This is a genomic window from Sporosarcina sp. (assembly GCF_029257255.1).
Lineage (GTDB): Bacteria > Bacillota > Bacilli > Bacillales_A > Planococcaceae > Sporosarcina.
The window spans coordinates 1-52939 of the sequence record NZ_JARICI010000077.1; the positions used below are offsets into that span (position 1 = coordinate 1).

Consider the following 52939-nt stretch of genomic DNA (forward strand, 5'->3'; position numbering starts at 1 on the left):
CTGGCTAGTTGGACACCCCTATTATATACAGACTCAAAAAAGCGTCCGCTCCTTTTAATCAGGAACGAACGCTTTCTATTCTTATTCTAATAACCGAATCCAATACTCACATACTACGCGTTTAGACTGACAGCATTCATACTTTCAAGAAGTGCTTTTGCATCTTGATTTAAGTAAGTAAGGGAATCCTTCTTGCTGATAAGTGCAGCTTGATCTTTGACGATTAGCTTAAACGCACGTACGTCAAAATTGGAAGCATAATGATTCATAGCATGTAATGTGTTAATTTCTTTTTGATTCAGCGTCTCCGCGCCTTTATCCGTCACAAACTGTAACAGCTCCTGTGCATTTCGATTGAGCCTGTGATGCGCACGCTGCAGTAATGTTTGATTTTGCTCCATATACTTTCTAGCTGAAATGAAATCCAATTCATCCACACATTGATTTATCGCTTTAAACAACTCTTGAGCATTCATATTTACCACTCCTTTTAACCCACTAAATACTATACCACAATAGGTTCTAAAGTTTCAACAAGTAATTCTATTGTTCTATATTCGGAAATGAAACAAAAGGTATATATGCTTACACGGAGGATAGAAATATAAAAGGCAAAGCATCAATTGATCGATGCTCTGCCACTTTTATTAACTATATATTACTCACTATCACCAACGTTGAACAGCTGGTTTTTTCAACGGATTCTTCTCCATCAAATACGAAATAAATGTCGCATCAGCCGCAAGTTTCGGATGTGAGAAATTCAGCAAAGCAGCCAGATTTTTTGCATCATCAAGTGCTCTGTGTGCCTGCTTCACTTCAATTCGATGCGCATTCAGCAACTGCTGGAGCTTGCCGTTTTCAAAACCATAGTCCTTCCACTTGATCTGTCTGACCGAACAATACCAATCCATATCCAATGTTTCAGGGAGCAACCGGCTAACAAATCCTCTGTCGAAGGTCGCATTATGCGCAACAATTCCGTCCGCCTGATCCAGAATCGAAATGATTCGATTCATATCGAGCGACCTCCCTCTTACCATCTGATCGTTAATTCCTGTTATTCTCGTAATCGTCGAAGGGATCGAATAAAATGGTTCTTGAAATTCACAATACTCGTCTGTCACGCGGACAATACGATTATTTTCCAATTCACCCAGCATGACCCCGAGTTCAATTACTTCGTTACCCTCCGCACTCATTCCCGTCGTTTCGACATCTATAAAAGCAATCTGTTTAGTCATAGGACAACTCCTTTGCATCCATTAGCTGCTGATAGTTTTCATTGGTTCTTACTCTAGCAACAAACTCTTACCTTCTATTATATCAGCGCACCCATGTTCTGTAATAGCATCTTGCTTTGATCAATTTGACAGGTTGCCAGATAAAAGTGACTGCTGTATACTAGCATTGCTAACATAATTGTCCGTACGGGTGCTTGAGTGAATCAGGCTGAGATAGCAGTTGGAACCGCTGCTGACCGTGAATCTGATCTGGGTAATGCCAGCGTAGAGAGCGTGTTCGATGGAATAATTGGGATAGAATTCCCTCCTCGGCTGTCTGCTCTTTCAGACGGCTTTTTGTTTAGGCAAAAATAAAAGGAGTGGAATCTATTGAAGAAATTAAAGTTTACAGATTTGCTGATCACGATCATGGTCGGCGTTGTCTTCGGCATCCTCATGAAATTCTGGGATGACCTATACACTGTAGTGAAACCCATCATGCCGGTCGCCCGCCAACTGATCTATGGCATGTGGTTTATGGTGGGTCCGTTCGCCTATTTGCTCATCCGTAAGCCTGGTACAGCACTGATTGCAAGTATTGCAGGTGCGAGTTTATCCGCGTTCGCAGGACACGGCATTGAAGTATTAATGTATGGGTTTGTGCAGGGGCTGGCAGCTGAATTAGTATTTGCGGCTGTTCGCTACAGAAAATTCTCCATGCTCATTGCCGGACTTGCAGGTGTCGCCTCCTGTGTTGCCAGCTTCACGCTTGATTTGGTTTATGGTTATGCAGCGCTTGAAACTTGGGCTCTCATAGTGAAATACGGACTGCGTGCGATCAGTGCATTCATTTTCACCGGCATATTTGCAGTACTGATTGTCCGTGCGCTTGAAAAAACAGGCGTGACGTCATTAATCCGTCCTGTCGATAAAAAAGAATACACGATGCTGGACCAGTAACATGCAGATGGTTCATTCGAAACAACATCCGGTCAGCGTCACCAATCTGCGTCTGAAGTTTCCCGGTGAAGATTCATTGGTCTTTAAAGATCTCTCGTTTTCCGTGCAGCAAGGCGAAAAAGTTCTGTTGCTCGGACCAAGTGGCTGTGGTAAATCGACACTGCTACAAGTGCTTAGCGGCATCATTCCAAACTCCATCGAACTGCCAATGAAAGCAGAGAAAATTGAGCTTCCTGCGTCCTGGGGCTTTGTCTTCCAGGATCCAGACACGCAATTCTGCATGACATATGCAGATGAGGAGCTTGCGTTTGTACTTGAGAATCTTCAAATACCACGGGATGAAATGACACCTTTAATTGAAGACGCCTTAGAACTCGTAGATTTACAACTAGAATCATCTCATTCGCCGATTAATGAAATGTCGCAGGGCATGAAACAGCGTCTGGCGCTGGCTTCTGTACTGCTGCTGGAGCCGGATGTCCTGTTTCTCGATGAACCGTCTGCCCTTCTGGACCCGGAAGGAACAGAGCAAATCTGGTCCTCTATCAAGCAGGCAACAGCAGATAAAACGGTCATCATTGTAGAACATAAAATTGATTTGATTGCAGACTGGGTGGATCGTGTTGTGCTGTTTAACGACAACGGAGTGATTATTGCGGAAGGTCCGCCTGCAACGGTTTTCGCGAATTATCAAGAAGAACTGAAACGCTACGGTATCTGGTATCCGGGCGTATGGGAGGAGTATTTGGCGTCAGATGCTTTTGGCTCGATGATGCATAATCGTAAGCCTGCTGGTTCTGACAATAAAATTCTTTTGGATGGTTTTACTGGTTTTCGTGGTAATACTCCGAAAATCTCTGCGGAACAAGCAGAAGTGAAAGCTGGCGACTGGATTACGATTGTTGGCGAAAACGGCACAGGCAAAAGCACTCTGCTACTGTCACTAATGCAATTACTGCGGACAGAAGGTCTTTATGAAATAAACAGCGTACCCGTTATTCAGAAAAAGAAGAAACGACAGTTGCCAAAAGGCCTGTCTCTTGTCTTCCAAAATCCCGAGCTACAATTTGTCACGAACTCAATTGCTGAGGAATTGACCGTTTCATTGCACGGTATACCAAAAGATCAGGCTGAAGTGTATGCGAAGGAACTGACGCACTTATTTACTCTACCGAATTCAACAGGACGCCACCCCTATCAGCTCTCTACAGGGCAAAAGCGCCGACTTAGTGTAGCCACAGCACTAACTCCAGAAACTGATATTGTGCTGCTGGATGAACCAACTTTTGGACAGGATGCCCGCAATACGTTCGCGATTCTTGAAAAACTTGAGCAACTGCGGACTAAGGGTGTGACTATTTTAATGGTGACGCATGATATGGAGATTGTGGAAAACTTCGCGACAGCGGTCTGGACCGTAGCGGACGGTAAAGTACATGTGGATTTTGCAGGAGGTGCTTTGAATGCTCGCATGGTTCACACCTGAACGCACAACCTGGCTGTTCAAAGTCAACCCGGCACTCAAATTCATTGTCTTCTTTGCACTATTACTAATTACGCTCTTTAATCAAAATTTTTCGTTCGCTGTCTGGCAGGCCGTTTTTTACGGAATATTATTTTATGTATTCAGCGGCTATTCAATGAAGAAGCTTGCGTTGTTGTCGATTCCGCTGTTGATTTCATTCCTGTCTTCCGCACTGACGCTTACCCTGTTTGGTAAAGGGGATACAGTGCTGTGGCAGTGGTATTTGATCAAGATTTCTGAAGAGAGCATTCAGCATGGTCTGCTGCTCGGCAGTAAGTCTCTTTCATTCGGCTTTGTCGGCTTCACATTCCTGCTGACAATCCAGCCTGTCCTGTTTTTCTATGCCATGATGCAGCAATTCAGACTGCCGTCAAAATACGCATACAGTTTCATCGCTTCTTTCCGTTTGATCCCTGCCGTAACCGAAGAACTACAGATTCGCAGAAATGCGTTGAAAGTGCGTAATATCCGCTTCGCTAGAGGAATCAAGGGTGTTTACGAACGGTTACAAATGTACACCGTTCCCCTATTCGCCCAAAGTATCAGGCGCGCGCAGCGCATTGCGGTTGCGATGGAAGCAAAACAATATCAGATGGGCGCAGCGAGGACGTATTATTATACGACGCATTACAGTCGGATGGATGTGGTGTTTATTGCGGTCATGGTTAGTGGGTTGGGTTCAGTTGTGATGCTGGCACTTTTCTGATAACTAAATTAAATATTCCTGAAGACGCCGGCTATGGTAAAAACAGAGCCGGCGTTTTTTCTAATTAGTTGGATCTTTTTTATGAATCACTATTCATTTTATGGTATCCTTATTGAAAGCCAGCAGAAAGAGTGGGTGCAAATGTTTCTAAAGAAGAATGTGGAGCACGGAGAAGTACAGGGTGTTCGTTTTATCAATGGTTTGGTTTCTTTTAAAGGTGTGCATCTCAATGTTTTTTGCTTTGAAACAGACGGTGTGTTAATCGATACAGGCGCACAGTCATTGCTGAATCAATTTAAGCCTTTTTTCGCAGAAGCTAATATCGATCAAGTCGTCATTACTCACTCCCATGAAGATCATACAGGCGGAGCCAGCTATCTGCAAAAGGAATACGGTCTGCCTGTGTTAATGAATGAAATGTCCGTTCAAGAATGCGCTAAAAATGCTACTCATCCTTTTTATCGAAAGCTATTCTGGGGCCCACGGAAGTCACTGACTGCACAGCCGATCGGTGAAAAGTTTTCGTCTAGAAACGCTGACTGGAAGGTCATTGCGACACCGGGTCATGCAGAAGATCATTTGGCGTTTTTAAATGAAGGTACCGGCCAGCTCTTTTCGGGTGATCTGTTTGTAAATCCCAGGACTAAGCTTGTATTACGCAATGAAAACATTCCAACTATAATTCGTTCTATCGAAACAGTACTCTCTCACGATTTTGATGAGATGTTCTGTTGCCACGCAGGTTATGTCAAAGACGGACGTAAAGCAATGGAAATGAAACTTGATTATCTGACAGGTCTTCGTGAAAAGACACTGACTCTTCATGAGGAAGGTCGCGATGAAAAAGAAATTCAAACACAGCTGTTCCCCAAAAAGTACCCCATTAGCTATCTTTCATTTGGCGAATGGGATTCTATCCATATGATCCGTTCGATTTTGGCTGAAGAAACACATTAAAGTCTAATAGGTATTTATAATGAAAAGCTCTTGATCCATCACAGTTCAAGAGCTTTTACCCTTCGTTAAGATAAGATCACACAGACTCTTCTCCTCTTTCAGTTGGTGCGCTCTTTTTAACTAATACAAATAGCAACATCACAACCACTGAAACAAGCAGCGCCCCAGCCAGCAAGCTGTATTGGAAACGAATCGATTCGTAGCCGGCTGCTTTTCCAATGGAATCAAGTACAACCGGTGATAAGAACTGACCGATATAAATCATGCTGGATACAATAGAAATGACACGGTCGCTGAGCCGTGGATCCATATTGCCGAGCACTTTCACATTAATTAACGGGAAGATAATCCCCTGACCAAATCCAACCACGCATACACTCATTAGAATAACGGGAATGGAATGCGTTACCGTAAGAACACCAAATGCAATCCCCATAGCAAGTATCGCCGCCATCATCAAATACTTTTTGAAAAACACTTGCAGACGTAGCAGAAGCATACTTGTAATCATCCCGCCAATTGTTGTAAATGACATAACGATCCCAGCTGTCTGAGAACTCCCTAACTCACTCTGTTCCAAGTACAATGCCATATTTGTAGCGATAGCATAATAAGCAATCATAACACCGCATGCCGCAAGTGCCATTCCATATACGGAGAGGGGCATTTTTGCTTTCTCTTCCCCTTCCCGCGTCTTCAACGGTTCATTTTTCGGAAGATACAAGAGCACTAATACGAAAATCACCAACCCCAGCCAATACACATTAAACGGCACTCTCCAGTTAAATGCCGCCAAATAACCCGCCAAAAGCATCGTGATGATTCCGCCTAAATTACTGAAGGCTGTATTATAACCCATCATTTTCGTCCGTTCTTTTCCATGGAAATGATCACTGATCAGCGTAAAGGAAAGCGGCATAACCAGCCCCACCCCTGCACCCAATACTAAACGGAACGCCAGCAATACTTCAATGGTATTCGCAAACTGCGCTCCCACCCCACCGACAATGTAGATGCCAAGCCCAAGCAAAACAATAGAACGCTTAGATATTTTCTTCGTTAATGAACTCGAGATAAACGAAAAAGGAATAATCATTAATGATGGCACAGTCAAAACTAGCTTAATTAACAGAGGATCTGCATCGGGAAAATGGGCTGCAATTAATCCAAGTGCCGGCGAAATAGCCGCCCCTGCCATAACAGTCGCCATTGCGATCGAAATAATAGTCGGTTTTAACATACGATTCAATTCATCAGACCTCCAATTCAAATTAGTTAGCACGCTAATTAAATCGCACTTTGAATGAAAAGTCAACATGTCTTTAATTTTTTTGTACTTTAGCATTCATTCATTTATTGATACAATTAGCACACCAATAGTGTATGGAGGAATTCCAATGATCGAAAGCGAAATTCGTCTCTTATTGCAAACAATCGCGATTCAGACGCGTAAAAACTACGCACAGCAACTTCGCCAGCTGGATCTGCATATCGGCCAGGAACTTGCCCTATTTCATTTGTGGGAACAAGAAGGTCTAACACAGTCTCAATTGCGAAATAAAATGGGCTCGGAAGCATCAACAGTCAGCAATATGCTGCGAAAACTAGAACAGGATGGAATTGTCTATCGTACAAATGAAGGGCCTGACCATCGCATTTCAAATGTTTATTTGACGGAAAAAGGAAAGCAATTGAAAGTACCTATCACAAAGATTTGGGAAGAGCATGAGAAGCAGATGTTGCAAGGGATTTCGAACGAAGAATTGGGTACATTGCGTAATGTTTTGTATCAGATGAAAGAGAATTTGACTGGCGAATAATATTTTTCACACTGCAAAAGGAGCTTCTCTGAAAAAAATCAGAAATGCTCCCTTTCTACATTACACATTAATTTCCCAAGAAACCTTTTACCAAATGACCAATCCTGCTGTAAAAGAATATTTTCCCTATAGTTATGACAGCAAAAATGATAAGAACTGAAATTACATACGTTTTCGTTTTCCACTCCACCGCATTCCCTCCCGCTCACTATAACGCTTTTTCTGTCACTCAGAGAAGTCTAAATTTGCAGGTTGTACGGGCAGATGTTCCTTTGAAAGCATATTGGTAACCGGCACATTGAGATCTACTTCTTCAAAACGGAATCCGTCCATCCACACTCTTCCTTCGCCTATCAGCAGTACACCGAAATGAATCGATTCACTCTCAGGCGGCACATCCAAAACGATTGCATACTGGTTCCATTGTGTTGTTCCTGTAATCGAACGTCGATCCATATTATCGAACTGAACAGGATCACCAAATGCATTATCAATCCGCAGCCACGCTCCGCACTTAGAAACCTTTTCCGACTTTATATAACAAGACAGCCGAATTCGTTTCCCGTTGTACTGCGTTGATTGAAACTCCTGCATCAGCGTAGCAAACTGCTGTTCATTGCTTTCTCCCGTGGAATATAAGACAGCCGACTGCGTTCCTGAATGGAAAACCTGTTCATCCAACTTGGCTTCATACAAATCTGCATTTGTCCCACTCAGCAGCCAGCCCTTGATATCTTTATGTTCCATACCATTCATCTCCCTCTCTACTCTCATTGTTTTCATCATCCTGCGATACTGTCCCGGTGGAAAAGCGTATATTTCCTTGAACGCTCTGGAAAAAGCTTCTTGCGAATTAAACCCGAGCGCAAAAGCAATCGTGATAATCGTTTCATTAGAATCAATCAAAAGGTTCGCTGCAACAGCCAATCTCCTATTTCTGATATATTCTCCTATCGTTTTTCCAGTTTCCTTTTTAAAAACACGCAGTAAATGATATTTGGAGTAACCTGTTAATTCCTGAAAGTGTTCTAATTCTAAATCACCTAGCAGATGCTGCTCGGTATAGGAAATTACAGATTGAGTGACTTCACTATATTCCATCTTTACCACCTCAATTTCATCATACCTGACTTTCCCATTTCACATTTGATGTAAATTGCTAAATTCTTCTCAAGTGTACCTTGTGATAAGAAAGGGTTTAAGCCTTATGTAAATGAAATAAAAGACACCTCCATTGCTATTCTCTTTTATCGAGCATGTACATTTGTAACTTAAATGTTTTATAGTCTGTTTTCCAAATCATGTTCACCATATTCATGCACCCGATATCTACTGACCAAATCAACTAAAAAAGCGCATCTCAGTTTTACCAAGTTGCGCTTTTCGCTGTCCATTTTACATATCTATTCAATATCCGATCTACTAATCTTCCATACGCTTCACCAAACATATTCAGATGTACAAGCAAATAATACAGCTGATAGATAGGTTCTCTTTCTTCATACGTGTCGGAAAGCGGTATAATATCTGTATAAGCGTTATAAAAACGTTCTGAAAACCCGCCAAAAAGATTCGTATAGGCAATTTCAAATTCATGATCACCATATAGAATGGATGGATCAATCAAGACTGGCGCGCCTTTCTTTCCGGCTATCCAATTACCTCTCCATAAATCACCATGAAGCAGGCTAATTTCAGGTTTTGCAGGAACCCAACGATCTAAATTAGCGAGCAACTCCACTAATTTCTGCTCTCTTTTTCCTTGAATCAGCTTGCGTTGGCGTCCAATTCTCAGCTGACCTGCAAGGCGGACATCTCGATAATACTCCAGCCAGCTGTCAGTCCGACGGTTATCATGTTCCAGCTGACCAATGAAACCATCTCCTTCCAGACCATATTTTGTACCTGTCGTCAGATGCATACAAGCTACCTGTTCTCCTAACTGCTGCTCCGTATGTGATCGTTTATCTTCTTCAATCCATTCGAGCCACAGCATCGGCACCTCGTTTGCAGTTACAATTCCATGCACCTGTGGAACATCCACTGTATCAGACAACCTGATTTTCTCCAGCCCTTGTCTTTCAAATTCAAAAAATGCTTCCGGCATATTGCGGTTCAGTTTCACAAAATATTCTTGTTCCTCTGTACGTATATAATATGCTTCATTAATATCTCCACCAGACACAGCTGCGTATGATCTAATAGATTCGCTGACTCCCAGATGCTTTAGACCATTTTTCAATACTTCATTCATCGAGACTCTCTCCTGACCTACTATTAATAAAGACTCTATAACACAGAAACTTATAGACAAAACAGTATTCATTTAGTTATCTACCCTAAAAGGACAGGAGTAATCATTTCTTCAAATAAACTAAAAAAGTGTCCGTCCAAATGAAGAACTGAAAGATTGTCCTGACTGCACAATTCTCTGTACCTTCTTTAAACGCATCGATTCATATTTCTTTAATGCTTTCACTGCGGATTTTCCTAGTAACCCTTTTGCAGCACACTTACCTAAGGCTGCTGCATCTTGCAATGAGGCATTAAAGCCGCTGGCAGTAATACGAGCGGGAACGTGAGAAAGGCTGTGCAGTAAGTCATAACATGACTTACTGCACAGCCTTTTCTATACTCTTTTATTTCACAACTGTTACTGAACAGTTCACATTTTTAATCACTTTTTGACTGACGCTGCCAAGCACCAACTTTTGAAGTGCATTCAATCCCCGGCTGCTCAGCACGAGATGATCAATTTCATTGGCATTTACGTGCTTGATGATCCGTTGCTCAGGATTTCCCAGCAGTAAGGTGATTTCAGCTTCCCGTCCCTCATTCTTCACTAATTCCATCACTGGATGTATTTGTTTCTTCTGATATAAAGAAAGACTGTTCGGACTTTGTTTCAAAAGCCGTTCGTCTTCTACCTTGTTAAAGTCTGTGACATAAATAATCTCAAGATGCGCTTTAGGAAAATGTTCAACCAGCATCAGCGCATACTCTGTTGCGCGCAATGACTGTTCTGAGCCGTCTACTGCTACAGCAATCTTCATCTAATAACCTCCTGGCATAACTGATATTCCACCGGAAAATGTGATTTCATAATTCATATACCCGCTACCCATAAATTCAGTCTTAGAAAATACGCACACAACCTTATATCTTTATTGATTTGCCAGAATATCATATTCATTGTACATCTGTAAAGTCCTACGCCAAAACTTTTCCGCTCATAATAGTAAAACGCCAGCCCTGTAAAAGAGCTGACGCTGAGTTCTATTGTATACGCCATTATTTCAGTGCGTTATGTGTTATTTCTTCTTTTTCATCGGGATGTGAACATGCCGATCTTCCGCCACTTCAATCGCTCTTGAGTAGCCTGCATCAGCATGACGAATGACACCCATACCTGGATCTGAAACGAGTACGCGTTTAATCTTTTCAGCTGCCTCATCTGTTCCGTCCGCTACCAGCACCTGCCCCGCGTGAATGGAGTAGCCCATTCCAACACCGCCGCCGTGGTGCAGACTTACCCAGCTCGCTCCGCCACTTGTGTTCACAAGTGCGTTTAAAATTGGCCAGTCTGCTACTGCGTCACTGCCGTCCTTCATAGATTCAGTTTCACGGTTTGGTGATGCCACTGATCCGCTGTCCAAGTGATCACGGCCGAATACGATCGGCGCGCTGATTTCTCCGCTAGCCACCATTTCATTCACTTTAAGAGCGAACTTATGACGCTCGCCGTATCCAAGCCAGCAGATACGTGCCGGCAGACCCTGCCATGCAACCATTTCCTGAGCCATGTCGATCCAGTTTGTCAGCACTTCGTTATCGCTGAACATTTCTTTCGCCAGCTTATCTGTCTTATAGATATCTTCCGGATCTCCTGACAAAGCAACCCAGCGGAAAGGTCCGTTACCTTCACAGAATAGCGGGCGCAAGTAAGCCGGGACGAATCCTGGGAAATCAAACGCGTTTTCTACGCCCTGTTCTTTTGCATAATGGCGGATGTTATTTCCGTAATCAAACGTTTCTGCTCCGGCTTTTTGAAGAGCAAGCATCGCTTCCACATGCTTTGCCATCGTCTCAAGGGACAATTTCTCATACTGATCCGGATTTTCTTTGCGAAGCTTCAATGCTTCTTCATACGACATACCGTTCGGCACATAGCCGTTTCTTGGGTCATGTGCGCTTGTCTGGTCCGTTACAATATCCGGAACAATTCCACGGTCTGCAATCTCTTGATATACATCTGCACAGTTTCCGACAAGACCGATGGATCCCGGCTCACCTTTATCTGTCAGTTCTTTCACTTTCGCCAACGCCTCATCTAAGTCCTCATAGATAAAGTCACAGTAACGTTCTTTAATTTTACGCTCAATACGTTTTTTATCAACTTCAACGACCAGAATAACTGCTTTCGCCATCTTTCCTGCCAATGGCTGCGCGCCGCTCATTCCGCCCATACCGCCTGTCAGAATGAACTTCCCAGTCAGATCCGGGCTGCCGAATACTTTCTTTCCTGCTTCTACAAAGCTCAGGTATGTCCCTTGAAGAATCCCCTGCGCTCCGATATAGATCCAACTTCCCGCTGTCATCTGACCGTACATCATGAGTCCTTCTTGATCTAGCTTATTGAAGTTTTCCCAGTTTGCATACGCCGGAACTAAGTTAGAGTTGGCAATCAGCACGCGCGGTGAATTTTCATATGTGCGGAACTTCCCTACTGGTTTACCTGATTGGATCAGCAACGTCTCGTCATTTTCTAATTCTTTCAGCTCTTCAATGATCGCATGATAGCTTTCCCAGTTACGCGCAGCTTTTCCGATTCCGCCGTATACAACGAGCTCGTCCGGATTTTCTGCTACTTCAGGGTCCAAGTTATTCATAATCATCCGCATAGCCGCTTCCTGCGTCCAGCCTTTACAAGTCAATTCAGTTCCGCGCGGTGCACGGATATTCTTTAACGGTGTATTATTCAAATCAAACCACTCCTTTTTATTTAACTACGTAGCTTGAGATAACCATTTTTTGAACTTGAGAAGTTCCTTCAAAGATTTCCAGGATACGCTGATCACGGTACAATCTTTCTACTTTGTATTCTTTCATATAACCATAGCCGCCGTGAATTTGCACTGCTTTGTTGACTACACGGTTTGAAGCTTCTGAAGTGATCAATTTTGCGATGGAAGCTTCTTTCGATAGACGGTAACCTTTTTTATCTTTCAGGCTTGCAGCGTAGTATGTGTACAGACGGCTGACCGCCACATCTGATTCCATTTCTGCCATCATCCATTGCAATCCCTGGTAGTTAGAGATTGATTTTCCGAATGCTTCACGCTCTTTCGCATAGTTGACCGTTTCGTCAAGTGCCGCCTGTGACACTCCAACTGCCATTGCTGCAATACCGATACGTCCGCGGTCCACAACTGTCATGGCAATTTTGAAGCCGTCTCCTTCTTCACCAACCAAGTTTTCTTTCGGGACTCTGACGTTTTCGAAGATTACTTCATCCGTCTTCGCACCGCGGATTCCCATTTTATCATCGCCTGCGCCGAATGAAAGACCCGGTGTGCCTTTTTCTACGATAAACGCACTGATGCCTTTTGTTCCTTTAGAGATATCAGTTTTTGCATAGACAACCAGCGTATCAGCATATGCACCGTTCGTAATGAAAATTTTAGAACCATTGATAACGTACTCATCGCCGTCAAGTTTTGCGTTCGTCTTCATGGATCCAACGTCTGTTCCGCCGACCGGTTCTGTCAGACAAAATGCGAATAATTTTTCACCTTGGCAGCCAGGAACTAAGTATTTTTCTCTTTGCTCTTTATTGGAAGCAAGATATAGACCGTCAATTCCTAAGTAGTGTGCAGTCAGAATTGAACCTGTTGCCGCACAGCCATATGTGATTTCTTCTACAGCGATCGCTTCAGCAATTGCATCTGCGCCTACTCCGCCGTCCTCTTCAGGATAGGCAATACCGAGTAATCCAAGTTCAGCCATTTTCGGAATGTGCTCTTCAGGGAAACGGTTTTCGCGGTCAATTTCTTCTGCTTTTGGCGCGATTACTTCTTTCGTAAAGTTTCTTACCATGTCACGTATGCTTTGTTGCTCATCTGTTAAGTCGAAATTCATTGTTCTTCACTCACTTTTCGTTAGATTTTTTTTAATCATTTCGTTGTGTTCACCTAAAGCCGGGCTTGGTGATTTTATTTGCACAGGTGTCGCCGACAGTTTTACCGGATTCCCTGGAATTCTTGTTTTCCCTGCTACAGGATGCTCGACATCCAGCAACATTTCGCGTTCTTTAATATGGTCAGACTCACTGATCTCCGCGATATTTAAAATTGTGGAACAAGGGACTCCTGCTTCACTGATCATATCCACCGCTTCATCAGCTGTGTAACCCGACAGCCATTCCTCAAGGATTACTTTAAGCTCTGCTTCATTCTGACCACGCAGTATGTCAGTTTTAAAACGCGCATCTTCCACTAACTCTTCTTTGCCCATTACACCACATAGCTTGACGAATAAAGGTTCATTAGCCGTCGCAATAACGATGCTGCCTTCTTTCGTTTCAAATACATCAAACGGTGCACTAATCGGGTGGCGACTTCCGATTCGCTCAGGTATCACACCTTCAGATGTATAACGCATAACGTTATGCTCGAGTAGCGAGAAAATCGTGTCGACCATCGCAACGTCAATCGCCTGGCCAATTCCTGTACGCTCGCGGTGGAATAATGCCACCATGACACCGTATGCCGCGTAAAGTGCTGCACTCATGTCACCCAGGGATGCTCCTGAACGGGTCGGTGGATTATCAGGATGACCTGTAATGCTCGCAATTCCGCCCATCGCCTGCGCGACAAGATCGTATGCTGGACGTTTTTTCAGTGGTCCATATTGTCCGAATCCTGAAATAGAGCAGTAGATCAAGCCTTCATTTACTTCTTTCAGCGCCTCGTAACCTAATCCAAGACTTTCCATGACGCCGGGACGGAAGTTTTCCACGATGACGTCCGCATCTTTAATGAGTTCCATTAAGCTTTCCCGATCGTCCGGATCTTTCAAGTTCATTTCGATACTTTTTTTACCACGGTTTAAAAACATGAAGTAACCGCTTTCTCCATTCTGGAACGGACCGAAGTGACGTGTATCATCACCTAGTTCCGGACGTTCAATCTTTATGACTTCAGCTCCCATATCGGCGAGCATCATCGTACAATAAGGACCTGCCAGAACTCTAGAAAAGTCCAATACCTTTATGCCTTCTAATGGTTGATTCATGATAATTCGACCTCATTTCTAGCGCGGAATAAAAGCGCTTTCATTTCCTTATTTCTACTTTATCAAAAGGTGGATTATTTCACAGTAGAAAAATATACGATAAAGTACACTTATCTACTGTTGTTTTGTATACTTTTTCACCGGTTATTTTCCCACCTAAAAAGAGTTATGCAATAAGTCTCATTTTGAGGACTTTTTGCATAACTCTTCTTTTATTCAGTATTTGGTGGATAGCACACTGTTCCGGTAGGCTGTCGGTGTCATGTCCACATGATTTTTAAATACCCTGCTAAAATACTGCGAGGAACTGTAACCGACAGATTCAGCGATTTCATAAATCGTCATATTTAAATCTTCCAATAGAAGCTTAGCTTTTTTCATTCGCCGCTCTGTCAGATAGTAGCTGAATGAACTGCCTGTCGTCTGTTTGAAAATGGCACTGACATAGTTCGGGCTCAGCTCCACTTGCGCCGCGACTGTTTCAAGTCCAATCTCTTCGTGGTAGTGATCTTCAATAAATTGCAGGATTCCCTTTACTGACTTCAGGGATTGTTCATTATGTCCTTCGTTGACCTGCTCGCTGTATTCTGTAATGATTGTTTTCACGCATGCATCAATCTCGGCAAGCGTTTCTAATTCATGTAACTCTTTGGCATGCTTAATTTGCAGGGGCATCATATTTTTCGGACTGGCTCCGTTTTGAATAGCTGATTTTGATAGCGAAAACAATAGATCTAGCACTTGCAGACGGAATTCCTCCGGTTTGATATGGACATGAGACGCAATCGAGCAATAGACCTCTTCCCATTGCTGACGAACCCCATCCAAATCGCCCAATGAAAACTTCTCCGTTATCGATTGGATCTGCATTTTGTAGTCATAGTACTCCGCTGTCTCAAAATAATCCAAGTCTTCTATATGAATAATCGAATTCTCTGTGGAAAACAACCGGTATGCTTGTGCTTGCTTGCTTTCTTGATAGGAAAGATGTAAATTACGGGCGTCTTCAAAGTAATTGCCTATGCCAATCGTGACAGTATAGTCCGTTCTTCGATTAATTTCCGCACGAATTTTTTCTGCATACTCAATCGACAGTGCTTTGTATTTCGCTTCATCCACTTGAACAGGAAGCGCAAGCAAAATTGCATATTTCTCTTCCGTCACAAGTACTTTTAATGATTCATAGTGTAAGTGCGTTTCGCGGATTGCCTGGAGCACTTCTGCTCTCAGCGCATTCTTCCACAGCTCGCCTTTATTTTCCACCAGCCACGAAAAGTGATCGATACTCAAAAGAAGAACGGTATTTGGAATGAGTGACAGCTCCGCCAGTTTACTGCGCTCCCAAATTTCTTTCGCATTTTTACTGTTGCCGTACAGTAAATCGTACGCAAGACATTCTCGTATAGACCGTAGCATGTAGGCTGAATCTCTTTGCTTTTGTCTCCGCTCTCTCTTCAGATCAGCCTCCGCTTTTATCAGTACAGGCAGCAATCGTTCGGGAACATCAGCAGTCTCTACTGCTTCCAGACAGTCGTAAGCACCGGCTTTCATCAATTGCTTCATTTCATCAAATGAAAATGATTCCTTCAGAAAGATGACCTTAGATTCTATAGCTTCCTGCAACATACGGAAATGGGTCCCCCCATACTCTGATTCTTCATCCAATGAAATATCTGCAATCAGTAAATCCACTGCACGAATCATTTCGGTGTCTTTCAGGCTGGGGATCCATTCAACCTGAAATCTCTCTTGTGCTGATAAATTCTGAAATAAATCTTCATGCTGATAGATCCCTATAATGCTCATCGTACAATCACCCCTTCTTCGCCTTAATAATATCTAGTGCAATTTGTGCTTCTTCATAGCCTGCATCTGCATGACGGATAATACTCATACCGGGGTCCACAACCAAGACTTTCTTCAAACGTTCTGACGCCTCTTCACTGCCGTCCGCTATCACCGTCATTCCCGAATGAACAGAATTACCGATTCCCACTCCACCGCCATTCTGAATACTGACCATTGAAGCTCCTGCACTGGCATTTAACATGGCGTTCAAAATGGGCCAGTCTGCTACCGTATCACTGCCGTCCTTCATATTTTCTGTCTCTCGGAAGGGTGCCGCCATTGTGCTGCCTTCGGAATGATCTCGCGTAATCGCAACGGGGGCAGACAATTCACCTGAGCGTACCATTTCATTAATGATGACCCCCACTCGTTCCCGTTCTTCATAATCAAGCCAGCATGTACGAGCAGGCAAACCGTAGAAGTAAATTTTTTCCTGTACATACTGAATCCAGCGCGATACCCGGTGATCATGCGCAAATTCTTCCAAGATCATGTCATCAATTTTATAAATATCATTCGGATCGCCTGACAGCGCAATCCAACGGCACGGACCTCGCCCCTCACAGTAATGAGAGCGTAAATATTCTGAAGCAAAGCCAGGCAATTCAAAAGCTCGTTCATACCCCGCTTCGTACGCTTGTTTCCGCAAATTATTTCCATATTCAAACGCGATTGCGCCGCGTTCTTTAAACGTCACCATTGCTCGAACGTGAGGAATCAGTGAATCCTTCACCAACTTCAAATAGTGACCCAGATTTTTTTTACGTAGCGCTTTCGCCTGCTCCATATCCAGACCGCTCGGAATATACCCCATCTGCAGATCATGCACTGAAGTTTGATCGGTGACAATATCCGGAATGAAATCAAGTTTAAGTGCTTCGCGATAGCGGTCCGCTACATTACCTGTCAGCGCGATTGCTAATGGCTTCTTCGCTTTTGCAGCCTGCCGTGCCAGCCGAATCGCTTCTTCCATTGAATCTACTTTAATATCACAGTAATTATTTTTCAGACGCTGATCAATCTTCTCTTCAGATATTTCCACGACTATACACACTCCGCCGTGCATCGTGACAGACAGCGGCTGTGCAGCACTCATTCCTCCGAGTCCCGACGTCAGCACGATTTTACCTTGCAGGGTATCGTCAAAATGCCTCTTTGCAATTTCACCCATTGTCTCAAATGTCCCCTGCAGCACTCCCTGAACCCCAATATATGCCCAAGATGCCGCAGTCGATTGACCGTACATCGTCAGCCCTTTTTCATTCAGCTTATCGAATGCTTCGTCTGTTGACCAATGAGGAACCAGAACGGATGATGCGTTAACAATTCGCGGAGAATGAGGAAATGAAGGAAACTTTCCTACCGGCTTCCCTGATTGTATAAGCAAGGTTTCAGTCGGCGACAATTGCTTCAGTTCACGAATGATTGCATCCACGGATTCATGATTCCTGGCTGCTTTTCCCCTGCCGCCATATACTATTAAGTCTTTGCTGCTTTCCGCTACCCGCGGATCCAGGCTGTTTAAAAACAGCCGCAGCAATCCTTCAATCTCCCAATTCTTACAGCTGATTTCTGTTCCTGTCGGCGAAATTAATACGTTTGGCATCCGCTAAACTCCTTTATCGTTCTATTTTTTTCTTAGTAAGTTATAATTCTTTACCTAGCAGTGAGGTAACTATATTTAAATTAGTGCCTTTAACATTCTAAAAGTGTGAGTAAGTGGTAGGATACCGTTTCCCTGCGTTCCGACAACACTTTCTCCAATACCAGCGAAGGCAATCCCCCAGCGCCGAAGCGGGTTCAAACCGCAAACTTATATTTTCTTCAAACTTCCTGCTAAGTCGAGAAACCGAAACCGCATTCTGTAATTCAACGACATGAAATAACTTAATTATACAACTAGCATGTGCCCAAATCGCTTCTGGCGGATGTGCTATACTGATGGGAAGAATTATTGCAAAGTGGAGGGTTGTCAGATGGATCATCGATCTTTACTCTATTTCACGACGTTAATTGAAGAAGGAAGCTTCACCCAGGCAGCGAAAGCACTTTTCATCTCGCAGCCGTCTCTAAGCTCTGCAATTAAAAAGTTTGAAGACACAGTGGGACTTAAACTAATAGAACGGAGTACGAGAAATATCTCTCTAACAAAAGAAGGAGAGATTATGTATGAAGAAGCGAAAAAACTACTCAGTCATTTTAATTACTTTCAAAAAGAAGCCATCCGTCTAAGAGAAGACGGACCGCTTGAGCTACATATCGGACTAATTGAATCTGTACGTTTTTGGCTGCCAAAGGTACTTGTATCCTACAGTGCGAATCATCCGGATATTCATATCAAATTACTTGAAGTGCTGGGATTGACGCAAGTGGAAACTGCCCTAAAAAATTATCAGATTCACTTGGCGATCACTAATCAGCTTTTTGAAAGCGAAGAAATCGAAATGTTACCGATCTATACAGAGCGACTTGTCGCTTTATTACCTAACGGCCACCCTCTTCAGCATAAAGATAATTTATCCATTCATGATCTAGAAGGCGAAGAATTTATTATCTGCAAAGAAGGATTTCAGACACGCAATGATATTCTGAATGAATTCCGGAAGTCCGGCATTAAGCCTAATATTCATTTTGAGATTGAACGATTCGAAACCGCTTGTGCCTTAGTTGAGGAAGGTCTCGGTATCACGATTGTTCCAGAGAACTATCTGCGGACAACGGACCGTCCTTCGTTGGCAGTAAAAACATTAACAAACAGTCATCTTTCACGCACCGTCTATATTGCTTATATAAAAAATCGCTATCTGCCGCCTGTCATTGAAGAATTCATTGACACGACGAAAGATTTTTTCAAAATAGCTGACTAATCAATGTGTACGCTCAGGCATCACATTCTGAACAAATTCAGGTGTTTTTCCTTCGATTGCACGGATGACATTTAAACTGGTACGAGATCGAAGTTCATATTCGGATTCTTCGGATACATAAGAAGAATGCGGTGTAACAAACACTTCTTCCATATGAAGAAGCTCCTGATCTCTGCCAGGTGGTTCTTCCGTCAATACATCCAAGCCTGCACCCGCAAGATGACCTTCTTTCATCACCTTCACCAAAGCGTCTTCCTGAATGATTGCTCCTCGGCATGTATTAATGAGAATAGAACCTTCTTTCATCTGTTTCAATCTGTCGTAGTTTAACATCCCTTCCGTTTCTTCGGTTAACGGAACGTGCAGGCTCAAAATATCGGATCTTTCCAGCAGCTGATCGAGTGATACAGACTCCACGCCTAATTCAGTAAACGCCTCTTTCTGCACAAATTCATCATGTGCAATTACGTTCACACCGAACACCTGAAATTTCCGTGCCACCTCTTTAGCGATCCGGCCAAAGCCGAGCAATCCGACCGTTCTTCCCTTGATCCGCTTAATCGGCAATGTATCAAGTGGATTCCAACCGAGACTTTTCACTTGTTCATTATAGGCACGCAGTCTTCTCGCTACAGACAATGACAATGCAATTGTATGGTCAGACACTTCGCCAACACAATAATCCGCCATATTCGTGACGTATATTCCTTTATTGCTGGCAGCGTCCAAATCAATATGATTAAAGCCTACTCCGGATGCCGCAATGATTTTACAGTTCTCCAGTTGAGAGATAATATCCGCGCCGCAAGGAAAACCGATTTGCGCTACAATACCGTCCGCATATTTTCCAAACGTCTCAAAATCCTCTTTTACCGTATCACTTCTCGTCACTTTACATTCCATATCGTGATCGTCGTAAATCCCCATTTCCACATCATGTGTAAACCACTCATCATCTAAAATCCACACTTTTTTCCTTGTCATAATCCAACATCACTCCTTCTCATTTTGATGTAAAATTTCCACCAGCAATTCATTTTGCTCCTTAGTCCCAATTGACACACGGACGTATTCATTTAAGCCCCATGGCGTGCATGGACGAATGATCAATCCTTTTTCCAATAGCTTATTAAACAATATCTGTGCATCTGACTTAATGTGAACGAACAAGAAGTTCGTATAGGACGGAAAGACTTCGAATCCAAGCTTTGTGAATTCCTCCGTCAAATAGTTCTTGCCTTCTTCATTCATCTGATAATGCTCGTCTGTAAATTCACTGTCATCGAGTGTTGCAGATGCCGCTTCAATCGCCACACGATTCACAGCAAACGGCTCGCGCAAACGCAGGACAGGTTCAAGCAGTTCTTCTGACGCAATGGCATAGCCAACACGCAAGCCTGCTAAGCTATAGAATTTTGAGAACGTACGGATTGTAATAATCGGATGATCCGCCTTGAAATAATCAATTCCCGTCTTATACGGTTGCTCCCGAATATATTCGATATACGCTTCATCAAGTACAACCGTCACATGATCCGGAACTTCTTGGATGAATTTCTCTATGGCGGAATCCTCTACAATCGTGCCGGTAGGGTTATTCGGATTACAGATGAATACTAATTTTGTCTTATCCGTAATTGCCGCTTGAATGGCATCCAGATCAAACTTCCAATCTTCTGTAAGTGGCACTTCCACCGGCTTGCCGCCCATTAACAAAGTGGACGAACGGTATGCCGGGAAAGTAGGGCTTCCGTAAACTACTTCATCTCCTTCATCGATGTATGCGCTGACCACCAACGAAATAATATTATCTGCACCGTTACCCGTGATAACTTGTTCAGGCCGCACTTCATACAAATCCGCCAGACGTTCACGCAGTTTTGTTGCGGACGCATCTGGATATAAATGTACTTCCTCAATTGCCTGCTTCATGGCTGCTTTCGCTTTAGGCGAAGGACCGAGCGGATTTTCATTCGATGCGAGGCGGTGAACAACCTCCAGATTCAATTCTTTCTTTACTGCTTCAATCGATTTTCCCGGAATATACGGGGCAATATCTTTCACACTAGTTCTCCAATTCATAACGATTCCAGCTCCTGTTCTACGATGTGATTATTTCGCCAATCCCGGAAGATAGGTAGAAAACTGCGGAACGGCAATAATGATGACAATAATGACCAGCATAGCAATAATGAATGGTACGAGTGCACGGCTGATTCGTTCAATAGAGACTTTACTGATATGCGAAGCCACGAATAAGTTAACACCAAGCGGCGGTGTAACATAACCGACAGCCAAGTTACAAACCATAATAACTCCAAAGTGAATCGGATCAATGCCTACCGCAACTGCGACCGGCAATAGAATCGGCGTCAAAATAACAACTGCTGAAATGGTGTCAATGAACATTCCAACTACAAACAGGAACGCACTGACCAGTAACATCGTAATAATCATATTCTCAGAGATTCCTGTAATGAAATGCGCAATCGTCGCAGGAATGCGTTCGATACTGAGAAGATAGGCAAAGGAAATGGAGAAACTGATGATAATGATGACTGGAATATTCAACAATGTTGCTTCTAAGAACACGTTGTACAGACTCTTTAACGTCAATTCTTTATAGACAAACAATCCAATAAACAGGGCATACATACAGGCGACCGCTGCCGATTCGGTAGGTGAGAATAGACCGCTGTATATTCCCCCGAGAATGACTACTGGAATCAATAATGCCCATTTTGCATAGTTGATTGCTTTCAATACTTCCATGAATGTAGGGAATTTACCTTCAGTCGGGAAGTCACGTTTTTTCGCCGTTCGGTAAGAAACGAACATCAACGCAAGACCAATTAAAATCCCCGGAATAATTCCTGCTAAAAAGAGTGCGCCAATTGATACGCCTCCTACAATTCCAAACATGATGAACGGAATACTCGGAGGTAAAATAACGCCGATTGAGCCGGCAGTCGCTGTTACAGCTGCAGCAAACGGCTTGTCATATCCTTTTTTCGCCATGTTGGGAATCATGAATGATCCGATCGCCGCCACTGTCGCAGGACCTGAACCTGAGATTGCAGCAAAGAACATACTGGCAAGAACTGTACCGATTGCAAGTCCGCCTGTTAAGTAACCTACGAGAACACCCGCCAAGTGCAGAAGACGTTTAGACACACCGCCCGAACTCATCAAAACTCCTGCCAGAATGAACAGTGGAATAGAAAGCAATGAAAATGAATCCAGAGAAGTGAAGGCCTGCTGCACAATTGATCCGAGCGGAAGATCCGTTGCAAAAACCATTGTAAATAAAGCTGATGCTCCAAGGGATATCGCGATAGGAACGCCAATCAGCATAAGAACAAAGAAACTGATAAATAATACGGCAATTGTCATTGTTCTACCCCCTCTATCTCTTCTTCGAGCAGTTCGCCTTTTAAGATTCCTCTGAATTGCTGAATCAGTCTAAGCACCATGAAAAATGCACCAAGAGGGATTACAGAATAAGGGATTGCCATTAAGATTCCACTTGAAGGAGCTTTTTGGCCAGTTTCTAATAACTGCAATATAAATAATGTCCCCTTGTATGTAATGAATGCCATAAAGACGAAAAATAAAAATGTAGCCAGTAAATCCAAAACTTTTTTACATGTATCATTCATTAAATCTCTTACAAAAGTTACTCGGATGTGACCGCCCATTTTAATAGCTAAGCTGGAGCCAATCCACACTTGTGCGACGTGGATATATCGTGCAAATTCTTCTCCCCACACGATCCCGCTGCCAAAAAAGTAACGGAACAATGCCTGGCTGAAAATCATCAGCAAAATAGCCACCATTGTCGTGACTAGAAATATTTCTTCAAACTTCTCAATAAAACGTAAAAATTTCTTCATCGTTTATCATCTCCACTCATTCGATATATAACGTGGCGCTATTCTCTACGATGTCTTTTTGCAGAGTGTCTCAACCTAATTAGAATTCATTTTCATTACTTCGATTACCGAAGAGATTAAGAAAAATTCTCCCGGTTATCATTACAAACAATGACAACCGGGATGAAGTTTTACGACTATACTCTTATTCTCTTACTAAACCCATTAGGTCTGAACCAATCTCTTTTTCATACTTGTCATATACCGGCTTTAGCTTTTCGATAATTTCCTGTTTTGTTTCTTCAGGAAGCGTGTTTACTTTCAGTGTGTCACCTAAAAGCTCCATTGCTGCTGTATCCATTTCAACAGATACTTCTCTTTCATGCTTTGTAAACGCAGCACCCGCTTCATCAACCACTTTCTGAAGATCTTCAGGAAGTGAATCGTAGAACGCTTTGTTCATAACCAGAGCCTCTGCAGTAAACGAGTGGTTCATGATTGTCATATAGTCTTGAACTTCATACACTTTAGAGCTCTCGATCAATTGCCCTGTTGTCTGCATACCATCAAAGATGTTCTGCTGAAGTGCAGAGTACAATTCACCGAATGCGTATGGCTGAGGATTCGCACCGAGTGCCTTCAAGCTGTCTAAGTGAATATTGTTTTCCATCGTACGAAGTTTCAAGCCTTTGAAATCTTCTACTGTTTCGATCGGCTTCACGTTGTTCGTCATCTGCGTCATACCTGCACTGCCCCAACCTAAACCTTTCAGCTGATTCTCTTCCAGTTTAGAATTCAAGATATTTCCAAGCTCTCCATCTAATTTGCTGTTTGCATCTTCCACATCATCAAATACAAATAAGAAGTCGAGCGCCATAAATTCTTTTACAAAGTTCGTCAAAGGCGCTGTTGCTGGACTTGCTGCCTGTATATTTCCTGCTTGAACCGCTTCAATTGCTTCACGCTCAGAAGCATACAGCTCCCCATTTGAAAATACTTCTACTTGCAATCTGCCGTCTGATTTTTCTTCAGCCACTTCTTTAAATTCCATTAATCCTTTGTGAAGTGCAGAATCCTCTTCTACAGAGTTAGAAATCGTGATTTTATACTTCTTATCTGAAGAACCTGCATCTGCCTTATCACTATCACTGCCGCAACCTGCAACCACCAATGCCAGCGACATCGCTGCACCCATCATCATTTTCTTCCACATATTATTGCCCCCTTTTTATTTATTAAAATAGTTAGTCTGTTAAACTGCTAATCTGGAGTTAATCAAAGTTGTCATTATGAGTAAATTTAACCGCTTACATTTTACTGTTTGGTAACAGGTAAGGTAATGAAGCGCAAGAATGGTTTAACGGCCTCCTTTACAGTGAGTTGCTTTTAAAAATTTTCATACTTTTCTATTACCTTACTGCAAGTATATTTTAATCATCAGACTATTACAAATCACTTTTTTATATATAGTTATAGGATTTGGCTATTTATTATATAACATATGGATTTACTGACTTCCTTTCATGTCCATTTATCAATGAAATCAGAAGGCTATCCGAGCTTGTTTATCGTAACTCATAAGCAATGGTTGCTTTTCTCACAGATAACAGGTAGAGTGTATGTAATTAAACATTCTCTTATTTCGAAGATTTCGAAGTAAGGATAGAGGCGCAAAGACCATCAGTATACAATCCGAGGATGATGAGATCCGATGAAGGTTGTAGAAAGGGGAATTTGCCGAAGCTGAAGAGAGCTCATTTTCTCTAGGCTGGTTCTGGGCTGAACAAGTGCAGAATTGTCATATAGGCGACTATATGGAGGGCTATCTTATGCAGAGGAATAATTCATTATTTCAAAGCAGCAGCGACCCTCGTTGCTGCTTTTTGCGTTCAATGATCTACTCGCCCTCCACCCGCTATGTTTTTTTAATAAAAAGATAGGATGTGGAGAACAGATGAATTTCGGACAGATTGTAACAGCTATGGTAACTCCTTTTGATGAAAGAGGAGAAATTGATTTCGCAGCCACGGAAAATTTAATCAATCACTTAATCGCTAATGGTTCTGACAGCCTGGTTATCTCAGGAACAACTGGAGAGTCCCCTACACTAACACTTGAAGAGAAAGTTGAATTATTCAAGTTCACGGTACAGATCACTGCAGGAAGAGTACCGGTCATTGCGGGTACAGGCACGAACGGAACGAAAGAATCTATTGAACTGACAAGGCATGCGGAAAACGCAGGAGTCGACGGGATCATGCTCGTTACGCCTTACTATAATAAGCCATGTCAGGAAGGACTGTATCAGCATTTCAAAACAATTGCTGAAACGACTGCATTGCCCGTCATGCTTTACAACATTCCCGGACGCAGTGCTGTGAATATGGAACCAGCAACGATTATCCGTCTGGCTAAAGTGCCAAATATCGTCACTGTAAAAGAAGCAAGTGGAAACTTAGAAGCGATGGCTACGATCATTGAGTCTACACCTGAGAATTTCACTTTATACAGCGGTGATGACGGGCTGACACTTCCTGTTCTTGCTATTGGTGGAGCGGGTGTCGTCTCCGTTTCTGCACACGTCATCGGCAATGAAATGCAGTCGATGATCCAGAATTTCAAGGCTGGTAATTTGCAAGAGGCCGCACGAGAACACCGTCGTCTGCTGCCAATCATAAAGGAAATGTTCGCTGCGCCCAACCCTTCACCTGTTAAAGCCGCTTTGAATTTAAAGGGAATTCAAGTGGGCAGTGTGCGTTTACCTATACTTCCTTTGCCAGAAGCTAATCTTCAGTCTTTGAAAAAAGTACTGGATCTGCGCCAAGCAACTGCACTGTAAAACGATAAAAGGGCACCTGATCTACAACGAATGATTCATTGTAGATCAGGTGCCCTTTTGATTCATGCGATCAACAATCGATTAGCCAACAGGCGTCCACGGACTAGAATTCCAGCCCATGCTGCCAAGAAAGCCTTGATGAAACCGCCAATTAAGAACGGTACGAATCCCGCCATAAATGCGGCTGTCCAGGATAGTTCAGCCACGAATTTCAGCCAAACTGTTCCGAAGATCAGCGTAACGAACATGGCAATAATATTTGCAACCAGTGCTTGTGGCAAAGTAAAACTAGTACGCTCCATATAGTACCCCGTAATAAATGCCGCCGGAATAAATCCGATTAGGAAACCGCCAGTCGGGCCAAAGATAACACCCAATCCTGAAGACATACCTGAAAATACAGGAATCCCTACAGCCCCCATCATCAAATACACGAGTACTGAAATCGTTCCATAGCGCGAACCAAGAATTGTTGCGGCTAACCCAACTGCCAGTGTTTGACCGGTAATCGGCACGAGTGGCAATGGGATGGTCAGCTGTGCCATGATCCCTATAATTGCTGCAAATAACGCAGATACAATCATCATTTTTAATCTCGAACTTGAATCAGTCATCCCCTGTAATCCCCTTTTAGTAAACTATAATATATTATCAGTTAACGATTATTTTATAGCAGACTTGTTTTTGTGTCAACTATTTAAATATAACTTCTAACATATACTTTTTACTTTAGCGAGGCATGTGCTAATGACTGTGCAGAGCGGTCTTCATACTTGCCCCGATTCGACAATCCGTTGCATAGCGCAGAATCACTGTTTACCATTAGTAAAACCTGAATTTCAAGTTTACAGGGGTTTGCTATTCTTCCACCTGAAATACAGCGATGTTCCCTACCACATCTTCCTTTCCCAAACTCGTTTTCACATAGGCTGTTTTAGAATCCGCGCTCCATCCCCCCGAATATGAAATCACGCCGTACTTATCTACGTTTTCCATAATCCGCGTGCTATTGACCAGTTTTCCGTCAACCAGTTCCGCCATATAGACATTGGATCGGTACTCGCCACCAACTTGCACGGGCGTATCATACAGAATTTTGCTTTCATCAGGCGAAAGCTTGTAAGTACTGTTCCACTTACCTTCTTCATCTTCACCGCCTGCCAATAGCTTTCTCACATTTTTAGTTTGCTTATCCCAATAAAAAATCCCCAATTCACTATCGATCATACCTTGAAAAAGAAATGATCCATCTTGAAGTCTTGAAAAATCACTTATTTCTTTTCCTTCTCCTTGGAAACTAAATACATTTTCAATCGTACCGTCTTCCTGAAGTCGATAGATTCCATAACCATCTTTTTCACTGCTCGCAACAATATAATAGACATCATTTTCTTTTTCTATATAGTTCAGTACATAATCCTGAAATCTGCTCATCCCCCATGTCTGACTCTGGTTGATTTCAGGATCAAACCGGACAATCATCTCTTTTTTATAGTGGTAATAGAAAATGTCTTCATCTACAAATAAAATCTCATCCGGTCCAGCGTTTTCGAGCAACTTTTTGTCTCCATTTAGTAGATTATGGGCATACACTTCTTGTGCTTTATTATCATAAGAAAGTGCCCATTTTCCATTTTCTGATACCATAAACGCTTCACGATCCGCCACTTTCTTTTCTGTCCCCTGCGATAAATCCAACGAATAGAGCAGACCGTTTTCATTGTATGTGACCATGTCTTTGTTGATAGGCTGATCAAAGGGTGCATGAGAGATTCTTTTCACAACTTCAACATCCGGCTGCCTTTCAACCTCCAGGCTTCCGTCAGCCAGCGCACTTTCTAATTTCACGTCGTCATTGATCACAACTGTCGTTCCTTGCGTTTTTGCTTCTCCCGGCATGGAACATCCTCCCGCCAGCAAACTCAATGCAGCAACCAACAGCAGTGCTTTACCTGTATTAGCATTCATATTTTCTTCCTCCTTTTTGTGTATAACGCTAGCTTACACAAAGGATATTGCCATTCGTTCATGAGTTGTTGCCGACTTGTTGCCGATTAGGAAAAACGATAGAAACCTCAACATTCCCGTCCTGATCATCGAAAGAAATTGTACCGCCATGTCTTTCAGTCAGCTGTTTCGCAATGGTCAGTCCCAGCCCGCTGCTGCCAATTCCTTTAGTGTGAATAAACGGATCAAAGACCTGCTTTGCAATTCGTTCTGGAACCGGGGTACTTGTATTGCTTACCGTGACAGCAGATCCAGATAGTACAACACAAATCACCGAATCAGGAAGACCGTATTTGACTGCGTTATCCAAGACGTTAATGAAAATCTGCCTCAACTCATCCTGATTGCCGAAGACGATAAAATCCCCGCCTTCTATTTCAATAATCATCTGCTCTTTTTTTGCTTCCATGCCCATGTCTTCACAAAGCGATGTAACCAGCGGCAAGATAGGTATGGGTGTCCGTTCTTTCAGCACAACATCTGTCTCACTTTTCGACAGTTCGATTAAGTCAATAACCATCCGATTCATTCGCTCACTCTCCAAACGGATTTTCTTTGTTGCTTTACGTAAAAATTCGGGGTCATCAAAGTCCGGTTCCCCTATAATCTGCGCATAGCCCGAAATCGTCGCCAAAGGAGTTTTCAGTTCATGCGTGACGTTATTGAAAAATGTAGTCCGCGTCTTCCCGAGTAAGAGAACTTTATCTTTTTCCTCTTCCACCTTGTCGATATGCCGCTCGATATTTTGCTGCATTTCATTAAAATTTGTCGCAAGCACTGCCAGTTCGTCTTTTGAATTCACACGGACCTTCGCCTGATAATTGCCCTCCGCCACCTGCTTCGTCGCTTTAGTTAATCGAATCAACGGCTTCGTAATCTGCGTTGTGATGACGAATGAAATGAGGAATACCCCGACGAATAATGAAATGATCAGGAAGGTAAAACTTTTCAGCACGCTGTCATTCCGTTCAAAAAGATCCGTATAATCAGCGGTAAAGCGAAGAACACCAATAAATTCATCTTGAATATACAAAGGGTAAGCAAAATAAATTAACGTTCCATTGTCTGTATCTTGCCGGGTAAAAGACGCTTGATTTGCGAAAGCTGCCTTCAATTCAGGATAATCCGCTTCCTGACTATTCGTTTGATATACCTGATTCTCTATAAGCAGCGGCTGATCAACCGGAACCGTCTCATAGATGAAACTCCCATCTGGACCGTACAGCGCAACACTTTGTTTCTGTAACTTGCTTAATTCCTGAGCGAGTTTGCTGCCATACACTGAAAATAAATCTGTCTCTGCCGAATGAATCTGAGAAAACTGTTTACTGTATTCGCGCGTTGTATGCTGCAGCTTTGCCATATCACTCTCTATGAGCGCCTGGCTGTTCCCTTCCAATGAATCTTTCATGATCTGCTGTACAAAAAATGCCGCGAGAGTAAACAAGATAAAATAACCGATCAAGAACTTCTTTCGAATGGTCCATTTCATTCGCTTACTCTCCCTTCATCTTATATCCGACACCAAAAACCGTTTCAATTACGGACGGGTAACGGGGATCATTCAGCTTTTTTCTCACACGTTGCACATGGACATCGACAGTCCGGATATCTCCGTCATACGCATAATCCCAAACGGTATCGAGGATTTCCTCCCGCGAAAACACCCGGTTTCTGTTCTGCGCAAATAACAGCAGCAATTCATATTCCTTCGGCTTCAGCATAACTGCCTGTCCGTCTTTCAAAACCGTATGAGAACGCGGTTCAATTCGTATATGATCAGTAATATTTATGTAAGAGGACAAGGATACTTTTTGCTGCCGGCGAAGAAGCACTTTGACACGGGCTATCACCTCGCGAACATCAAACGGCTTGGTCATATAATCGTCTGCCCCAAGTTCCAGACCAATGATTTTATCCACCACATCATCTCGCGCAGTCAGCATGAGAATCGGCACATTACTCGTAACGGTAAGTCTTTTGCAAATATCAAATCCCGTCATGTCTGGCAGCATTAAATCCAATATGACCAGATCAGGCGCGATTCCGTCAAACAGCTGAAGTCCCTGCTGACCTGTCGCTGCACCGTGCACACGAAAGCCTTCTTTTCGCAGCGCATAAGCAAGAATATCCAATATGGATTCTTCATCCTCAATGATCAGTATCGTTCGATCAATCTCCATTGTTTCAATCTCCTTTTTACAAACCACACGTTTCCTTTAGTTTACTAGAAAGTTGTTGCCAAGATGTTGCTGTACAGACGAAATCACAACAAAAAAGCCTGATCCGCAATGAAAGCCAAATGGCTTGCAGATCAAGCTACTTATATTCAGGATTTCCCTTACTTCACATACAATGCAGCCAGCCGCTGCTGTTCATCAAACGTTATTTCATAGACACGCTGATCTTTCGTATATTCAGCTGGAAGTATTGTCACATAATAGCTTTCCCGCTTACTGACAGATCCATCTCCAAATTTTGAAAATTCGCCTGATTCCTTTAAAGCTTCGACCGTCTGCTGCAGCTGCTCCACTGTCAGCGCATCTTTCATTGTTTCATCAAACATAGCCCGCAGTTCATCAAAGTTTTGTTCATTTAATAACGTCACGGCTTCTTTCGCCTTCGTAATATAAGCTTCTGCAGTGGATTCATCTACTTTGTTTTTACCGCAGCCGGCCAGCAGTAAAATGGTTACCGCCGTGAGTACCGCTAATTTCTTTATCATGCTGTATCCTCTCTCCTGTCATCCAAATTCTCTCATAGTGATATTGCTGAGCAGTTCACAAAACAACAGCCACGAAGTTGGATACGCATTACTGCCATATTTTTTTATCGTACGACCTTCACGAATCACTTCAATACTCCACTGCGTACCGTCAAGAATATACGGTTCAATATAGGAAGATTTCCAGTTCAGAAAATCGATCAGCTTTAATTGACTGATGAAATGTTTTGCTTCTCTATCTTCTATTGTGCGTATAAATTTTTCTTCCATGTACCCTGTTTTCTCCCACAACACTTCTCGTCCTGCCAGATCTATCTCTGCACGATATGAATGGATCATATAGCCACCGACCTCAGCATGAATTCCTTTAATCTTTCTATATGCTGCGTCTATTGCCTGCTCTTTCGTCCATTCATTTTCGCAAGTGTCACAATAATATTCTTTATCATCAGGCGAGACCATACAGCCGCCAAGCTTTACTTTCTTGTCATACGAACCGAGATACTCTGCAGGTTCTCCGTATAAAATAGGCATCGTATCTGTCGAATTGCACTTCGGACATCTCCTATAGGAAATCGCCATGGGTTTCTTCCTCTTTTCGAACTTCTCTATTCATACTGTTTTTTCCATAATAGCACATCATTCGAGAGATTTTTATGAATATCATTTAAGTTTTCGTTAGATAGACAGTACCATTCTCCGTATAATGAACAACAATTATATAACTTGAGCAGTGGAATGGATCTTTCAAGGAAGTGGAGGCTGGAATTATGGATAACACTTTACTAAAAAGAAAACACCCGAACCATTATAGGTCAGGTGTTTTCCGTTACTTTACAGCTTCAAATGTATAGGTTTGCTTGTGATTTGACGGTGGTGTACCATGTTGGAAATCTGCCGAAATAATAATTTCTGTAAACCCGATACTTTGAAGAATAAGTTTGAATTCCTCTACTCCATACCAGCGTATAGAAAAATGCTGTAATTCAGTTTGAATCAATTTACCTTCGCGCCACTTTTCATATTTCAAATGGGAAACTTTACGTTGATTGAACAGATCAGCTTCAATTAACTTTTCCTCCAAAGTGATAGTATCTCCATTTGGCAATGAAAAGGCAGAAGTACCTGAAAACGTTCCAACATCTTCAAATTTAGGTTCGGGTAGAAATAAGTCCAGCATCAGCTTTCCTCCCGGCAGAAGATGCTTATACAAATTCTTTAGCACTTCCATTGCATCCTCACGATTTTCAATTAATTGGAACGATCCTGCCGGAATGATAATTGCGCCATATTCATTAGGCAATGAAAGATTCAACAAATCAGCTTCATATAAAGTGGGTTCTAACTCCCGCTCTTCACATCTCTTTCGACAAAGATCCAGCATATCCTGAGAATAATCTGCTCCCTCGATACGAAGACCTGCTTCAAGAAGCGGAATCATCACTCGTCCTGATCCAACCATCGCTTCTAGAATACGTCCTTTGCAATCAGCAAGCCTCTCCTTGTAATAGGTGATTTCATTACCAAAAGAGTGGCCAACAGGTTTCGTTACATCGTAAACTTCCGTACACAGTTCTCCATAATAACTAAAAGACATCATCCATAACCTCCGTAATTTAATTTTGCAAGTAGAGGTTGTCAGACAGAGTTATTTACCCTTTCTTCACCTCTGTATTTTGTAAGGTACTACATGCCATATCCATTATCATCATGATCACTCGCTTTCTGAATTCATAGAGTAATTCTATCATAAATCCCTGCGGAATCTTGACTACTAACAATGACCTTTCGAATGAAAGTACTACTATCCGTTGAAAGCATAAAAAAACCCTCTTGCATCAAGTTCAGATGAAAGAGGGTTACTCATTTTTTTCAGATCAGTACATGTTACTTCAAGAAATCTTTTTCCATGAAAGCAGGGTTTGGGTATTTATAGAAACCTTCTCCTGTTTCACGTCCAAGCTTGCCTTTGTCGATATACTCCGTCTTCAACAGCTCGACAAGCTGCTTGAACTCGTCCTTACCAGTCGCTTCCGCTTTTGCACGAACGATATTGTAGGCAGTTGTAATGCCCACAACGTCTAGAATCGCAAATGGTCCCATCGGTGCGCCTGTCGCAATCATCCACGTTTTATCGATTGTATGGACATCAGATACTTCTTTAACAAGCAATAACTCTGCTGCATCCAAAAATGGGACGAGCAAGGAATTCAAAATGTAGCCAGGCTGCTCTTTTTGAAGTGGCAGTGCGACCATTCCGATTGCCTTTGCAAATTCCATCACTCTGTCAAAGTTCACCTGCTCAGTTCCAGCGTGCTTCATTACTTCCGCTGTATTGTTCTTCCAGATTTCATTGGCAAAATGCAGTGCCAGGAACTTTCCGGGACGTCCAGTCGCCTCTGCGAATTGACTTGGCAACAGTGTAGAGGAATTCGTCACAAATACCGTTTTTTCAGGAGCAACTTTGCCAAGCTCCTCGTAAAACGGTGTCTTGATTTTGGGTACTTCAGGAATTGCTTCGATCACCAAGTCTGCATCCTTTACTGCTTCGCTAAGATCGCTGTTAAATGATAACCGTTTAAAACCTTCCTCGAATGCTTCATCTGTAATGCCCAAATCAGCTTTATAATAGGGCTTTAAATTAGTAATTCGCTCTTTCGCTTTAGCTAGTGCCTCGTCATTAATATCGTATAGATTTACATTAAATCCTTTGTACGCTGTCTGAAATGCGATTTGACTTCCCAGTACTCCGCCGCCTGCAACTGTAATGTTTTTAAAATCCATGGTGCCATCTCCTTTATAATGCAGATCTTATTTTATCTATTCTGTTCTATTGTATACGCAATTTTATTATATTAATATCATTTCGCTCTGATATTCTGAAGATCAATGAAAATAACGCCTTGTATTTTTCACAAAGACACTATTCGCTGAGTTTATTTTCATATTGCTATATACTGCACAAGAGGAAGTGATCTATATGGAAGAAATCAAAATCTTTGATGAAAATTATACCTATTTGCGAAATGAAAGCAGAGATACTGCACATCGCGAAGGCCATTGGCATGAAACGATTCATTGCTGGCTGATCGACGGGCAGTCCGTGTATCTGCAGAAAAGAAGCTGTGAGAAAAAGGACTTCCCCAGCTTGTTCGATATCACAGCTGCGGGACATATTCTAGCCGATGAAACAGTTGAAGATGGATTACGCGAAGTGAATGAAGAGCTCGGAATTGATGTCGACCACACTAAACTGCAGGCGCAGGGAGCGGTCAAAGATATTATTGAGCTGCCGGACTTTCACGATTATGAATTTGCTAACGTCTTTTTATATGAAGATACATTTGCACCGGCAGACTTTGTCCTGCAAAAAGATGAAGTGGAAGGAATCTATACTGTCCGTAAAGATCTGTTTATTCAACTATGCTCGCAGGAAATCCGGAAAGTCACCTGTCAAAACATACGTAGCGGCGAATCTACAGATATAGGGTTGGAACACTTCGTACCTCACGAAGCATCTTATTTCAAACAAATCGCTGTATTTCTAACCACTTAATAGTTTCATTCGAATGAAGCTCTTTTGTTTTTTTGAATCATCATCATCCCCCCCCCTCTCTTCATACATAAAAATGACAGGGGAAGAGAATCTGGATTCATAATCAGATTCTTTTTTATGTCCAATAATTATAGCAGTCTGCGCGTTGTAAATCGTTGTAGCAATGCAACTTACGCGTTACACTTATTTAGAAGATGCACTAGTAGAGGAGAATACATATGACATATCAACCCGATACAACGGAAACAAAGAAACTCATACAGCAGCTGGTATCTATCCCAAGCCCGTCCGGCTATACAAAACAAGTGATTTCATTTGTTGAAGAGTTATTGCAAGAGTACGGCGTGGAAACAAAGCGGAACCGCAAAGGCGGGCTGATTGCTACATTGCCCGGCAAAAATGAAAAAGAACATCGCATGCTGACGGCTCACGTTGACACGCTTGGTGCCATGGTGAAAGAAGTCAAAAGCAATGGACGTCTGCGGCTCGATTTAATTGGCGGATATAACTTTCATTCGATTGAAGGCGAGTATTGCAAGATCCATACCGCTTCAGGCAACATAATTACGGGAACCATATTAATGCATCAGACTTCTGTTCATGTATATAAAGATGCCGGCAAAGCGGAAAGAAACCAGGTCAATATGGAAGTGCGCATTGACGCGAAAGTAAAGACCGCTGACGAAGTACGGGAGCTCGGTATCGAAGTTGGTGATTTTGTTTCCCTCGATCCGCGGGTGGAAATTTGTGATAATGGCTTCATTAAATCCCGCCACTTAGACGACAAGGCAAGTGTAGCGATCCTCTTGCAGCTCATTAAACAGATGAAAAATGAAAACATCATTTTGCCATATACAACACATTTCCTGATTTCGAATAACGAAGAGATCGGCTATGGAGGCAACTCCAATATCCCTCCCGAAACAATCGAGTATCTAGCTGTCGATATGGGCGCCATGGGGGACGGTCAGTCAACAGATGAATATACCGTGTCTATTTGCGCGAAAGATGCGAGCGGTCCATATCATTACGGACTTCGTAATCACTTGGTTGATCTGGCGAATAAAAACGACATCGAATATAAGCTGGATATCTATCCTTACTATGGTTCAGACGCATCGGCAGCCATCAGAGCAGGACATGATATTATCCACGGCTTAATTGGGCCGGGCATTGATTCGTCCCATGCCTTTGAACGCACGCATGAAGATTCACTAAGAAATACACTGCAGCTGTTATATCATTACGTGCAATCTGAAATACAGTCTTATTAATGCTCAAAAAACAGCTCCGCCCCAAACTACTGTTTGAAGCGAAGCTGTTTTTATTTCTTTACTTGCACAATCTCCATTCCTTTTTGAGCCAGTAAATATTGAAGTCCCATTCGGAATGTGGTAAATGCCTTAATCTTACTAAAACCTGACACGTTAGACAGAATTAAATTCTGTGCAAAGTCAGGTGAAAATCCTACAAAAATTGTTTCGGTGCCCATCAGCTTCAGAACACTGATCAGCTCATCAATCTTTTCACTTAACAGCTCATACCCCATATTTTCCTCAATTGCGAGAGTGCTAATATCAGTAAAATCAATGACCACCGTATTTACAATATTGTCACCGATTTTTTGAACGATTTTATCCTGTATATGCATAAAGCGTTCAACGGATAGAGCTCCAGTCAGCGGAACTAAAAACGTCTCGGGTACGATAGAAGGAATGATTGGTGCAGATAAATCTTCAATAAGTTTTTCATATAATTTTATCTTTTCTTTCAGCGCTTTCATTTCGGCTGTTTGATTTTTTTCTTCTATCGTCATAGTGCTCCACCTTTTTTCTAACTCTAACATCCTGTGTGTTCCAGAATTGTATTGCTTAATTATACCATATGAAAAGGAATTTCAAATATGTAAAGATAAGTCGGTAACCACTGGTACAGCAGTCCGTGCCGCATATTTTAATATCTCATACATACACTTCCGCTCTGCTAAGCACCTATTATTCATCAAAAACTATAGGTATCAGCCTGCTACCTTTCACCTACTACTTCGTCGACTCAATGAGTATATGTGGTAAGGAGTAGGAAACGAGTGCGGGTTTTCTAATCGTGATATCCTCACCGGTTGCAGTCATTTATAGTTTCGAAAGATTTCGTTTAACGTGGCGATGCAGTTCATCCGCCTGCCAGCCCAGACGGTATTGCAGTTCATTGCAAAACGCCAGCAAAATGAAAGGACCGTCCGAGTTCATCTCAAAGCTGATTCCCCGATGCTCCAACTCTTCCATAAGCGGTCGCAACGGTTCAAAACTTCCTCTTCTATACAGCACCTCAGCATCCTCCCGTACTTCGTTCACAAAATGGAGCAGACCCGTTTTTTCTAATTCTTCTTCAAGTTCCTCTGACAGATCATACACTGTTTTAAAAATCAGATTGATTTTCTCATTCGTCAATTTTTCCGTCCCAATGAAAATCCGTTTTGCTTCCGCATCAAGTATACGCAACAGCGGCATTTGTTTCTTCACAGATGCCAAAGCATTCAGCAGGCTCATGTAATACCAGGACTGTTCACGCTTCCCCCGGTTAAAACGCCGCCAAACCGTATCGCCCGTTTCATCCAGATCTGCTTGTATCGAGCGGATATTATGCAGTTTATCAGCGATAATGACCGCTAACTGATCCAAATGATGAACAGGAAGTTCTTTTATGGTGTGCAGCTTCCTTTCTTCCCATGACAACGATTTGTCCTGTTCGGACGCAGATTGAACCAGTTCCGTTATATAGGGTCCAAATTGCAACAGAAGTTCCTGTTCAGTCGTGTCGGTATCTTCGAGCGTATCATGAAGCAGACCTGCAGCTACCACTTCATCATTGTATCCGTGATGTTTTAAGATCATGCAGACTGCAAAAGGATGGGTGATGTAAGGAATATCTGTTCCTTTACGGCACTGTCCTTTATGCTTTTTCACCGCAAACTGAAATGCCTTTTCAATGATATTTATTATAAAAACCACCTTCCAATTAGATTACTATCTTCTCTATATAGAAACTGAAGATTACTGATTTATTATGTTTTGTAGTGCGACACTATTCATTTATACCATTTAAAAGAAACACTTCCCAGAAGAAATACATAATAGCTTTCCTATCCCAGTCTATTAGATATACAATAGAAGAATAAACATTATGATTACACTTGATCATGTCGTGATTTATTCCAAAAGCCCTATCGATTCTGCAAAGGAAATTTCGCGAAACGCGGATGATTCTGGAGAAACTTGGACGGCTGTCTTTTTGAAATCATGTCCAGCTGATAATGATTGTATGTAAAAGTATTTTTAGAAAGCGCTTTCATCTTTTCTTAACCTGTTGAATACAATTAAACAAGGAGGGATTTTATGAAATTGGCAAGAAATATTATCATTGCTCTCATTGCAGGGATTTTCGTCGGTCTTTTCCTGAATCTCTTAGCTCCCGGTCTATTTTTAAAAGCAGATGCATTCTTATTTAAGCCGTTGGGTACAATCTTCTTACATCTTATGAAGATGCTGGTCGTACCTGTTGTCTTTGTTTCTATTGCACTCGGAACAATTGGAATTGGCGATCCTAAAAAACTGGGTCGAATCGGAGGAAAAACAATTGGTTTCTTCCTTGTCACGACAGCCATTGCGCTGGTCATCGCTCTTTCGCTCGGGCTGCTGTTTAAGCCAGGAGCAAACGGAAACTTCGAGACTTCTACTGCTGTTTACGAAGCAAATGAAGCTCCGCCAATTGCAGATACGTTATTAGGCATTATTCCAACAAACCCAATCACAGCGATGGCTGAAGGCAATATGCTTCAGATTATTTTCTTCGCAGCCCTGGTAGGTTTCGGTATCGCGATGCTCGGCAAGAAAGTCGAGCGAGTGAAAGTGTTATTCGAGCAAGTCAATGAACTGATCATGTACCTGATTACCTTCGTAATGAAATTTGCGCCATACGGGGCTTTCGGGTTGATTGCATCGGCTATCGGCAGTCAAGGCTTCGACGCGCTCAGAGCAATGGGCATGTATATGAGCGTCGTCCTCGGTGGCCTTCTCATTCACTCGATTTTGGTCTACGGCGGTGCCATCGCACTTCTCGGAAAGCGCAGTCCGATCTGGTTCTTCAAAAATTTCTTTCCTGCACAAGTTGTTGCATTCAGTACCTCGAGTTCCGCTGCAACATTGCCGATCTCATTAAAAACAGCTCAGGAAAAGCTAAAAGTGCCTGAGTCCATCAGCTCATTTACCCAGTCGCTCGGTGCTACGGTCAATATGGACGGTACAGCGATCATGCAAGGAGCAGCAGTCGTTTTCATTGCGCAGGCCTATCACATCGACTTGTCGATGGGACAGTTGCTGACCGTCGTACTGACTGCAGTACTTGCGAGTATCGGAACCGCTGCCGTGCCGGGCGCAGGACTCATTATGCTGGCCATGGTACTGACAGCGGTCGGTCTGCCGGTGGAAGGAATCGCACTGGTTTTAGGTGTTGACCGCCTGCTTGATATGGTGCGCACAGCAGTCAATATTACAGGTGATGCAGCATGTGCAGTTTGTGTGGCTCAGTCAGAAGGAGTGCTTGGAGAGACAGGTAAGAACGAAGTAACAACGAGCACAAAAACTCTATAATAGCATGTAGTCTTACGTATAAAAAATCCCCTTCTTCTAACATTTAGAGGAAGGGGTTTTCAGTGTGCTTATGACCGGGTCCTTTCAGACAGTTTCATACTGATCGAGGACCTGGTATCTAGGTTTTAATTTACTTTAGCTTTGCCGTTTCGATCCCGTATTTTCATTATCTTCCATCGGTACTGCACGATACACAATAAACGAAAGAATGACTGCTACAATCGACATCGCAAACGCAATAAAGTACACAAGTTCCACACCCGACACTAAGGCCAGACTTATTGCGCCAGGATCATTAGGCGTTGCAGATTTCTGCAGAACATGTAGCTGCCGTGCATTCATAATACTGATGAAAACAGATACCCCAATCGCACCCGCCACCGGCTGCAGCGTAGACATGACCGCCGTACCGTGTGGATAGAGCCGTTTCGGGAGCTGGTTCAGCCCATTCGTTTCAGCAGGCATCATAATAGCAGAAACCGACAGCATGATTAAGATATAGCCAATGACAACAACCCATACCGGTGTATTCATCGTTAATTGACTCATCATGAACATAGTACCGCTTAAAATAAGTGTCGCTGGAATCATCAGCACACGAGGTCCAAATTTGTCGAATAAAGAGCCCATGAAAGGCGACATAATTCCATTAAGGATACTGCCGGGAAGCAACACCAACCCCGCCGTAGCTGCAGTCAATGCAAGGGGCCCCTGCATATAAATCGGCAATATGATTTCGGATGCGAACATGGCCATAATGATGATCAAAAACATGAAAACTGCATGTGTAAACATAGGGTAACGGAACACACGCAGATCCATAATCGGCTCTTCCAGTTTCATTTGTCTCCAAGCAAACAGGGCGATACCGACTGCTCCAATGCTGATGAATAGCCAGACACTCGGCGTTTGAAACCCATTCGCACTTTCCCCCACAGAACTAAATCCATAGACAATGGAACCAAACCCGATAGTAGAAAGAATCAATGAAACGAAATCTATCTTCGGCTTTGTCACTTCAGACACATTAATCAAAAATCGATATCCAAAGACAATGGAAAATAACGCAAATGGAATCACGATGATAAACAAATAGCGCCAACCGAGATACTCGACGATCACACCTGAAAGTGTTGGTCCAATTGCAGGTGCAAACATTATGACAAGACCGATAATCCCCATGATTTTACCTCGTCGATGGGGCGGATAAATCAATAAAAACACATTAAATATGATCGGCATCAAGAGTCCTGTTCCGACTGCTTGAATCAACCGTCCTGTCAATAGAATTGGGAAAGTTGGTGCACTCGCACAAATGATGGTCCCTACTGTAAATACGGCCATTGTGCTAAGAAATAATTGTCGCGTCGTGAACCACTGCAGGAGCAACGCGGAAATGGGAATGACAATCGCCATAACCAACAAGAAGCCGGTTGCCATCCACTGCACAGTTGCCAATGAAATCGAAAACTGATCCATTAGTGTAACGAGCGCAATATTCAATAATGTTTCATTTAAAATAGCAAAAAATGCTCCGATAATTAGCGATAACATGATGGGCATCACTTTCACATTCGGGTCATCCACTAAATACTCGTATTGTTTCTGTTCCAATTAAAAACCTCTTTCATTTGAATTATTCGAATAGGCATCGAACTCCAGACATACTAAGCATGGCAGTTACGCAATTATACAGAAGATCGGCCGGTATATTCCACTATTTAAGAGTAGACCAAGGAAGTACAGCAATATATTGATACATCTAGAATAATTGACATTCAGAAACAAACACCAAATAATAGTAGATAATTGCAATTACATTCATACATCTCCCCAGAAAACACATCAAATACTTCGAGATCGATTCTTGCAAAATTGGGAATCGTTTTCTTTAAGGAGCAAAACGTATGGCATTCACAAGTTTAGACCAACTAATAAAGCTTGCTGAACAGGAGCAGACCTTTATTTATGAAGTCATGATCCAATCTGAATTAAAGCAAAAGGGACTGTCGAGAGAAACGATCATCAAAAAAATGGCAGAACAGTTTACAGTCATGGAAGAAGCGGTTCGAAAAGGTACAACAAGCTCCGTCATGTCGCGAACCGGCTTGACGGGTGGCGACGGATATCGGCTCCATGACTATGCAAACAAAGGACATTCTTTTGTACATCCATCAACGCTGCACACAGCAGCTAACGCATTCGCAGTATCAGAAGTAAACGCAAATATGGGAAGAATCGTCGCAACGCCCACTGCGGGATCTGCAGGTATCCTGCCGGCAGTTCTGGTTCACGCGCTCGATAGCGGCAAGTTCACGCGAGAGCAAATTGTCTTAACGATGTTCACCGCTTCCGCATTAGGTTTAGTCATTGCGAACAGAGCATCCATATCAGGTGCCGCGGGCGGATGTCAGGCAGAAGTAGGTTCAGCTACCGCCATGGCAGCCGGAACATTGGTAGAACTGGCCGGCGGAACTCCGCAGCAGGTCGGCAACGCCATCGGCATCGCGCTGAAAAATTCACTCGGACTGGTCTGCGATCCAGTAGCGGGGCTCGTAGAAATCCCCTGCATCATCCGTAACGGACTGCATGCGATTACCGCGCAGGCAGCTGCAGATATGGCAATGGCGGGGGTTGTCAGTATCATTCCGCCTGACGAAGTGATCCATGTCATGCATGAAGTCGGACAGCAAATGCCTGAATCACTGCGTGAAACCGGAATTGGCGGGCTAGCCGGTACTCCGACGGGTAAAAGATTGAAGGATGAAGTGTTTAGCTCAGAAATGAAAAGTAAAGCGGAAAATAGCGGCGGACCCGCAAAATATCATAGCGCCTATGAAATTATCGGGCCTGTTATGATTGGGCCGTCCAGTTCTCACACAGCAGGAGCCGTACGTATTGGAAACGTTGCCCATCAACTGTTACATGAACAGCCGCTGCACGCAAAATTCTCCTTAATGGGTTCTTTTGCAAAAACGTATCAGGGTCACGGCACTGACTTAGCACTGCTTGCCGGCGTGTTGGGTCTTACGACGACAGATGAAAGAATTCCAAATGCAAAAGAGTATGCGAAAAAAACAGGTCTGCATTATGAATTCACAAACCGGGTACTCGGCAGCTATCATCCGAACACAGTGCTTGTTGAATTGACAGGACAAACCCGCAAAGTAAAACTGCTCGCCAGTTCATTGGGCGGCGGTAAAATTGAAGTGCAGGAACTAAATGACTACCCGTTGAAGTTCTCTGGTGAACGGCCTGCACTCGTCATCTTCCACACGGATAAAAAGGGCGTCATCGCGGATCTGTTAGGAATTCTCTCAAAAAAAGGATTCAATATTGCCCGCATGGCGAATGAACGGTTCGCAATCGGCGGCCCCGCTATCACAATCTGTGAAATCGATAATCAGGTAGCTGAAGAGATGCTGGCGGAACTGAAGCGTGATGTACCGATCATTGATGACATTTTATTGGTGGAAACAGAATAGAAAATAAGGTCATGAGACAATTTTGCATTGTTCTCATGACCTTATGTTATTTATTGTAAATCCAATCCTTTGAGCAATTCACGAACTTCATCAGTCGAATTTGTATCCATCAACTGATTTCTCAACTCAGCAGCTCCACGGAACCCTTTTACATAGATCTTGAAAAAGCGGCGAAGCGGTTTAAACAGACGCGGTTCCAATTCTGTTGAATATTTATCATGAAGATCAAGATGCAGGCGTAAGAGATCTAGCAATTCTTCACTGCTATGCTCTCTTTTCTCTTTTTCAAAAGCAAACGGGTTGTTGAATACGCCGCGTGCAATCATTACACCGTCGACTCCGTATTTTTCGACAAGCTCCATGCCCGTCTGATAATCAGGAATATCACCGTTGATCGTCACTAGCGTATCAGGTGCTATTTCATCGCGAAGCTTCATGATTTCCGGAATCAATTCCCAGTGTGCAGGCGCGTGGCTCATTTCTTTACGCGTGCGCAGATGAATCGACAGATTGGCAATATCCTGCTTCAATACATGCGTCAGCCAACCCCGCCACTCATCTACTTCCGTATAACCAAGACGCGTCTTCACACTGACCGGCAATCCTCCTGCTTTAGCAGCCTGAATAATGGCTGCGGCAGTTTCAGGATGACGAATCAAACCGCTCCCTCTGCCCTTCGTCGCCACGTTTGGCACGGGACAGCCCATGTTGATATCTAAACCTTTAAAGCCCATTTCCGCCATTCCGATACTCATTTCCCGGAAATGTTCCGGCTTGTCTCCCCAGATATGTGCGACAATCGGCTGTTCGTCTTCCGTGAACGCCAAACGCCCACGCAGACTGAAGATCCCTTCAGGATGACAAAAACTCTCCGTATTCGTAAACTCTGTGAAAAATACATCAGGTCTTGCTGCTTCAGCCACGACATGACGGAACACGACATCTGTGACATCTTCCATCGGTGCCAATATAAAAAACGGACGCGGTAAATCGCGCCAAAAATTTGTACTCATAGGTAACTTTCAATCCTCTCATCATAACTTGCACCTGCGAATGAAAACTTAACGTGCAGATGCCAGCTTCTCCATTATACAAAAAGAAGGCCGGAGAATTCCACTATATCGAGAATTCTCCGGCGGGTTATTTGTCGAATAAGGAAACTATCTCTGCCTGCTTCGTTCTATATTCAATGCTTTCATTAGAGAGATGACCATCAGCAGCATGACGAATGAAAATGGTAAGGCTGCGATAATGATGGTATTCTGTAAAGCAGCAAGCCCACCGACCGACAGCAAAATTAGCGCGATGGACGATTGGATGACGCCCCAGATCACTTTAACACTTGTTAAAGGTGTCATCGATCCGTACGTCGACTGCATACCGAGTACAAATGTTGCGGAGTCTGCGCTTGTCACGAAAAACGAAGCGATCAACAGTATCGCAACAACTGATATGACGGACGCCCAAGGCATCTCATGGAACATTTCAAAGATGACAAGTTCTGTTGGCGCACTCGCGATATCCGCAATTCCGCTCTTCTGCATATTGATCGCCGTTGTACCGAACGCAGAAAACCAAAATGCGCAAAGCAAAGTAGGTGCAAGGAGCACGCCAACCATAAATTCGCGGATCGTCCGTCCTTTTGAGACACGCGCTATGAACATACTGACGAACGGGGCCCATGAAATCCACCATGCCCAGTAGAAGATCGTCCAGTCAAACAGCCATTCCCGATTTCCTTCATCAAGAGGGGCCGTACTAAAGCTCATTTTGACAAGATTCGCCACGTAGCCCCCAAGAGAATCGGTGAACATGTTTAAGATTAGAAGTGTCGGCCCTAAAATCACAATGAATACGAGAAGTAGCACTGCCAGTACGAGATTTGTATTGGATAAATACTTGATTCCCTTACTGAGGCCTGTCGAAGCAGACATGATGAAAAGAACCGTGACAATCGCAATAATAACAAATTGGGAGAATGTCCCGATTTTGATCCCAAACAAATAATTCAGTCCTGCGTTAATTTGAACCGCACCGAAACCGAGAGTAGTCGCTACTCCAAATGCAGTGGCAAATACAGCAAGAACATCAACAAGCGTTCCCCATGGTCCATCCATCTTCTTACCGAAAATCGGTTTCAATGTTGCGGAGATTAAGCCCGGCGCACCTTTACGGAATTGAAAATACGCGAGAGACAGCGCGACAATGCCATACATGGCCCAAATATGAATTCCCCAGTGGAAGAAAGACTGGCGCATCGCTTCTTTAAAAGCGGCATCGGTGTTCGCCTCTTCTGTTGCGGGGCTGATAGCGTAGTGAGACAGTGGTTCAGCTGCACCATAGAAGACTAGACCAATACCCATTCCCGCTGAAAACAACATGGCAATCCAAGTTATTGTAGAAAACTCAGGACGATCTGTATCCTTGCCAAGTCGAATCTTGCCATACGGACTAAAGATGAGGAAGATGCTCAGCAATAATAGTAAAGAAAGCAATAGCATATAATACCAGCCAAACGAAGAAGCAACGAAATTTTTGACGTTGACTGTAAGTGTCTCGAAGCTATCTGATGCAAACACTCCATACCCGACTGTAATAACGATCAATGCTATAGTTAAGTAAAAGACATTCGATATTTTTCTCATGATGCTCCTTAAGAATTAAAGTAGTAGTTAGTCTATGAAACATTATTTACTATACCAATATCTTTTATGAAAGGCAAAACATGTTGGAGTGTCAAGTGAAGAACTTATTGGCGCGATGTTCTATGTTATGATAGAAAGAAATTTTTATAAAGTGGAGGATATTTATGAAGAAAGTTGCTGTTATACAAGACCTGGCATCGTTTGGAAAGTGTTCATTGACCGCCGCTATCCCCGTATTATCCGTAATGGGCACACAAGCCTGTCCATTACCGACAGCTATTCTATCTGCGCAAACTGAATATCCAAGTTATTTCTGTGAAGATCTGACAGCCAATATGCCATCTTTCATTAATGAATGGGATAAGTTGCACGAACATTTCGATGGAATACATACAGGTTTCATCACAGGAAAAGAGCAGATTACTCATATCCAACGCTTTTTGGAGTTATTTCATAAACAAGATACGACATTGCTGGTAGATCCGGTCATGGGTGATATAGGAAATGCCTACAATAACTTTGACGAGGAGTTACTGGAGCGAATGAAGGGGCTTGTTAAGCAGGCAGATATCATTACACCTAATTTGACAGAGTGCTGTCTGCTAACCGGATTATCGTATAATAGACTCCAACGCTTTTCAGATGAAAAAGACTTTTTACAGGAGATTCAGGAAGTCGGAATGCAGCTCTCTCAGGAAACCGGCGCACAGGTCATCATTACCGGAATCAATCCACCATCACATGCTTCACATATGAAATCAATCGGCAATATGTACATTGACGAAGAACAATCTGTTTACAGTTCTGCTCCGTTTAACGGCAAAAGCTACTCTGGAACTGGTGATTTGTTTGCATCCGTCATTATGGGCAGCCTGATGCGCGGCGAAACCATTGCACAGGCAATTCCGCTGGCGGAAAACTTTTTATCTGCAGCCATTGACGATACATACATGGCAAACACACCTGCTGTGGAAGGAGTTAATTTCGAAAAACATTTGAGATTGCTATTGTAAGTGCAGTCAATTTGAATGCTAATCAGGAGCTGTTCTAAGCGCAATTATGCTTAGGACAGTTTTTTCTAACGGAACATACCAACCCCATAATTCACCGCCCGAATAAACTTCAACACTTCTCTTTGGAATATCAGTCCGCACAAAAAAGACTGTCCATAAGTCAGATGAATATGACGTATGAACAGCCCACTTTACTTCTATTTTATTATGCTCTCTGAACGACAATCTCTTCATCCATAACATCTACGCTGACCTTTTCAACAGGTTCTCCTTCTAACAGCAAATCTGTCAACGGATCTTCGATTTTATCCTGAATGACCCTGCGAAGCGGACGCGCACCGAAACGGCTGTCATAGCCCAATGACACTAGCGCCCGTTTTGCTTCCGCGGTAATGTTGATGTCAATCTGGTTTTCTTCAATCGCTTCCTGAAGATCTCCAAGCATCAAGTCCACGATTACTAGAAGATCTTCCTCCGCCAATTCATTGAACGCCACAATCGAATCAAAGCGATTCAGGAATTCCGGCTTGAAATAATCGCCCAGCGTTTCTAACATCGTTACAGATTCATGCTCTGCTTTATTAAAACCGACAGTCTTTTTCTTCACACCGGTACCCGCGTTGCTTGTCATAATAATGACCGTATCTTTAAAGCTGACAGTGCGGCCGTGAGAATCCGTCAGTCTGCCGTCTTCCATGATCTGCAAGAACATATTCTGCACATCAGGATGCGCTTTTTCAATTTCATCCAGCAGTAAAATAGAGTACGGGTTGCGACGGATCTGCTCTGTTAATTGACCCGCTTCCTCGTGACCAACGTATCCTGGAGGCGATCCAATAATCTTGGAAATCGCATGTTTCTCCATATACTCGCTCATATCCAGACGAATTAACGAGTCGCGTGAACCGAACAACTCTTCCGCCAGCACTTTTGTGATTTCCGTTTTACCGACGCCTGTTGGACCTACGAACAGGAACGAGCCGATCGGACGGTCTTTCGATTTTAAACCGGCACGGCTGCGGCGGATTGCTTTAGCAATTTTATCGACCGCTTCAGCTTGTCCAACCACTTTTTTGCTAAGGCTTTCTGCAAGCCCCTTCATTTTGGCCTGTTCTGCAGCCTGCAGCTTTGTAACAGGAATTCCTGTTTTCTCTTCTATAATCTGCGCAATCTCTGCGACAGTAACAACCGGCTGTGATACTTCACCATTTAGTTTCTCTCTCAGCTGCATTTCCTCTTGACGTAAAGTTGCTGCTTTCTCATAGTTCTCCTGCTCTGCCGCCTGCTCTTTCTGCTGAATGACTTCCTGTAAACGAGTATTCATGGAATCAGAAGAAGCATGCGTAAGATTCAAGCGCGCACCTGCTTCGTCCAGCAAGTCGATGGCTTTATCGGGTAGGAAACGATCTTGTATATAACGCTCTGATAAACTTACACAAGCCTGCACCACTTCATCCGGATAGGACACTTCATGGAAACTTTCATAACGGTCTTTAATGCCGTTTAAGATTTTAATCGTGTCTTCAGCAGACGGTTCCTTGACGATAACCGGCTGGAACCGGCGTTCAAGTGCCGCATCTTTTTCAATCTGACGGTACTCTTTTAACGTTGTCGCCCCAATCAACTGTAGGCTTCCGCGTGCCAAAGCTGGTTTTAGAATATTTCCTGCATCCATCTGCGAACCTTCCGCTGACCCTGCTCCTACAAGCAAGTGAATTTCATCGACAAACAGCAAGACCTCGTCCCGTGATTCTAGTTCTTCAATCAGCTGCTTCATCCGCTCTTCGAATTGACCACGGATACCTGTGTTGGTAACGAGTGATGCCACATCGAGCACATACACTTGCTTATTACGAAGCTTCGCCGGCACGTCGCCCTCATGAATCTTCACCGCAAGGCCTTCTGCAATAGCAGTCTTTCCGACACCCGGTTCCCCGATCAATACAGGATTATTTTTATTTCTTCTATTTAACGTTTCAATTACACGTTTGATTTCTGTTTCTCTTCCAATAACCGGGTCAATCAATCCATCTTTTGCGTCATTCGATAAGTTTTTACCGAGCTGATCCAGTAAGCCAGGAGCATGTCCTTCTGCTTCTCTAACTTGAACATGGCCTTTCTGACCGCCATTCTCCTGGAGAAAATGATTAACATCATGACTGAATGAAGGCGTATGGCCGGCAGCCAATTGACCTCTCATCTCGTGATAGCATATTTGGCAGATATTCACTTGCATAGCCTGTTGATTGATTTGAAGTCTAAAACTCATCGTTGCTTCGTTTTTTTCGCAATGTTGACATTTCATAGTTGGCTCCTCCTTGTGAATTCATTTTAGCAGCCAAGACGCACTTACTGACGTTGACTAACTTTGACCTATACCTATATTATACTCTGACGTACTTTGACCTTCAACAATTATGCTTGTCTCCTATTACACAGCTCTTCCTGAACTTTATAAGAGTTCAGAGTACAAAAAGGGTTTTTTCAGGTAAGGTTGGATAAACTGAATGTATAGGGGGGATTCCAATGAAACTGATCATTGAATGGAGTTACCGATCGAAGAAAGGCACTAAAACAGTCTTCAGGTCGGATGAAATGCCTGCAGCACAAGCGTTGCTCATTGCAGAGGATCTTGATAAAACAGGCAGATTAAAACAAATACAGTTTTCCGATCCGTACGATAGTTTCTGGTCGCTGAAGGAATTGAAAAGCTATGTAAAAGGCATCGAAACAGAACCGCATAATATCACGATATATTTTGATGGAGGTTTTGATTGGGATACGAAAATGGCTGGCCTCGGCTGTGTCATCTATTATGACCAAAACGGAAAATCGTACAGACTAAGAAAAAATTTAGCCGTAACAGATCTCGTCTCTAATAACGAAGCAGAATATGCAGCACTTCATCTTTGTCTGCAAGAACTCGAGATTCTTGGAGCCCACCACTTACCTATTAAAGTGCTGGGTGATTCAAAAGTCGTCATCAATCATTTAAATGAGGAATGGCCGGTAATTGAAGAAGACCTTTACAACTGGGCAAATAAAATTGAAGCGAAGATGAGTGAACTGGGATTTCAACCTGAGTATGAGCACGTTTCGCGAAAAACGAACAGCGAAGCGGACAGACTTGCTGAGCAGGCGTTGGCGGGTGTGGAAGTTGTGGCTATTGTGGAGAGAACGTAGCAGTACCCAGTCCTCACACAGTGTCAAACTGTTCGGGGACCAGGTATCTTTCTTAACACAGTTTCTTTTGATAGACATGAATCTCACAAGGAACAGCCAACATTGCTGCGAAGTTCGGAAATGAGGACTCCACCGTTTCCATATGTGCCTTTTGATAGCCGATCCGCGTATACCATTCACGCAGCCCTTCTTTCTCTTCGTGCAAACCTTGCTGGGGCACCAACAATTCGAGCTGCATATAAAGAAAAGATTTTTCTCTGAATTTATCTTCAACAAACTGGATTAGTTTTCGTCCGATTCCAGCTCCCTGGCATGCATCATCCACAGCTAGCATACCAAATTCCGCTGTATCCTCAGTCATTTGACAAACTCGGATGCATCCGACAATCTGTCCCTTTAACCAAGCCGCCGCGACCTCTCCATTGCCTATGTACTCCGCCACTTCTTCCGTTGTAATACGTGCGGCACCATCCTTCCATAACCCTTTCTCAGATGCCGCATATACACGGTTCACGATTTTCGTAATATGTTCTACATTTGCTATATTAGCGCCTGCATCATCTGGCAGCATTTCTATTTCAACTGTCTGCTCCATAAGCGGAACCCCTTCCAATCTCCATGACTATTTAAAATTTGGTTTCTTCTCTGAATTATACAATTTAATTGAACATAATAAAAGATGGCAGGTGCCGACACAATTTTAAATTGCGTTGGCACCTGCCATCTTTTTAAAACTGCAGAATATTTAGGGCTAGTCATCAAAGCATGTGCTTGACAGCGTAATTAGTATTTCCCTCAAATAGTGTACTATTTTTGCGCAAAAAATCACAAGAAAACAAGAACAGATTCAGTGAATCCCCTCATTTAGCAAGCAAAAGCTTTACATCGCCGACACCGACATCTATTTTTAAATTAATGCGGATATCCGACTGATCATAGGCTTCATTTACATAGACGCCTTTACCTTTAGAAATGAAACCATCCGTTTTTATGCTACCAATTCCCTTTGAAGCGGATATTTTGACTCCAGTATCCTTCGGCAGAAGAATCTTTGCATCACCCACACCAAGGTCAATTTCCGCATCAAAACTGTCTTGCCAGTCGTCCTGCAGATTAATCGTCGTGTCACCGACTCCTGCATCGACGGATAAGTGACTGAGGCGTATTCCAATCAAATTCAACTCGGCATCAGAAACACCCATTTCAACGTTCAGATTCACGGGTATTTCATTTGTCAGTTGAAGATTCCAGTCGTTTCGGTTTTTGCGCAGAACAGAAAAGCCTTTTGTCTTCTGATGAATTTCTACATAACCGGTTTTTCTTTTATTCTTGTACGTAACGTTCGGATACCATTTTTTCACGTTTGTATCGATGAAACCGTCGACCCATTCTTCTGCTCCGCCCTCAATTAAAAGATTGCCGGCGCCAAATTGAATATCGACATCCAGCGACTTCGCATGATCCTTCTCAATGGACAAATCACCCGACACCTTATCCGATTTCAACAAGCCATACCCCCAAAAGCCAACTATCCCTATAAGTCCAGCCGCCACAATTAAAATCACTAGTTTCCGCATACCAGCACCCCTTTTATCTATCATAAGCGACTCACCAGAAAGTTGAATCAACCAAATGAATGAACTGCACGTCAGTCTTAGGTCTGAGCGTTCCAGTATACGCAGGATCCCGGCTGATTATGGTATCTTATAGAAATACAGCTCACTGTCATCCAAAAACAGCAGCATATCCGCCCGGTTAGAAGTCAGCTGAGGCAGCAGGACATTTCCGTCAGGCTTAATAAAATTCACTTCATGAACGATGGAAAACTCATTTTCATTGCGTTCCAGCTCAAAGCAATGATGGTTATCAAAATAGTGTCGATGAACCATCATCTTATCGCCTTGTACCGCAAACGTCTGGAATCCAAGCGCGTCAGTAGCGAATTGACACTCCCTTCCCCCGTCTAATAAACCGATCTGCGCACGCTCGCCAACGAAATACCAGACCTCATTATCGGGCGCCACATTCAGCGCAAGACACTCTCCTATCAGCTTCCTATCATCCCCATTATCTAGAATATGTCCTTCCCGGTCCCAACCGACCATCCCTGAACTGCCGATTGGATTCTCCCAGCCCCTATTACCATATACGCCCTCATCAAAATAACCTGTCCATATATGATGTTCTTCCGTCGTATATATATGGTCAATGCCGTCGCCTAAACAGAAGGAACGGATAAACTGTCCATTCCAGTCATAGACGCGAGCATTCTGATCGATGTTTTCTGCATTATGATATCTGGAGTTGGCACAGACAAGCAGCACATAATCATCGTCGATTGGCTGTACATAGTGATAGTTCCACTGCTCATTCTGCAGATTTAATACCTTCTTCTCACCGTCTTTCAGTCGGAGCACTTTGTAGGAATAATGCTCCTCTGTTACGGTCGGCGGAAATCTGCCTTCAATCAGTGGCGGCTGTTGTTCTGAAAGGAGAACGAACAAGTCTTGCTTGGGACCAATGGAGATGGATAGTGGGATAAAACCTTTCAGGTCTTCTTGCAAATTGGCGATGGGAGTTAGGGGGATGGTTTTGTTTGTTGGCATTTGGGTCACCTTCCTTTTGGTTTAGTTTTCAAAGATGCCTTTCAAAGGTGCCTGTGCGGCAAACTTTCGTGTTTGTTTAAACTTTCATGTTTATTGAAACATTCATGTTTGTTTCTCACACAGGCACCGGGCTATTAACCACATCCTACCAGTATTTTGTAATTCCCACAATACTTCGCTTGATTCAACAATCCCCTGTCCTAGCCATTAATGTGCGCCTTCCTATATAATAGAATCAAAGCAAATCACGGAGGTACACGCAATGGAATTCAAAGACCTAAACGAGCAGATCATACAGAAATACAAAGACGATGAGAACTTGATGATTCGTCTGTTTGTCCAGTGGTGCGCAAATCATGATCTGGATCCGCAGACGCTATACCGCAAGGCCTATCCTGATCAGGTGAAAAACGCTGCGTTAGCAAAAGTAATCGAAGAAGATGATGGTTTCGAAGAGCTCCATATTGATAACGAAACTATGCTGGATGTTCTTCAGCTCTTCGGAAATGATGATCTGGCCTTTACAGTGGCTGATGAAATTCAGAAGATGAATAAATAAAGACCCGTAATGGACTCACTCTTCTACGGAGTTCATTACGGGTCTAGTGACCAGCCTTATGGAGCGCAACTATTTCTTCACGCTCAATAGGGGATAGGTACTTGTTTTTACGGTTTTGTATGGTATTCTCGATGTGTGTCATTATAAAACTTCCTCTCATTGTTTGTTTCGCAACTCCAATGATAAATACCAACAAAAAAGAAACCTTGATAGGCTCATTAGCCAAATCAAGGTTCTTTTATTATTCTTTTTCAATTAGTATAGTATTACAAACAACTTCTACATTTAAAGGCGGTATAAAGATATTACATTTTAATATATCTTCTCCATCAATCTGTACATCTGTAATCTCAACATCCTGAATAAAATAGGGAATTTGAGTTTTCGTTAACTCTTTTAATGGTTTCAATCTATCATTAACACTTGTTACAAATGAGAATTTCGAACATCCAGTAAAAAGTAAGATTACATTAAAGTCTGTGTCTTCAAATACAATTCTAAGTTCATCTCCAAAAAAACTGGACTCCATTTGCAATACTCTAGCATCCCAATAATGCAGTTCTTCAATTTCATTTAGTATTTTCTGTGCATTCAAGTTACTCCA

General features: G+C 43.0%; 49 protein-coding genes and 2 riboswitches. Of the genes, 14 read left to right on the forward strand and 35 right to left on the reverse strand.

What is annotated here, in order from left to right; all coding sequences use genetic code 11:
• Window positions 1-113: 113 nt before the first annotated feature.
• A complete protein-coding gene (locus Q1J64_RS14220; RefSeq protein ID WP_301109754.1) occupies window positions 114-476 on the reverse strand; it encodes a hypothetical protein in 363 nt (120 codons plus the stop codon).
• Window positions 477-668: 192 nt separating this feature from the next.
• Window positions 669-1244 carry an exonuclease domain-containing protein gene (locus tag Q1J64_RS14225; protein ID WP_301109755.1) on the reverse strand — a complete coding sequence of 192 codons (576 nt, stop codon included), beginning with the start codon at window positions 1242-1244 and terminating at the stop codon, window positions 669-671.
• A 176-nt stretch (window positions 1245-1420) separates the two neighbouring features.
• Window positions 1421-1532, forward strand: a riboswitch (TPP riboswitch).
• 81 nt (window positions 1533-1613) lie between these two features.
• On the opposite strand from Q1J64_RS14225, the gene Q1J64_RS14230 reads away from it, so the two are divergent.
• The 4 genes from Q1J64_RS14230 to Q1J64_RS14245 all read left to right on the forward strand — a co-directional run bounded on the left by Q1J64_RS14230 (window position 1614) and on the right by Q1J64_RS14245 (window position 5371).
• Window positions 1614-2183: an ECF transporter S component gene (locus Q1J64_RS14230; RefSeq protein WP_301109756.1), complete on the forward strand. Its 570-nt coding sequence runs from the start codon at window positions 1614-1616 to the stop codon at window positions 2181-2183.
• 1 nt (window position 2184) lies between these two features.
• Window positions 2185-3669 (forward strand): ABC transporter ATP-binding protein, encoded by a 1485-nt coding sequence (locus tag Q1J64_RS14235; protein ID WP_301109757.1) that lies wholly within the window; start codon window positions 2185-2187, stop codon window positions 3667-3669.
• Entirely contained in the window at window positions 3647-4414 is a 768-nt protein-coding gene (locus Q1J64_RS14240; RefSeq protein ID WP_301109758.1) for an energy-coupling factor transporter transmembrane component T family protein, read from the forward strand. The genes Q1J64_RS14235 and Q1J64_RS14240 overlap by 23 nt, the downstream gene beginning before the upstream one ends.
• A 141-nt stretch (window positions 4415-4555) precedes the next feature.
• The gene (locus Q1J64_RS14245; protein WP_301109800.1) at window positions 4556-5371 is read left to right on the forward strand and encodes an MBL fold metallo-hydrolase; all 816 of its coding nucleotides are present in this window, start codon (window positions 4556-4558) and stop codon (window positions 5369-5371) included.
• Between the two features lie 76 nt (window positions 5372-5447).
• Here Q1J64_RS14245 and Q1J64_RS14250 read toward each other — a convergent pair whose 3' ends face one another.
• A complete protein-coding gene (locus Q1J64_RS14250) occupies window positions 5448-6611 on the reverse strand; it encodes an MFS transporter (RefSeq protein ID WP_301109801.1) in 1164 nt (387 codons plus the stop codon).
• Window positions 6612-6768: 157 nt separating this feature from the next.
• On the opposite strand from Q1J64_RS14250, the gene Q1J64_RS14255 reads away from it, so the two are divergent.
• Entirely contained in the window at window positions 6769-7191 is a 423-nt protein-coding gene (locus Q1J64_RS14255; protein WP_301109760.1) for a MarR family winged helix-turn-helix transcriptional regulator, read from the forward strand.
• A 225-nt stretch (window positions 7192-7416) separates the two neighbouring features.
• Here the strand turns inward: Q1J64_RS14255 and Q1J64_RS14260 are convergent, their stop codons facing one another.
• The 9 genes from Q1J64_RS14260 to hutU (Q1J64_RS14295) form a co-directional block, all read right to left on the reverse strand.
• Window positions 7417-8292: a helix-turn-helix transcriptional regulator gene (locus Q1J64_RS14260; RefSeq protein WP_301109761.1), complete on the reverse strand. Its 876-nt coding sequence runs from the start codon at window positions 8290-8292 to the stop codon at window positions 7417-7419.
• 265 nt (window positions 8293-8557) lie between these two features.
• A complete protein-coding gene (locus Q1J64_RS14265; RefSeq protein WP_301109762.1) occupies window positions 8558-9445 on the reverse strand; it encodes a fructosamine kinase family protein in 888 nt (295 codons plus the stop codon).
• Window positions 9446-9565: 120 nt separating this feature from the next.
• A complete protein-coding gene (locus tag Q1J64_RS16735; RefSeq protein ID WP_367183374.1) occupies window positions 9566-9814 on the reverse strand; it encodes an FAD-dependent monooxygenase in 249 nt (82 codons plus the stop codon).
• Between the two features lie 16 nt (window positions 9815-9830).
• Window positions 9831-10244, reverse strand: coding sequence for a universal stress protein (locus Q1J64_RS14270; RefSeq protein WP_301109763.1), 414 nt, complete (start codon window positions 10242-10244; stop codon window positions 9831-9833).
• A gap of 258 nt (window positions 10245-10502) precedes the next feature.
• Complete coding sequence (gene hutU / locus Q1J64_RS14275; protein ID WP_301109764.1) at window positions 10503-12173, reverse strand: urocanate hydratase; 1671 nt, start codon at window positions 12171-12173, stop codon at window positions 10503-10505.
• A 16-nt stretch (window positions 12174-12189) separates the two neighbouring features.
• The gene (locus tag Q1J64_RS14280; RefSeq protein WP_301109765.1) at window positions 12190-13329 is read right to left on the reverse strand and encodes an acyl-CoA dehydrogenase family protein; all 1140 of its coding nucleotides are present in this window, start codon (window positions 13327-13329) and stop codon (window positions 12190-12192) included.
• Window positions 13330-13335: 6 nt separating this feature from the next.
• Window positions 13336-14484: a CaiB/BaiF CoA transferase family protein gene (locus tag Q1J64_RS14285; protein ID WP_301109766.1), complete on the reverse strand. Its 1149-nt coding sequence runs from the start codon at window positions 14482-14484 to the stop codon at window positions 13336-13338.
• Between the two features lie 216 nt (window positions 14485-14700).
• Window positions 14701-16290, reverse strand: coding sequence for an AraC family transcriptional regulator (locus tag Q1J64_RS14290; protein ID WP_301109767.1), 1590 nt, complete (start codon window positions 16288-16290; stop codon window positions 14701-14703).
• 7 nt (window positions 16291-16297) lie between these two features.
• Window positions 16298-17938 (reverse strand): urocanate hydratase, encoded by a 1641-nt coding sequence (gene hutU, locus Q1J64_RS14295; protein ID WP_301109768.1) that lies wholly within the window; start codon window positions 17936-17938, stop codon window positions 16298-16300.
• 370 nt (window positions 17939-18308) lie between these two features.
• On the opposite strand from hutU (Q1J64_RS14295), the gene Q1J64_RS14300 reads away from it, so the two are divergent.
• The gene (locus Q1J64_RS14300; protein WP_301109769.1) at window positions 18309-19199 is read left to right on the forward strand and encodes a LysR family transcriptional regulator; all 891 of its coding nucleotides are present in this window, start codon (window positions 18309-18311) and stop codon (window positions 19197-19199) included.
• Here Q1J64_RS14300 and Q1J64_RS14305 read toward each other — a convergent pair whose 3' ends face one another.
• From Q1J64_RS14305 to Q1J64_RS14325, 5 genes are all read right to left on the reverse strand, one after another.
• The gene (locus Q1J64_RS14305) at window positions 19200-20183 is read right to left on the reverse strand and encodes a C-terminal binding protein (RefSeq protein WP_301109770.1); all 984 of its coding nucleotides are present in this window, start codon (window positions 20181-20183) and stop codon (window positions 19200-19202) included.
• A 9-nt stretch (window positions 20184-20192) separates the two neighbouring features.
• Window positions 20193-21281: a histidinol-phosphate transaminase gene (gene hisC, locus Q1J64_RS14310; RefSeq protein ID WP_301109771.1), complete on the reverse strand. Its 1089-nt coding sequence runs from the start codon at window positions 21279-21281 to the stop codon at window positions 20193-20195.
• A gap of 30 nt (window positions 21282-21311) precedes the next feature.
• The gene (locus tag Q1J64_RS14315; RefSeq protein ID WP_301109772.1) at window positions 21312-22592 is read right to left on the reverse strand and encodes a TRAP transporter large permease; all 1281 of its coding nucleotides are present in this window, start codon (window positions 22590-22592) and stop codon (window positions 21312-21314) included.
• Entirely contained in the window at window positions 22589-23092 is a 504-nt protein-coding gene (locus Q1J64_RS14320) for a TRAP transporter small permease (RefSeq protein ID WP_301109773.1), read from the reverse strand. The genes Q1J64_RS14315 and Q1J64_RS14320 overlap by 4 nt, the downstream gene beginning before the upstream one ends.
• Before the next feature lie 184 nt (window positions 23093-23276).
• On the reverse strand, window positions 23277-24284 hold the full coding sequence (locus Q1J64_RS14325) for a TRAP transporter substrate-binding protein (protein ID WP_301109774.1): 1008 nt from the start codon (window positions 24282-24284) through the stop codon (window positions 23277-23279).
• A gap of 442 nt (window positions 24285-24726) precedes the next feature.
• A riboswitch (Lysine riboswitch) is annotated at window positions 24727-24904 on the forward strand.
• Between the two features lie 121 nt (window positions 24905-25025).
• Here Q1J64_RS14325 and dapA point away from each other — a divergent pair.
• A complete protein-coding gene (gene dapA / locus Q1J64_RS14330) occupies window positions 25026-25910 on the forward strand; it encodes a 4-hydroxy-tetrahydrodipicolinate synthase (RefSeq protein WP_301109775.1) in 885 nt (294 codons plus the stop codon).
• A gap of 62 nt (window positions 25911-25972) precedes the next feature.
• Here the strand turns inward: dapA and Q1J64_RS14335 are convergent, their stop codons facing one another.
• From Q1J64_RS14335 to Q1J64_RS14370, 8 genes are all read right to left on the reverse strand, one after another.
• On the reverse strand, window positions 25973-26524 hold the full coding sequence (locus Q1J64_RS14335; RefSeq protein ID WP_301109776.1) for a biotin transporter BioY: 552 nt from the start codon (window positions 26522-26524) through the stop codon (window positions 25973-25975).
• A 244-nt stretch (window positions 26525-26768) separates the two neighbouring features.
• Window positions 26769-27878, reverse strand: a complete 1110-nt coding sequence (locus Q1J64_RS14340; protein ID WP_301109777.1) for a DUF5050 domain-containing protein — start codon at window positions 27876-27878, stop codon at window positions 26769-26771.
• A 58-nt stretch (window positions 27879-27936) separates the two neighbouring features.
• Window positions 27937-29409, reverse strand: a complete 1473-nt coding sequence (locus Q1J64_RS14345) for a sensor histidine kinase (protein WP_301109778.1) — start codon at window positions 29407-29409, stop codon at window positions 27937-27939.
• A gap of 4 nt (window positions 29410-29413) precedes the next feature.
• The gene (locus tag Q1J64_RS14350) at window positions 29414-30100 is read right to left on the reverse strand and encodes a response regulator transcription factor (protein ID WP_301109779.1); all 687 of its coding nucleotides are present in this window, start codon (window positions 30098-30100) and stop codon (window positions 29414-29416) included.
• Between the two features lie 158 nt (window positions 30101-30258).
• Complete coding sequence (locus Q1J64_RS14355; RefSeq protein WP_301109780.1) at window positions 30259-30642, reverse strand: DUF3887 domain-containing protein; 384 nt, start codon at window positions 30640-30642, stop codon at window positions 30259-30261.
• An 18-nt stretch (window positions 30643-30660) separates the two neighbouring features.
• A complete protein-coding gene (locus Q1J64_RS14360) occupies window positions 30661-31224 on the reverse strand; it encodes a hypothetical protein (protein ID WP_301109781.1) in 564 nt (187 codons plus the stop codon).
• Window positions 31225-31471: 247 nt separating this feature from the next.
• Entirely contained in the window at window positions 31472-32239 is a 768-nt protein-coding gene (locus Q1J64_RS14365) for a class I SAM-dependent methyltransferase (RefSeq protein WP_301109802.1), read from the reverse strand.
• 290 nt (window positions 32240-32529) lie between these two features.
• The gene (locus tag Q1J64_RS14370; protein WP_301109782.1) at window positions 32530-33426 is read right to left on the reverse strand and encodes a 3-hydroxyacyl-CoA dehydrogenase; all 897 of its coding nucleotides are present in this window, start codon (window positions 33424-33426) and stop codon (window positions 32530-32532) included.
• A 196-nt stretch (window positions 33427-33622) separates the two neighbouring features.
• On the opposite strand from Q1J64_RS14370, the gene Q1J64_RS14375 reads away from it, so the two are divergent.
• Both Q1J64_RS14375 and Q1J64_RS14380 read left to right on the forward strand, forming a co-directional pair.
• The gene (locus Q1J64_RS14375) at window positions 33623-34198 is read left to right on the forward strand and encodes an NUDIX hydrolase (RefSeq protein WP_301109783.1); all 576 of its coding nucleotides are present in this window, start codon (window positions 33623-33625) and stop codon (window positions 34196-34198) included.
• 218 nt (window positions 34199-34416) lie between these two features.
• Complete coding sequence (locus Q1J64_RS14380; protein WP_301109784.1) at window positions 34417-35472, forward strand: M42 family metallopeptidase; 1056 nt, start codon at window positions 34417-34419, stop codon at window positions 35470-35472.
• A 50-nt stretch (window positions 35473-35522) separates the two neighbouring features.
• Here the strand turns inward: Q1J64_RS14380 and Q1J64_RS14385 are convergent, their stop codons facing one another.
• Together Q1J64_RS14385 and Q1J64_RS14390 are read right to left on the reverse strand one after the other, a co-directional pair.
• Window positions 35523-36014: an STAS domain-containing protein gene (locus Q1J64_RS14385; protein WP_301109785.1), complete on the reverse strand. Its 492-nt coding sequence runs from the start codon at window positions 36012-36014 to the stop codon at window positions 35523-35525.
• Between the two features lie 313 nt (window positions 36015-36327).
• On the reverse strand, window positions 36328-37206 hold the full coding sequence (locus tag Q1J64_RS14390; protein ID WP_301109786.1) for an HD domain-containing protein: 879 nt from the start codon (window positions 37204-37206) through the stop codon (window positions 36328-36330).
• Between the two features lie 384 nt (window positions 37207-37590).
• Between Q1J64_RS14390 and Q1J64_RS14395 the strand changes: the two genes are divergently transcribed.
• Window positions 37591-38844, forward strand: a complete 1254-nt coding sequence (locus tag Q1J64_RS14395; RefSeq protein ID WP_301109787.1) for a dicarboxylate/amino acid:cation symporter — start codon at window positions 37591-37593, stop codon at window positions 38842-38844.
• 135 nt (window positions 38845-38979) lie between these two features.
• Here the strand turns inward: Q1J64_RS14395 and Q1J64_RS14400 are convergent, their stop codons facing one another.
• Window positions 38980-40407 carry an MDR family MFS transporter gene (locus Q1J64_RS14400; protein ID WP_301109803.1) on the reverse strand — a complete coding sequence of 476 codons (1428 nt, stop codon included), beginning with the start codon at window positions 40405-40407 and terminating at the stop codon, window positions 38980-38982.
• A 344-nt stretch (window positions 40408-40751) separates the two neighbouring features.
• Here Q1J64_RS14400 and sdaAA point away from each other — a divergent pair, with 344 nt between their 5' ends.
• Window positions 40752-42329 carry an L-serine ammonia-lyase, iron-sulfur-dependent, subunit alpha gene (gene sdaAA / locus Q1J64_RS14405; RefSeq protein ID WP_301109788.1) on the forward strand — a complete coding sequence of 526 codons (1578 nt, stop codon included), beginning with the start codon at window positions 40752-40754 and terminating at the stop codon, window positions 42327-42329.
• A gap of 50 nt (window positions 42330-42379) precedes the next feature.
• Here the strand turns inward: sdaAA and Q1J64_RS14410 are convergent, their stop codons facing one another.
• Together Q1J64_RS14410 and Q1J64_RS14415 are read right to left on the reverse strand one after the other, a co-directional pair.
• A complete protein-coding gene (locus Q1J64_RS14410) occupies window positions 42380-43342 on the reverse strand; it encodes a tRNA dihydrouridine synthase (RefSeq protein WP_301109790.1) in 963 nt (320 codons plus the stop codon).
• Between the two features lie 147 nt (window positions 43343-43489).
• Window positions 43490-44974 (reverse strand): glycine betaine uptake BCCT transporter, encoded by a 1485-nt coding sequence (locus Q1J64_RS14415; protein WP_301109791.1) that lies wholly within the window; start codon window positions 44972-44974, stop codon window positions 43490-43492.
• Window positions 44975-45138: 164 nt separating this feature from the next.
• Here Q1J64_RS14415 and Q1J64_RS14420 point away from each other — a divergent pair, with 164 nt between their 5' ends.
• Window positions 45139-45987 (forward strand): pyridoxamine kinase, encoded by an 849-nt coding sequence (locus Q1J64_RS14420; protein ID WP_301109792.1) that lies wholly within the window; start codon window positions 45139-45141, stop codon window positions 45985-45987.
• A 205-nt stretch (window positions 45988-46192) separates the two neighbouring features.
• Here Q1J64_RS14420 and Q1J64_RS14425 read toward each other — a convergent pair whose 3' ends face one another.
• Window positions 46193-48292, reverse strand: a complete 2100-nt coding sequence (locus tag Q1J64_RS14425; RefSeq protein WP_301109793.1) for an ATP-dependent Clp protease ATP-binding subunit — start codon at window positions 48290-48292, stop codon at window positions 46193-46195.
• A gap of 221 nt (window positions 48293-48513) precedes the next feature.
• Here Q1J64_RS14425 and Q1J64_RS14430 point away from each other — a divergent pair, with 221 nt between their 5' ends.
• Window positions 48514-49170, forward strand: a complete 657-nt coding sequence (locus Q1J64_RS14430) for a reverse transcriptase-like protein (protein WP_301109794.1) — start codon at window positions 48514-48516, stop codon at window positions 49168-49170.
• A 52-nt stretch (window positions 49171-49222) separates the two neighbouring features.
• Here the strand turns inward: Q1J64_RS14430 and Q1J64_RS14435 are convergent, their stop codons facing one another.
• The 3 genes from Q1J64_RS14435 to Q1J64_RS14445 all read right to left on the reverse strand — a co-directional run bounded on the left by Q1J64_RS14435 (window position 49223) and on the right by Q1J64_RS14445 (window position 51776).
• Window positions 49223-49765: a GNAT family N-acetyltransferase gene (locus Q1J64_RS14435; protein WP_301109795.1), complete on the reverse strand. Its 543-nt coding sequence runs from the start codon at window positions 49763-49765 to the stop codon at window positions 49223-49225.
• A gap of 265 nt (window positions 49766-50030) precedes the next feature.
• Complete coding sequence (locus tag Q1J64_RS14440; RefSeq protein WP_301109796.1) at window positions 50031-50747, reverse strand: toast rack family protein; 717 nt, start codon at window positions 50745-50747, stop codon at window positions 50031-50033.
• Window positions 50748-50864: 117 nt separating this feature from the next.
• Window positions 50865-51776 (reverse strand): hypothetical protein, encoded by a 912-nt coding sequence (locus Q1J64_RS14445; RefSeq protein WP_301109797.1) that lies wholly within the window; start codon window positions 51774-51776, stop codon window positions 50865-50867.
• A 262-nt stretch (window positions 51777-52038) separates the two neighbouring features.
• On the opposite strand from Q1J64_RS14445, the gene yxiS reads away from it, so the two are divergent.
• Entirely contained in the window at window positions 52039-52335 is a 297-nt protein-coding gene (yxiS, locus tag Q1J64_RS14450) for a protein YxiS (protein ID WP_301109798.1), read from the forward strand.
• 241 nt (window positions 52336-52576) lie between these two features.
• On the opposite strand, the gene Q1J64_RS14455 is transcribed toward yxiS, so the two are convergent.
• The coding region (locus tag Q1J64_RS14455; RefSeq protein WP_301109799.1) for a PIM7 family immunity protein at window positions 52577-52939 on the reverse strand (363 nt) is incomplete at its 5' end.

What these genes read in the sequence shown, in the direction of transcription:
- yxiS (WP_301109798.1), top strand. Translation starts at nt 52,039, where the DNA reads ATGGAATTCAAAGACCTAAACGAGCAGATCATACAGAAATACAAAGAC.
- Q1J64_RS14410 (WP_301109790.1), bottom strand. Translation starts at nt 43,342, where the DNA reads ATGAGTACAAATTTTTGGCGCGATTTACCGCGTCCGTTTTTTATATTG.
- Q1J64_RS14370 (WP_301109782.1), bottom strand. Translation starts at nt 33,426, where the DNA reads ATGGATTTTAAAAACATTACAGTTGCAGGCGGCGGAGTACTGGGAAGT.
- Q1J64_RS14220 (WP_301109754.1), bottom strand. Translation starts at nt 476, where the DNA reads ATGAATGCTCAAGAGTTGTTTAAAGCGATAAATCAATGTGTGGATGAA.
- hutU (WP_301109768.1), bottom strand. Translation starts at nt 17,938, where the DNA reads ATGCCAAACGTATTAATTTCGCCGACAGGAACAGAAATCAGCTGTAAG.
- Q1J64_RS14380 (WP_301109784.1), top strand. Translation starts at nt 34,417, where the DNA reads ATGACATATCAACCCGATACAACGGAAACAAAGAAACTCATACAGCAG.
- Q1J64_RS14355 (WP_301109780.1), bottom strand. Translation starts at nt 30,642, where the DNA reads ATGATAAAGAAATTAGCGGTACTCACGGCGGTAACCATTTTACTGCTG.
- Q1J64_RS14240 (WP_301109758.1), top strand. Translation starts at nt 3,647, where the DNA reads ATGCTCGCATGGTTCACACCTGAACGCACAACCTGGCTGTTCAAAGTC.
- Q1J64_RS14235 (WP_301109757.1), top strand. Translation starts at nt 2,185, where the DNA reads ATGCAGATGGTTCATTCGAAACAACATCCGGTCAGCGTCACCAATCTG.
- sdaAA (WP_301109788.1), top strand. Translation starts at nt 40,752, where the DNA reads ATGGCATTCACAAGTTTAGACCAACTAATAAAGCTTGCTGAACAGGAG.
- Q1J64_RS14425 (WP_301109793.1), bottom strand. Translation starts at nt 48,292, where the DNA reads ATGAAATGTCAACATTGCGAAAAAAACGAAGCAACGATGAGTTTTAGA.
- hisC (WP_301109771.1), bottom strand. Translation starts at nt 21,281, where the DNA reads ATGAATTGGAGAACTAGTGTGAAAGATATTGCCCCGTATATTCCGGGA.
- Q1J64_RS14435 (WP_301109795.1), bottom strand. Translation starts at nt 49,765, where the DNA reads ATGGAGCAGACAGTTGAAATAGAAATGCTGCCAGATGATGCAGGCGCT.
- Q1J64_RS14365 (WP_301109802.1), bottom strand. Translation starts at nt 32,239, where the DNA reads ATGTCTTTTAGTTATTATGGAGAACTGTGTACGGAAGTTTACGATGTA.
- Q1J64_RS14305 (WP_301109770.1), bottom strand. Translation starts at nt 20,183, where the DNA reads ATGACAAGGAAAAAAGTGTGGATTTTAGATGATGAGTGGTTTACACAT.
- Q1J64_RS14440 (WP_301109796.1), bottom strand. Translation starts at nt 50,747, where the DNA reads ATGCGGAAACTAGTGATTTTAATTGTGGCGGCTGGACTTATAGGGATA.
- Q1J64_RS14255 (WP_301109760.1), top strand. Translation starts at nt 6,769, where the DNA reads ATGATCGAAAGCGAAATTCGTCTCTTATTGCAAACAATCGCGATTCAG.
- Q1J64_RS14335 (WP_301109776.1), bottom strand. Translation starts at nt 26,524, where the DNA reads ATGACTGATTCAAGTTCGAGATTAAAAATGATGATTGTATCTGCGTTA.
- Q1J64_RS14360 (WP_301109781.1), bottom strand. Translation starts at nt 31,224, where the DNA reads ATGGCGATTTCCTATAGGAGATGTCCGAAGTGCAATTCGACAGATACG.
- Q1J64_RS14420 (WP_301109792.1), top strand. Translation starts at nt 45,139, where the DNA reads ATGAAGAAAGTTGCTGTTATACAAGACCTGGCATCGTTTGGAAAGTGT.
- Q1J64_RS14300 (WP_301109769.1), top strand. Translation starts at nt 18,309, where the DNA reads ATGGATCATCGATCTTTACTCTATTTCACGACGTTAATTGAAGAAGGA.
- Q1J64_RS14290 (WP_301109767.1), bottom strand. Translation starts at nt 16,290, where the DNA reads ATGAGCATTATAGGGATCTATCAGCATGAAGATTTATTTCAGAATTTA.
- Q1J64_RS14430 (WP_301109794.1), top strand. Translation starts at nt 48,514, where the DNA reads ATGAAACTGATCATTGAATGGAGTTACCGATCGAAGAAAGGCACTAAA.
- Q1J64_RS14260 (WP_301109761.1), bottom strand. Translation starts at nt 8,292, where the DNA reads ATGGAATATAGTGAAGTCACTCAATCTGTAATTTCCTATACCGAGCAG.
- Q1J64_RS14385 (WP_301109785.1), bottom strand. Translation starts at nt 36,014, where the DNA reads ATGACGATAGAAGAAAAAAATCAAACAGCCGAAATGAAAGCGCTGAAA.
- Q1J64_RS14270 (WP_301109763.1), bottom strand. Translation starts at nt 10,244, where the DNA reads ATGAAGATTGCTGTAGCAGTAGACGGCTCAGAACAGTCATTGCGCGCA.
- dapA (WP_301109775.1), top strand. Translation starts at nt 25,026, where the DNA reads ATGAATTTCGGACAGATTGTAACAGCTATGGTAACTCCTTTTGATGAA.
- Q1J64_RS14375 (WP_301109783.1), top strand. Translation starts at nt 33,623, where the DNA reads ATGGAAGAAATCAAAATCTTTGATGAAAATTATACCTATTTGCGAAAT.
- Q1J64_RS14325 (WP_301109774.1), bottom strand. Translation starts at nt 24,284, where the DNA reads ATGTGGAAGAAAATGATGATGGGTGCAGCGATGTCGCTGGCATTGGTG.
- Q1J64_RS14250 (WP_301109801.1), bottom strand. Translation starts at nt 6,611, where the DNA reads ATGTTAAAACCGACTATTATTTCGATCGCAATGGCGACTGTTATGGCA.
- Q1J64_RS14280 (WP_301109765.1), bottom strand. Translation starts at nt 13,329, where the DNA reads ATGAATTTCGACTTAACAGATGAGCAACAAAGCATACGTGACATGGTA.
- Q1J64_RS14445 (WP_301109797.1), bottom strand. Translation starts at nt 51,776, where the DNA reads ATGCCAACAAACAAAACCATCCCCCTAACTCCCATCGCCAATTTGCAA.
- Q1J64_RS14395 (WP_301109787.1), top strand. Translation starts at nt 37,591, where the DNA reads ATGAAATTGGCAAGAAATATTATCATTGCTCTCATTGCAGGGATTTTC.
- Q1J64_RS14245 (WP_301109800.1), top strand. Translation starts at nt 4,556, where the DNA reads ATGTTTCTAAAGAAGAATGTGGAGCACGGAGAAGTACAGGGTGTTCGT.
- Q1J64_RS14265 (WP_301109762.1), bottom strand. Translation starts at nt 9,445, where the DNA reads ATGAATGAAGTATTGAAAAATGGTCTAAAGCATCTGGGAGTCAGCGAA.
- Q1J64_RS14345 (WP_301109778.1), bottom strand. Translation starts at nt 29,409, where the DNA reads ATGAAATGGACCATTCGAAAGAAGTTCTTGATCGGTTATTTTATCTTG.
- Q1J64_RS14320 (WP_301109773.1), bottom strand. Translation starts at nt 23,092, where the DNA reads ATGAAGAAATTTTTACGTTTTATTGAGAAGTTTGAAGAAATATTTCTA.
- Q1J64_RS14340 (WP_301109777.1), bottom strand. Translation starts at nt 27,878, where the DNA reads ATGAATGCTAATACAGGTAAAGCACTGCTGTTGGTTGCTGCATTGAGT.
- Q1J64_RS14285 (WP_301109766.1), bottom strand. Translation starts at nt 14,484, where the DNA reads ATGAATCAACCATTAGAAGGCATAAAGGTATTGGACTTTTCTAGAGTT.
- Q1J64_RS14225 (WP_301109755.1), bottom strand. Translation starts at nt 1,244, where the DNA reads ATGACTAAACAGATTGCTTTTATAGATGTCGAAACGACGGGAATGAGT.
- Q1J64_RS14415 (WP_301109791.1), bottom strand. Translation starts at nt 44,974, where the DNA reads ATGAGAAAAATATCGAATGTCTTTTACTTAACTATAGCATTGATCGTT.
- Q1J64_RS14400 (WP_301109803.1), bottom strand. Translation starts at nt 40,407, where the DNA reads ATGCCCATCATGTTATCGCTAATTATCGGAGCATTTTTTGCTATTTTA.
- Q1J64_RS14315 (WP_301109772.1), bottom strand. Translation starts at nt 22,592, where the DNA reads ATGACAATTGCCGTATTATTTATCAGTTTCTTTGTTCTTATGCTGATT.
- Q1J64_RS14350 (WP_301109779.1), bottom strand. Translation starts at nt 30,100, where the DNA reads ATGGAGATTGATCGAACGATACTGATCATTGAGGATGAAGAATCCATA.